Source organism: Streptomyces sp. bgisy100, assembly GCF_057709105.1.
In genome coordinates, this window is the sequence record NZ_JBYITE010000043.1 from 1 (window position 1) to 56,752 (window position 56,752).

At 74.7% G+C, this 56,752-nt stretch carries 47 protein-coding genes, 1 pseudogene and 2 riboswitches (1 of these 50 cut by a window edge); of the genes and pseudogenes, 29 read left to right on the forward strand and 19 right to left on the reverse strand.

Annotated features, from left to right (window positions below):
* Positions 1-18: 18 nt before the first annotated feature.
* The 4 genes from AC3EQ1_RS24290 to AC3EQ1_RS24305 form a co-directional block, all read right to left on the reverse strand.
* Entirely contained in the window at positions 19-783 is a 765-nt protein-coding gene (locus AC3EQ1_RS24290; RefSeq protein ID WP_432096452.1) for an ABC transporter permease, read from the reverse strand.
* Entirely contained in the window at positions 780-1,736 is a 957-nt protein-coding gene (locus tag AC3EQ1_RS24295) for an ABC transporter ATP-binding protein (protein WP_432096453.1), read from the reverse strand. The genes AC3EQ1_RS24290 and AC3EQ1_RS24295 overlap by 4 nt, the downstream gene beginning before the upstream one ends.
* 419 nt (positions 1,737-2,155) lie before the next feature.
* Positions 2,156-2,395 (reverse strand): DUF6296 family protein, encoded by a 240-nt coding sequence (locus tag AC3EQ1_RS24300; RefSeq protein ID WP_432096454.1) that lies wholly within the window; start codon positions 2,393-2,395, stop codon positions 2,156-2,158.
* A gap of 210 nt (positions 2,396-2,605) precedes the next feature.
* Entirely contained in the window at positions 2,606-3,466 is an 861-nt protein-coding gene (locus AC3EQ1_RS24305; protein WP_432096455.1) for a UbiA family prenyltransferase, read from the reverse strand.
* 162 nt (positions 3,467-3,628) lie between these two features.
* Between AC3EQ1_RS24305 and AC3EQ1_RS24310 the strand changes: the two genes are divergently transcribed.
* The 5 genes from AC3EQ1_RS24310 (at position 3,629) to AC3EQ1_RS24330 (ending at position 9,147) form a co-directional block, all read left to right on the forward strand.
* Positions 3,629-4,684, forward strand: coding sequence for a type III polyketide synthase (locus AC3EQ1_RS24310; RefSeq protein WP_432096456.1), 1,056 nt, complete (start codon positions 3,629-3,631; stop codon positions 4,682-4,684).
* A gap of 13 nt (positions 4,685-4,697) precedes the next feature.
* Positions 4,698-5,270, forward strand: coding sequence for an isoprenylcysteine carboxyl methyltransferase family protein (locus AC3EQ1_RS24315; RefSeq protein WP_432096457.1), 573 nt, complete (start codon positions 4,698-4,700; stop codon positions 5,268-5,270).
* Positions 5,267-6,286 carry an NAD(P)/FAD-dependent oxidoreductase gene (locus AC3EQ1_RS24320; RefSeq protein ID WP_432096458.1) on the forward strand — a complete coding sequence of 340 codons (1,020 nt, stop codon included), beginning with the start codon at positions 5,267-5,269 and terminating at the stop codon, positions 6,284-6,286. Before AC3EQ1_RS24315 ends, AC3EQ1_RS24320 begins: the two co-directional genes overlap by 4 nt.
* A gap of 234 nt (positions 6,287-6,520) precedes the next feature.
* Positions 6,521-7,900: an MFS transporter gene (locus AC3EQ1_RS24325; protein WP_432096459.1), complete on the forward strand. Its 1,380-nt coding sequence runs from the start codon at positions 6,521-6,523 to the stop codon at positions 7,898-7,900.
* Positions 7,897-9,147, forward strand: coding sequence for an anhydro-N-acetylmuramic acid kinase (locus AC3EQ1_RS24330; RefSeq protein WP_432096460.1), 1,251 nt, complete (start codon positions 7,897-7,899; stop codon positions 9,145-9,147). The genes AC3EQ1_RS24325 and AC3EQ1_RS24330 overlap by 4 nt, the downstream gene beginning before the upstream one ends.
* An 84-nt stretch (positions 9,148-9,231) precedes the next feature.
* Here AC3EQ1_RS24330 and AC3EQ1_RS24335 read toward each other — a convergent pair whose 3' ends face one another.
* Positions 9,232-10,167, reverse strand: coding sequence for a trypsin-like serine peptidase (locus AC3EQ1_RS24335; protein ID WP_432096500.1), 936 nt, complete (start codon positions 10,165-10,167; stop codon positions 9,232-9,234).
* Positions 10,168-10,625: 458 nt separating this feature from the next.
* On the opposite strand from AC3EQ1_RS24335, the gene AC3EQ1_RS24340 reads away from it, so the two are divergent.
* A complete protein-coding gene (locus AC3EQ1_RS24340; protein WP_432096461.1) occupies positions 10,626-11,417 on the forward strand; it encodes an alpha/beta hydrolase in 792 nt (263 codons plus the stop codon).
* Between the two features lie 193 nt (positions 11,418-11,610).
* On the opposite strand, the gene AC3EQ1_RS24345 is transcribed toward AC3EQ1_RS24340, so the two are convergent.
* Positions 11,611-12,792, reverse strand: a complete 1,182-nt coding sequence (locus tag AC3EQ1_RS24345; RefSeq protein WP_432096462.1) for a glycine C-acetyltransferase — start codon at positions 12,790-12,792, stop codon at positions 11,611-11,613.
* Between the two features lie 37 nt (positions 12,793-12,829).
* Positions 12,830-13,870: an L-threonine 3-dehydrogenase gene (tdh, locus tag AC3EQ1_RS24350; protein ID WP_432096463.1), complete on the reverse strand. Its 1,041-nt coding sequence runs from the start codon at positions 13,868-13,870 to the stop codon at positions 12,830-12,832.
* A gap of 98 nt (positions 13,871-13,968) precedes the next feature.
* Between tdh and AC3EQ1_RS24355 the strand changes: the two genes are divergently transcribed.
* Positions 13,969-14,895 (forward strand): LysR family transcriptional regulator, encoded by a 927-nt coding sequence (locus tag AC3EQ1_RS24355; RefSeq protein ID WP_432096464.1) that lies wholly within the window; start codon positions 13,969-13,971, stop codon positions 14,893-14,895.
* Between the two features lie 12 nt (positions 14,896-14,907).
* On the opposite strand, the gene AC3EQ1_RS24360 is transcribed toward AC3EQ1_RS24355, so the two are convergent.
* Positions 14,908-15,624, reverse strand: a complete 717-nt coding sequence (locus AC3EQ1_RS24360; RefSeq protein ID WP_432096465.1) for a TetR/AcrR family transcriptional regulator — start codon at positions 15,622-15,624, stop codon at positions 14,908-14,910.
* A gap of 113 nt (positions 15,625-15,737) precedes the next feature.
* Between AC3EQ1_RS24360 and AC3EQ1_RS24365 the strand changes: the two genes are divergently transcribed.
* The gene (locus tag AC3EQ1_RS24365) at positions 15,738-16,988 is read left to right on the forward strand and encodes an FAD-dependent monooxygenase (RefSeq protein ID WP_432096466.1); all 1,251 of its coding nucleotides are present in this window, start codon (positions 15,738-15,740) and stop codon (positions 16,986-16,988) included.
* A gap of 257 nt (positions 16,989-17,245) precedes the next feature.
* Here AC3EQ1_RS24365 and AC3EQ1_RS24370 read toward each other — a convergent pair whose 3' ends face one another.
* Positions 17,246-18,769, reverse strand: coding sequence for an amino acid permease (locus AC3EQ1_RS24370; RefSeq protein WP_432096467.1), 1,524 nt, complete (start codon positions 18,767-18,769; stop codon positions 17,246-17,248).
* Positions 18,770-18,891: 122 nt separating this feature from the next.
* Complete coding sequence (locus AC3EQ1_RS24375) at positions 18,892-19,893, reverse strand: hypothetical protein (protein ID WP_432096468.1); 1,002 nt, start codon at positions 19,891-19,893, stop codon at positions 18,892-18,894.
* 835 nt (positions 19,894-20,728) lie between these two features.
* Here AC3EQ1_RS24375 and AC3EQ1_RS24380 point away from each other — a divergent pair.
* The 3 genes from AC3EQ1_RS24380 to AC3EQ1_RS24390 all read left to right on the forward strand — a co-directional run bounded on the left by AC3EQ1_RS24380 (position 20,729) and on the right by AC3EQ1_RS24390 (position 25,315).
* Positions 20,729-22,186: an FGGY family carbohydrate kinase gene (locus tag AC3EQ1_RS24380; protein WP_432096469.1), complete on the forward strand. Its 1,458-nt coding sequence runs from the start codon at positions 20,729-20,731 to the stop codon at positions 22,184-22,186.
* A 247-nt stretch (positions 22,187-22,433) separates the two neighbouring features.
* Complete coding sequence (locus AC3EQ1_RS24385) at positions 22,434-23,942, forward strand: NAD(P)/FAD-dependent oxidoreductase (protein WP_432096470.1); 1,509 nt, start codon at positions 22,434-22,436, stop codon at positions 23,940-23,942.
* Positions 23,939-25,315: an NAD(P)/FAD-dependent oxidoreductase gene (locus AC3EQ1_RS24390; protein WP_432096471.1), complete on the forward strand. Its 1,377-nt coding sequence runs from the start codon at positions 23,939-23,941 to the stop codon at positions 25,313-25,315. The genes AC3EQ1_RS24385 and AC3EQ1_RS24390 overlap by 4 nt, the downstream gene beginning before the upstream one ends.
* A 251-nt stretch (positions 25,316-25,566) precedes the next feature.
* Here AC3EQ1_RS24390 and AC3EQ1_RS24395 read toward each other — a convergent pair whose 3' ends face one another.
* Positions 25,567-27,006 carry an NAD(P)/FAD-dependent oxidoreductase gene (locus tag AC3EQ1_RS24395; protein ID WP_432096472.1) on the reverse strand — a complete coding sequence of 480 codons (1,440 nt, stop codon included), beginning with the start codon at positions 27,004-27,006 and terminating at the stop codon, positions 25,567-25,569.
* Between the two features lie 248 nt (positions 27,007-27,254).
* Positions 27,255-27,433: riboswitch (cobalamin riboswitch) on the forward strand.
* 34 nt (positions 27,434-27,467) lie between these two features.
* On the opposite strand from AC3EQ1_RS24395, the gene AC3EQ1_RS24400 reads away from it, so the two are divergent.
* The 8 genes from AC3EQ1_RS24400 (at position 27,468) to cobM (ending at position 35,260) form a co-directional block, all read left to right on the forward strand.
* Positions 27,468-28,484 carry an ABC transporter substrate-binding protein gene (locus tag AC3EQ1_RS24400; protein WP_432096473.1) on the forward strand — a complete coding sequence of 339 codons (1,017 nt, stop codon included), beginning with the start codon at positions 27,468-27,470 and terminating at the stop codon, positions 28,482-28,484.
* Positions 28,485-28,560: 76 nt separating this feature from the next.
* The gene (locus AC3EQ1_RS24405; RefSeq protein ID WP_432096501.1) at positions 28,561-29,535 is read left to right on the forward strand and encodes a FecCD family ABC transporter permease; all 975 of its coding nucleotides are present in this window, start codon (positions 28,561-28,563) and stop codon (positions 29,533-29,535) included.
* Complete coding sequence (locus AC3EQ1_RS24410; RefSeq protein WP_432096474.1) at positions 29,532-30,467, forward strand: ABC transporter ATP-binding protein; 936 nt, start codon at positions 29,532-29,534, stop codon at positions 30,465-30,467. The genes AC3EQ1_RS24405 and AC3EQ1_RS24410 overlap by 4 nt, the downstream gene beginning before the upstream one ends.
* The gene (locus AC3EQ1_RS24415; protein ID WP_432096475.1) at positions 30,464-31,357 is read left to right on the forward strand and encodes a (2Fe-2S)-binding protein; all 894 of its coding nucleotides are present in this window, start codon (positions 30,464-30,466) and stop codon (positions 31,355-31,357) included. Before AC3EQ1_RS24410 ends, AC3EQ1_RS24415 begins: the two co-directional genes overlap by 4 nt.
* A 73-nt stretch (positions 31,358-31,430) precedes the next feature.
* The gene (locus AC3EQ1_RS24420; RefSeq protein ID WP_432096502.1) at positions 31,431-31,841 is read left to right on the forward strand and encodes a sensor histidine kinase; all 411 of its coding nucleotides are present in this window, start codon (positions 31,431-31,433) and stop codon (positions 31,839-31,841) included.
* A 202-nt stretch (positions 31,842-32,043) separates the two neighbouring features.
* Positions 32,044-32,700: an NADPH-dependent FMN reductase gene (locus AC3EQ1_RS24425; RefSeq protein WP_432096476.1), complete on the forward strand. Its 657-nt coding sequence runs from the start codon at positions 32,044-32,046 to the stop codon at positions 32,698-32,700.
* Positions 32,701-32,963: 263 nt separating this feature from the next.
* Positions 32,964-34,436: a precorrin-6y C5,15-methyltransferase (decarboxylating) subunit CbiE gene (cbiE, locus tag AC3EQ1_RS24430; RefSeq protein WP_432096503.1), complete on the forward strand. Its 1,473-nt coding sequence runs from the start codon at positions 32,964-32,966 to the stop codon at positions 34,434-34,436.
* Positions 34,433-35,260 (forward strand): precorrin-4 C(11)-methyltransferase, encoded by an 828-nt coding sequence (gene cobM / locus AC3EQ1_RS24435; protein WP_432096477.1) that lies wholly within the window; start codon positions 34,433-34,435, stop codon positions 35,258-35,260. The genes cbiE and cobM overlap by 4 nt, the downstream gene beginning before the upstream one ends.
* 200 nt (positions 35,261-35,460) lie before the next feature.
* Here cobM and AC3EQ1_RS24440 read toward each other — a convergent pair whose 3' ends face one another.
* Positions 35,461-36,597, reverse strand: a complete 1,137-nt coding sequence (locus tag AC3EQ1_RS24440) for a cobalt-precorrin-5B (C(1))-methyltransferase (RefSeq protein WP_432096478.1) — start codon at positions 36,595-36,597, stop codon at positions 35,461-35,463.
* 80 nt (positions 36,598-36,677) lie between these two features.
* On the opposite strand from AC3EQ1_RS24440, the gene AC3EQ1_RS24445 reads away from it, so the two are divergent.
* Positions 36,678-37,430: a cobalt-precorrin-6A reductase gene (locus AC3EQ1_RS24445; RefSeq protein ID WP_432096479.1), complete on the forward strand. Its 753-nt coding sequence runs from the start codon at positions 36,678-36,680 to the stop codon at positions 37,428-37,430.
* Between the two features lie 100 nt (positions 37,431-37,530).
* Here AC3EQ1_RS24445 and AC3EQ1_RS24450 read toward each other — a convergent pair whose 3' ends face one another.
* From AC3EQ1_RS24450 to cobG, 3 genes are read right to left on the reverse strand one after another with little or no spacing between them, the layout of a single operon-like run.
* Positions 37,531-39,078: a precorrin-2 C(20)-methyltransferase gene (locus AC3EQ1_RS24450; protein ID WP_432096480.1), complete on the reverse strand. Its 1,548-nt coding sequence runs from the start codon at positions 39,076-39,078 to the stop codon at positions 37,531-37,533.
* A complete protein-coding gene (locus tag AC3EQ1_RS24455; protein ID WP_432096481.1) occupies positions 39,075-39,716 on the reverse strand; it encodes a precorrin-8X methylmutase in 642 nt (213 codons plus the stop codon). The genes AC3EQ1_RS24450 and AC3EQ1_RS24455 overlap by 4 nt, the downstream gene beginning before the upstream one ends.
* Entirely contained in the window at positions 39,713-41,023 is a 1,311-nt protein-coding gene (cobG, locus tag AC3EQ1_RS24460) for a precorrin-3B synthase (protein WP_432096482.1), read from the reverse strand. Before cobG ends, AC3EQ1_RS24455 begins: the two co-directional genes overlap by 4 nt.
* A gap of 115 nt (positions 41,024-41,138) precedes the next feature.
* Positions 41,139-41,209: riboswitch (cobalamin riboswitch) on the forward strand.
* A gap of 110 nt (positions 41,210-41,319) precedes the next feature.
* Here cobG and cobN point away from each other — a divergent pair.
* The 3 genes from cobN (at position 41,320) to AC3EQ1_RS24475 (ending at position 47,546) form a co-directional block, all read left to right on the forward strand.
* Positions 41,320-44,943 (forward strand): cobaltochelatase subunit CobN, encoded by a 3,624-nt coding sequence (cobN, locus tag AC3EQ1_RS24465; protein ID WP_432096483.1) that lies wholly within the window; start codon positions 41,320-41,322, stop codon positions 44,941-44,943.
* Positions 44,944-45,090: 147 nt separating this feature from the next.
* Positions 45,091-45,537, forward strand: a complete 447-nt coding sequence (locus AC3EQ1_RS24470) for a hypothetical protein (RefSeq protein ID WP_432096484.1) — start codon at positions 45,091-45,093, stop codon at positions 45,535-45,537.
* A gap of 503 nt (positions 45,538-46,040) precedes the next feature.
* Positions 46,041-47,546 carry a cryptochrome/photolyase family protein gene (locus tag AC3EQ1_RS24475; RefSeq protein WP_432096485.1) on the forward strand — a complete coding sequence of 502 codons (1,506 nt, stop codon included), beginning with the start codon at positions 46,041-46,043 and terminating at the stop codon, positions 47,544-47,546.
* A 142-nt stretch (positions 47,547-47,688) separates the two neighbouring features.
* Here AC3EQ1_RS24475 and AC3EQ1_RS24480 read toward each other — a convergent pair whose 3' ends face one another.
* The gene (locus tag AC3EQ1_RS24480; protein ID WP_432096486.1) at positions 47,689-48,516 is read right to left on the reverse strand and encodes a helix-turn-helix domain-containing protein; all 828 of its coding nucleotides are present in this window, start codon (positions 48,514-48,516) and stop codon (positions 47,689-47,691) included.
* A gap of 111 nt (positions 48,517-48,627) precedes the next feature.
* Between AC3EQ1_RS24480 and AC3EQ1_RS24485 the strand changes: the two genes are divergently transcribed.
* Positions 48,628-49,404: an alpha/beta fold hydrolase gene (locus AC3EQ1_RS24485; protein WP_432096487.1), complete on the forward strand. Its 777-nt coding sequence runs from the start codon at positions 48,628-48,630 to the stop codon at positions 49,402-49,404.
* Positions 49,405-49,677: 273 nt separating this feature from the next.
* On the opposite strand, the gene AC3EQ1_RS24490 is transcribed toward AC3EQ1_RS24485, so the two are convergent.
* On the reverse strand, positions 49,678-50,490 hold the full coding sequence (locus AC3EQ1_RS24490; RefSeq protein ID WP_432096488.1) for a CDP-alcohol phosphatidyltransferase family protein: 813 nt from the start codon (positions 50,488-50,490) through the stop codon (positions 49,678-49,680).
* 109 nt (positions 50,491-50,599) lie between these two features.
* On the opposite strand from AC3EQ1_RS24490, the gene AC3EQ1_RS24495 reads away from it, so the two are divergent.
* From AC3EQ1_RS24495 to AC3EQ1_RS24515, 5 genes are all read left to right on the forward strand, one after another.
* Positions 50,600-51,592, forward strand: a complete 993-nt coding sequence (locus AC3EQ1_RS24495; protein WP_432096489.1) for a zinc-dependent alcohol dehydrogenase — start codon at positions 50,600-50,602, stop codon at positions 51,590-51,592.
* A 119-nt stretch (positions 51,593-51,711) separates the two neighbouring features.
* On the forward strand, positions 51,712-52,110 hold the full coding sequence (locus AC3EQ1_RS24500; RefSeq protein WP_432096490.1) for a 6-pyruvoyl trahydropterin synthase family protein: 399 nt from the start codon (positions 51,712-51,714) through the stop codon (positions 52,108-52,110).
* A gap of 47 nt (positions 52,111-52,157) precedes the next feature.
* Complete coding sequence (locus AC3EQ1_RS24505; protein WP_432096504.1) at positions 52,158-53,228, forward strand: glycosyltransferase family 4 protein; 1,071 nt, start codon at positions 52,158-52,160, stop codon at positions 53,226-53,228.
* Complete coding sequence (locus AC3EQ1_RS24510; protein ID WP_432096491.1) at positions 53,225-54,139, forward strand: methyltransferase domain-containing protein; 915 nt, start codon at positions 53,225-53,227, stop codon at positions 54,137-54,139. Before AC3EQ1_RS24505 ends, AC3EQ1_RS24510 begins: the two co-directional genes overlap by 4 nt.
* Positions 54,139-55,143: a lysylphosphatidylglycerol synthase transmembrane domain-containing protein gene (locus tag AC3EQ1_RS24515; RefSeq protein WP_432096492.1), complete on the forward strand. Its 1,005-nt coding sequence runs from the start codon at positions 54,139-54,141 to the stop codon at positions 55,141-55,143. Before AC3EQ1_RS24510 ends, AC3EQ1_RS24515 begins: the two co-directional genes overlap by 1 nt.
* Before the next feature lie 108 nt (positions 55,144-55,251).
* Here AC3EQ1_RS24515 and AC3EQ1_RS24520 read toward each other — a convergent pair.
* Positions 55,252-55,911 (reverse strand): annotated as a pseudogene (locus tag AC3EQ1_RS24520) (RibD family protein); the annotation flags it as partial.
* A 211-nt stretch (positions 55,912-56,122) separates the two neighbouring features.
* A protein-coding gene (locus AC3EQ1_RS24525) for a creatininase family protein (protein WP_432096493.1) crosses the window boundary here: on the reverse strand, positions 56,123-56,752 show its 3' portion. It continues 108 nt past the right edge of the window; 630 of the gene's 738 nt are visible here — the last part of the coding sequence; the start codon falls outside the window, past its right edge; its stop codon occupies positions 56,123-56,125.

Here is a 56,752-nt window from a genome sequence, read left to right on the forward strand (position 1 = left end):
CCCCGGACTCGCGCCCCCTCAGACGCGGGGCTCCCAGCGGAACCAGCGCCGGACGGCCAGCAGCCCGGCCCCGGTCCAGACCAGAGCGGTCAGCGCCTGCCGTGCGGTTCCCGCCCCGGTGGCCTCGCCGGACCAGCCCGCACGGATCAGATCGGCCACCGGCGTCAGCGGCAGGAAGCGGCAGATCTCCTCCAGCGCGCCGGGCAGCGCGTCCAGCGGCAGGAACAGCCCGGAGCCCGCCAGCAGCACGATCATGCCCGGCAGGACGACGACCTGCGCGCTCTCGGCCGTCCGCGCCAGGGTGGAGGTGAGGGCGGCCAGCGCCGCCATCATCACCACGCCCAGCAGCACGCCCAGAACGGCGAGATGGGGCGCTTCGGGAGCCGGTACGTCGGCGACGACCGAGATGCCGACGGCCAGGGCCGCGCACTGGGCGAGCGCCATCAGGACCATGGGCAGGGCGGAGCCGGCGAGGATCACCAGGTCCGACACCTCGCCGGTCCGCATCCGCTTGAGGAACAGCTCCTCCCGGCGGGCCGCGTAGACGCCCGGCAGCGCGCTGTACAGCGCCATGACCAGGACGATCCCGAACGACATCGCCATCAGCGACGGCCCCATGGCGTCCGCCGCGGCCGACTGCCCGAACGTCTTGAGCGTGGGCTGGAACGCCAGGGTGAGCATGCCCGGCATGAACACCACGGTGAACAGGTTCGTCCGGTTGCGGAACAGCAGCGTCAGTTCCGCGCGCCCCAGGGCGGCGAGATGTGCGGTGCTGGAGCTCATGACGCGGTGGCCTCCGTGCCGTCGGTGCCCTGGGCGATGTGCAGGAACGCCTCTTCGAGCGAGGCGGACCGGGCGTTCAGCCCGGCCAGGCCGATGCCCTTGTCCCGGGCCCAGATCAGGGTCTCGGTCGTGGTGTGCTGCAGATCCCGGGTGGACAGCCGGACGGCGCGGTCCGCCGCGCCGCTCACCGTGGCGCCGAGGGCGGACGGGTCCGGCAGGTCCCCGACGCCGACGCCCGGCGGCAGCCGGAAGGAGAGCGTCGAGGGATGCTCGGCGACGATCTCGGCCACCGTTCCGGAGGCGGCGATGGTGCCCGCGTGCATGATGGCCAGCCGGTCGGCGAGCCGCTCCGCCTCCTCCAGGTAGTGCGTGGTGAGGACGACCGTCGTGCCCCGGTCGCGCAGGTTCTGCAGGATGTCCCAGGTCTCGCGGCGGCCCTCGGGGTCCATGCCGGTCGTCGGCTCGTCGAGGAACAGCACCTCGGGGTCGCCGAGGGTCGCGAGCGCCAGATCCAGGCGCCGCTTCTCGCCGCCGGAGAGGTTCTTGACGCGCACCCCCGCACGGTGGGTCAGCCCGACCGTCTCCAGTGCTTCGCCGGCCGGCCGGGGGCGGGACGTGCACCCGGCCCACATCCGGACGGTCTCGGCTACGGTCAGATCGGCGGCGAACCCGCCGTGCTGGAGCATCACACCGGTGCGGGGCCGGATCAGCGCACGGTCCCGGTGGGGATCGTGGCCCAGCAGCCGCACGCTGCCGCCGGTGGGGGCGGCCAGGCCTTCGAGGAGTTCGACGGTGGAGGTCTTGCCCGCACCGTTGGTGCCGAGCAGGGCGAAGAGTTCACCCTCGGCGACGGAGAAGGAGATGCCCCGGACGGCCTCGAAGCCCTTGCCGCCCGCGGGCCCGTACCGCCTCCGCAGACCGCTGACCTCGATGGCGTGAACATGGGATGTCATACCGGAATCCTGGCCGGACGCCGGTACGGATCATGATGAGCTGTGTCATCGATCCCGATGACATTTGTCATGACCTCCCGGACCGGCCGGCGGCCGGAACGGTTCGCGTCCGGCTGGACCCACTGCGGCCCGGACCGCGCGGTGACGGACGGTGGTGACGGGCCGGACGCGCAGTGATCCGCAGTGACCCGACGGGGCGCCGGGGCTGCTGCTGCGCCCCGTCACCCGGCCCGGGGCGTCCGCGACCCGGGCGTCACCCGGATGCGGCAGCCCCGGGTGAACGGCTCCGGACCGGATGGCCGGAGACGGGACGGCTTCGGACCGGATGGCCGGAGCCCGGACGGCTTCGGCCCGGACGCCCGGCCCGGACCACTTCGGCCGGGACGGCCTCGGCCCGGACCACCTCGGCCCGGACCGCCTCAGACCAGACGGCGGACCTGGACCACCGGGGACGGTGCCTGGTGTCCGCCGCTGGCGATGATCCGCACTTCGTCGCGGTCGCTGATCTCCGCCTGCACGATGCCGGTGTCGTCCGTGTAGACCGGGTGTCCGCCCGGGCCCTTCCGCTCGGTGCGGTGGACGACCACCACGTCCTCCGCCGCCGGGGTTGCGGAGCCCGGATGGACGAACACCAGCTCGTACTCATCGCGCTGCCCCATGACACCCTCCACTGTCGCGACCTCCCATGCACTGCATGGCTGTGTACCCAAAACGGTACATTTCATATCCTTTGTCATGTTGGACGGGTGCGGGGCCGACGTCGAGCGCAGGGCGTCGGCGGTCTCCCTCGCCGAACCCGCCACGGTCCGCGCCCGCACTCGAACGCAGGGCGCTCAGTCAACGCAGGGCGCTCATGCAACGCACGGTGCTCACCCGCCCACGCCGCGGAACAGCAGCCCCACATCCGCGGCGGCGACCGCGATCGTCGCCAGGAACGGCGCCCGCGGCCGCACCCGCCCCAGCAGGGCCCCGCCCCCGGCCGTCAGTGCCGCGAGGGCGACCGTGAGCGCTCCGTACCGGCCGGGCCCGCCGGGCATCGCCTGTACCAGCAGTGCCGAGGCGGCCGCCACCGGTACCGGTCCCAGCAGCCGGATCCCGGCCGGACCGAGGCGCTGGGGCCAGCCCCGCACTCCCGCCCTCAGGTCGTCCTCGATGTCCGGCAGCACATTCGCCAGGTGGGCGCCGACGCCGAGCAGTGCCGCCGCCGCCACCAGCTGCCAGCGCGGCCCGGGGTGTCCCGGCAGCCCCAGGGCGACGAAGGCCGGCAGGCACCCGAAGCCGACGGCGTACGGCAGCCACGACCAGGCGCCGGCCTTCAGTCGCAGGTTGTAGGCCCAGGCCGCGCCGACCCCGGTGAGATGCGCGACCGTGGCCCAGAGCCCCGACGCCAGGGACAGCGGTACGCACAGCGCGAGTGCGGTGACGGCCGCCGACCGCACCGTCGCCGCGGACACCGCGCCGGAGACCACCGGCTTGCGCCACCGTCCCGCGGCGGCGTCCCGGTGTGCGTCCACCGCGTCGTTGCACCAGCCGACGGACAGCTGGCCCGCCAGCACCGCTCCCGCCACCAGCGCGCACCCGGCGCCGCTCCGGCCCGCACGCACCGACAGTGCCGTGGCCAGCAGCGTCACCGCCGCGGTGGGCAGCGGGTGGCAGGCCCGGAGCAGTCCGCCCGCCGCGCCGCTGGGGGACGGGACGGCCGCTACGCCTGACGGGTCGTCGGAAACCACCCTCGGATCGTACGGCCGCCCGCCGTTCCCGCCGCCGCCGGTCGTGGTGGTTCATCGCGTCCTGCCATGGATTGCCCCGGATGGGTGTGCGCAAGCATGGCCCGGGCTCTCCGGGGGCACCACGATGAGGTCCCGACGACCGCCGCCCGACCGGGGAGCCGGATGAGCCGTATCGCCGCCGTACACGGAGTTCTGGCACCGCACCGTCATGAGCAGCGCGACATCACCGATCTGATGGCCCGTATCTGCCTGCCCGGCGGGGACCGGGGAGTCCTCGACCGACTGCACACCAACGCGGGCGTCCGCACCCGGCACACCGTGCTGCCCCTCGACCGGTACGCCGCACTCGACGGCTTCGGCATGGTCAACGACGCGTTCATCGCCGCCGCGACGGAGCTCGGCGCCGAAGCGGTCGACTCCGCTCTGCACGCCGCCCGCATCTCGCCCCGCGAGGTGGACCTGCTGCTGTTCACCTCCGTGACCGGCATCGCCGCGCCCTCCGTGGACGCCCGGCTGGTGGGGCGGCTGGGGCTGCGCCCCGATGTGAAGCGGCTGCCGCTCTTCGGTCTCGGCTGTGTCGCCGGGGCCGCCGGGATCGGCCGGCTGCACGACTACCTCCGCGGCTGGCCCGGCCACGTCGCCGTCCTGCTGTCCGTGGAACTGTGCTCGCTGACCTTCCAGCGGCAGGACGCCTCGCCGGCCGGGCTGGTGGCCGCCGGGCTGTTCGGCGACGGCGCCGCGGCCCTCGTCGCCTGCGGAGCCGACCGGCGCCCCAAGGGCCCGTGCCCCACCGTGGTGGCCACCCGCGGCCATCTGTACCCGGACACCGAGTCGGTGATGGGGTGGGACGTCACGGACACCGGATTCCGGGTGGTCCTCGACTCCACCGTCCCCGACGTCGTCCGCAAGCACCTCGCCGCCGACGTGGACGCCTTCCTCGGCGACCACGGCCTCACCCGGCGGGACGTCACCGCGTGGGTGTGCCACCCGGGCGGCCCCCGGGTGCTGGAGGCCATGGCCGAGACCCTCGAACTGCCCGACGGCGCCCTCGACATCACCTGGCGCTCCCTCGCCGCGGTGGGCAACCTCTCCTCGTCCTCGGTCCTGCACGTGCTGCGGGACACCCTGGCCGAGCGGCCGCCACCCCCCGGCACCCCGGGGCTGCTGCTCGCGCTGGGCCCCGGCTTCTGCTCCGAACTCGTCCTGCTGCGCTGGTGAAAGGGGGCCGGACGTGATCTGGTACGCGGCACTGGTCCTGGCCGTGGCGGCCGAACGGCTGGCCGAACTCGCCGTCGCCCGCCGCAACGCCCGCTGGAGCCGGGCGCGCGGCGGGGTGGAGTCGGGCCGGGGCCACTACCCGGTGATGACGCTGCTGCACACCGGCCTGCTGGCGGGCTGCCTCGGCGAAGTCCTGCTGGCGGGACGCCCGTTCGTCCCCGCGCTCGGCTGGCCGATGCTCGCCGCGGTCGCCGGGGCGCAGGCGCTGCGGTGGTGGTGCATCCGCACGCTGGGCCCGCGCTGGAACACCCGGGTGATCGTGGTCCCGGGCCTGCCGCGGGTGACCGGAGGGCCGTACCGGTGGCTGCGGCACCCCAACTACGTGGCGGTGGCGGTCGAAGGGGCCGCCCTGCCGCTGGTGCACGGGGCCTGGATCACCGCGGCGGCCTTCACCGCCGGCAACGCAGTCCTGCTCGCCACCCGGATCACCTGCGAGGACGCGGCCCTCGCGGCGGCCGTGCCCAGTCCGGGGGCGGCACCGGAGAAGGCCGTGGCGGCGGACACCGGCGGGGGAGCGGCCGGGTGATCGATCTGCTGGTGGCGGGCGGTGGACCGGTCGGGCTCGCCGCCGCCGCGCACGCCGCGCTGGCGGGTCTGGAGACCGTGGTGATCGAGCCGCGCCCGGGCCCCGTCGACAAGGCCTGCGGCGAGGGGATCATGCCCGGCGGGGTGACATCGCTCCGGCACCTCGGGGTGGATCCGCCCGGCCGGGAACTGCGCGGCATCCGCTATGTCGACGGCCGCCGGTCGGCCGAGACCGCCTTCCGCGGCGCCGCCGGCCGGGGCGTACGGCGCACCGTCCTGCACTCCGCCCTGGCCGGGCGGGCGGCCGGGCTGGGCGTCCGGACCGTGGTGGGGTCCGTGCGTGAGATCCGGCAGGGACCGGGCTGGGTGGAAGCGGCCGGCCATCGGGCGCGCTGGATGATCGCGGCCGACGGCCTGCACTCCCCGGCCCGGCGGGCGCTCGGCCTCGGCCTGCCCTCACGGGGCGGCACCCGCCGCTACGGCCTGCGCCGGCACTACGCGGTGGCCCCCTGGACGGACTTCGTGGAGGTCCACTGGTCGGCACTGGGGGAGGCGTATGTGACCCCGGTCGCCGACGACCTGGTCGGCGTCGCCGTCCTGAGCCCGGTCCGCTGCGACTACGCCACGCATCTCGCACGCTTCCCCCGGCTCGCCGCCGCGCTGCGCGGCGCACGTCCGGCGACGGGGGTGCGCGGTGCCGGACCCATGCGCCAGCGGGTCCGGGGGCGCGTCGCGGGCCGGGTGCTGCTGGCCGGGGACGCGGCGGGGTACGTCGACGCGCTCACGGGGGAGGGCATCGCTCTCGGTCTGGCCTCGGCGGACGCGGCGGTGCGCTGCGTGACCGCGGGGCGCCCGCAGGACTACGAGGCGGCCTGGCGCCGGCTGTCGCTGCGCCATCGGCTCATGACGGGGGCGCTGGTGCGCGCCGGCGGCCGGCCCGGCACCGCGCGGCTGATCGTCCCGGCGGCGGCGGGGCTGCCGGCGCTGTTCGGGGCCGCCGTGCACGCGCTGCAGTGACGAGCCGGGGTGACTTCCGGCGGGGTGCGCGTCGCGAGCAGGCCTCCGGCCCCCTCGGCTCAGTCGACCGGGTCCCGGACGACGACGGAGGCCCGCAGCCGTCTGCGCAGGCCCTCTCCCCGAACCACCGGACCGGCCCAACCGACCTGCGGGTGAAAGTTATTGACAGGCCGGGGGGTGCGTGGTGTAACTAACTTTCACCCCACGGCATCCGCGACGGCGAAGGGGTCCCCCATGACCACCTCCGTGCACGGGCCCGCCCAGGAGTCCGTCGGACGGCCCCGCTCCCGCCGTGCGCTGCTCGCGGGTGCGGCCGGAAACCTCATCGAGTGGTACGAGTTCGGCGTCTACGGCTACTTCGCGACCGTCATCGCCGCCACCTTCTTCACCCCGGACGGCGGCAGCAGCCTCGAAGGGCTCGTCGCCACCTATGCGTCCTTCGCGCTGGCCTTCTTCTTCCGGCCCCTCGGGGCCGTGCTCTTCGGCCGGCTGGGCGACCGGATCGGCCGCCGCCCTGCGCTGCTGCTCGCCCTGCTGCTGATGACCGGCGCCACCACCCTGATCGGCCTCCTCCCGGACCGCGCCGCCATCGGCGCCGCCGCCCCCTGGCTGCTCACACTGCTGCGGGTCCTGCAAGGGCTGTCCGCGGGCGGTGAGTTCGGCGGTGCGGTGTCGGTCCTGACGGAGTTCGCCCCGCCGGGCCGGCGCGGTCTGTACGGGGCCTGGCAGTCGTTCACCGTCGCGCTGGGGCTGCTGGCCGGGGCGGGGACCGCGGCGCTGACGGCGACCGTGCTCTCTCCGGCGGCCCTGCACGCGTGGGGCTGGCGGGTGCCGTTCCTGCTGGCTCTGCCACTGGGCGTGGTCGCCCTCCTGCTGAGGCTGAGACTGGAGGAGACCCCCGCCTTCCAGCAGGCCCGCGCGGCCTCCGCCATCGCCACCGGGCCCGGAGACACCGGGCCCCGAGACACCGGAGCGGCCCCCGCCGCGATCGCGCCGGACCCCCGCCGACTCGCCGGAGCCGTCCTGCTCGGGGCCGGACGCACCATGGGCTGGGCCGCGGCCGGGTACACCTTCCTCGTCGTCCTCCCCGGCTATCTGCAGAGCACCCTGCACACCACCTTCCGGCAGGCCCTGGTCGCCACCGTCCTGGCCAACCTCGGCTTCGCGGCGGCCATCCTCCCGGCGGGGGCGCTCAGCGACCGGATCGGCCGGCGCGCGGTGATGACGACCGGCGCCGCCCTGGCGGTCGTCCTCGCCTTCCCGCTGCTGAACCTGCTCCAGGACGCCGGGAGTTCGTCCCTGGCCAGGGGCACCGCGGTGATCCTGGCCGGGGCCGTCGTCGGCCTCATGGCCGGCCCGGGACCGGCGATGCTCGCCGAGATGTTCCCGGTGACGGTCCGCTGCACCGGCCTCGGCCTGGCGTACTCGCTCGCCAACGCCGTCTTCTCCGGGTGCGCGGGACTCCTGGTCACCGAACTGATCAAGCGGACCGGCAACCTCGACATCCCCGCGTACTACGTGGTCCTCACCTGCGCCGTCAGCGTCGCGGCGCTGCTCACCCTCCGCGGGGACGACCACCGCCGGCCCCTGCGCGACGACCGGACCGCCGGATGACCGGGGGACCGGACCCGGCCCCGGTGATCGGGCTGATGTCGGGCACCTCCTGCGACGCGATCGACGCCGCTGCCGCCGAGCTGGGCTTCGACGGCGACACCCTCGTACTGACCCCGCTGGGCATGGTCAGCGACCGTTACTCCGACGAGCTGTGGGAGGCCCTGGCCGCGGCCCTGCCCCCGGCGTCGACCACACTCGCCGAGGTGTGCCGGCTCGACACCCTCATCGGCCGGGCGTTCGCCGACGTGGCGGTCCGGGCCGACGCGGAACTGTGCGGCGGACGGGCCGGGCTGGTCGTCTCCCACGGCCAGACCGTCTACCACTGGGCCGAGAACGGCCGGGTGCACGGCACCCTCCAGCTCGGCCGGTCCGCCTGGATCGCCGAGGCCACCAGCTGTCCGGTGGTCTCCGATCTGCGCGCCCGGGACGTGGCCGCCGGAGGTCAGGGCGCGCCGCTGGTGAGCATCGTCGACACCCTGTGGCTCCGCGGGCGCCCCGGTGTCCCGGCCGCCCTGAACCTGGGCGGCATCGCCAACCTCACCGTGGTCCCGCCGGACCGGGACCCCGTCGCCTTCGACACCGGTCCCGCCAACGTCCTTCTCGACGCCGCGGTCCGCCATCTCACCGGGGGCCGACACGAGTTCGACGAGGACGGCGAACTGGCCGCCCGGGGCCGGGCCGACCCGGCGCTGCTGCACCGGCTGCTCGACGAGCCCTACTACGCCCGCCCGGCGCCCAAGACCACCGGCCGGGAACTCTTCCATCTGCCGTATCTGCGGGCGGCGCTGGCCGCCCGCGGACCGCTCGCCCCCGAGGACGTCCTGGCCACCCTCACCCGGCTGACCGCCCGGACCGTCGCCGACGCCGTCCGGGCCGTCGGTGCGACCGAGGTGGTCGCCTCGGGCGGCGGCACCCGCAATCCGGTGCTGCTGGGCGCGATCCGCGCCGAACTCGACGGGGTGCCGCTGTGCACCTCCGACGACCTGGGCCTGCCGTCCGCCGCCAAGGAGGCCTATGCCTTCGCGGTGCTCGGTGTGCTGACGGTCCACGGCCTGGCGGGCACGGTGCCGTCCTGCACCGGTGCCCGCCACGCCGCCGTCCTGGGCTCGATCACCCCCGGCCGCCGCCCGCTCACCCTGCCGGTGCCCCGGGCGGCGGCGCCGGTCCGGCTGCGCATCACCGGGGCTCCGGGCGACGGATCCGCTCCTCCGCCGCCCGGGCCGGGCGGCGGCGGGTCTGCCGGCTGAGGCCGGCCAGAGGCGGGGCCGGAGCCGGCTGACGGGCGGGCCGGTGTGCCACCGCCACCCGTCACCCTGCCCCGGACCGGCGGCTCAGGTGGTCTGCGCCTGCTCGTAGAGGGTCTTGGCCTCGTCACCGAAGTACGGGCCGAACATCCGGTTCGGCAGGAAGGTGTAGCCGAAGCTGTTCACCGAGGCCTGCAGTCCGGTGCCCGCGGACTCGTTGAACGAGGTGAACCACGGACCGCCGCTCGAACCGCCGGTCATGTTGCAGCCCATGCCGTGGTCCTTGGAGAAGAGGAAGTCCTTGGAGGTGTTCCCGGCGCAGTAGGTGAGCTTGCTGCCGTCGTACGGCGCGGCGGCCGGGAAGCCGAAGGAGTACATGGCCTTGTTGTAGCCGCCGTTGAACTGGAGGCCCTGGGCGCCGACCACATCCGTGAGCTTCTTGCCGTCCAGCGGCCCGACCACCGCCGCGCCGACGTCGTAGTTGATGTCCTCACTGGCCACCCACTGCGGCGTGGACATGATCTTGGTCGCGGTCCAGGTGCCGTGCGGTGTCTGACCGTCGTGATAGCCGGGCACGAACACCCAGTTGGTGTGCCAGCTGCCCTGGTACTTGACGCAGTGTCCGGCCGTGATGATCGTGCCGGCGTTCTTGCTGGTGACGGCGTTGCCGGAGCAGGAGGCGGTGCGCCCCTGGAAGGTGAAGAACACCCGCCCCGACGTCTTGACCACGGCGCCGCTGCCCGTCCACGACCCCCCGGCCTGCGGGAACGCCTGGGTGCCGTGGGTGCGGAGGGTGGGGGCGACGGTTGTCGTCCGGCCGTGGCTCCCGGGTGCCTTGACGTCGCCGGGACGGACGCTGAGCAGGTCGAGCGGCCGGGCGTTCCGCATCCGCTCGGGGGTCCAGAAGGCGCGGACCTTCTCCTGCGCGGTGGCGGAGGCCGCGGCGGTGCGGGCGGTGGAGCCGACGGCTGTGGTGGCGGTGGCGGACTGCAGTCCTGTGGTGCACAGGGCGCCGACGGCCATCAGGATGCCGGCGGAGATACGGAGGGGACGTCTCACGCGTACTCCTTCTGCCGATCCCGCGCGGGATGTCGCGCGGGCACTGTGGGGGCCGGACCGCATGGGTGCGCGGGCCGGGCAGATGAGCGGTGCGGATGCGCCGTGCTGATCGGCGGGACCGGTGCGGGGCACCGAGGTGGGTGGGGACGCATGGTGCGGATGCGTGGCGCTGATCTCGCGTGCCGGTGCGTGGTGCGTGGGGGCAGAGTGCCACGGGACCGCAGAGTTGTCAGTGGCTTGTCAAACAGCTGGCCGGATGTCGCCCCCGGCTCCGGCGCGGTCCCCCGATTCCCTTAGGTTGGTGGCCGGTTCGTAGGGTCTCGGGAACGCGACAGCGGTCCGGGACCTTCCGGACACGGCTCAGGTGACCGACAACCGGGGGCGGCGGAACCGTTCCCGGAGAACCCACCGGACGGGATGCCATGACCGACGCGATGTTCCGCAGCTTCTCCTGCGCCGGTGACGGCGAGCTCCTCGACGGCGTGGAGAGCCGGCCGTCCGGCCCCGAGTCCCCGTCCGCGGTGGTGCTCCTGCACGGCGCGGGGACGAGCGACAAGGCGCGCCTCACCGGTCTGATGGCCGACTTCTCGGCCCGCGGGCACCGTGCACTCGCCTTCGACTTCTCGGGACACGGGAGCAGTTCGGGCACCCTGCCGGAGCTGAGTCTGCGACGCCGCTTCACCCAGGCGGAGACGGTGATCGGCCGCCAGGTGCCCGCCGGCCACGACCTGGTGCTGATCGGCTTCAGCATGAGCGGCCAGACCGTCGCCGACCTGGCGCGGCACTACGGCCGCCGGGTGACCGCCATCGGCCTCTGTGCGCCTGCCGTGTACGCGAGGCGGGCCTGGTCCGTGCGGTTCGACGCGGGCTTCACCGACATCATCCGGACACCGGACAGCTGGCGTGACTCCACCGCCCTCGACACCTTCCGCACGTTCCCGGCCCGAGCGGTGCTGGCCGTGCCGGCCGTCGACGCGGTGATCCCGCCGGCCGTGACCGGGGCCGTCGCCGAGGCGCTGGCCGCCCGGTCGTGCTTCACCCACCTGACGTTCCCCGACGCCGACCACCAACTGGCGCTGTGGTTCCGGGACCACGCCGGGCACCGGCGTCGTTTCGTCGACGCGGTCCTGGCGTCGCGGGAGGACCCGGTGAGCGGTGACGCGGACGGGGTCCGGGCGGCGCCGCCCGGCCGACGGTCCGCGCCACCGGGCTGACGGGCGTCCCGGACCGCGCCCTCCGGCCGTCACGCGCCGAGCCGGTGCCGCCCTCCAGTCGTCACGCAGGCCGCGCCGGTGCCGACCTCGGGCCGTTCACGCACGCCGCGTCGGTGCTGCCGCACAACACCCGTCCGACGGCGGGGCGTTCCGGCACTTCACGTCCCGGAACGCCCCGTCGTCGTCGCCGTCCTCAGGCGGTGAGCTCGTCGCGGACCTCGCGGAAGGCCGCGACCGCGCGCCGGACGTCCTCGGTCGAGTGCGCGGCCGACAGCTGAACCCGGATGCGCGCCTTGCCCTGCGGAACCACCGGGTAGGAGAAGGCGATCACATAGATCCCCCGCTCCAGCAGGGCCGCCGCCATACGGCCGGCCAGCGCGGCATCGCCGACCATGACCGGGGTGATGGGGTGCTCGCCGGGCAGGATGTCGAAGCCCGCGGCCGACATCTCGCTGCGGAACAGCTCGGTGTTCTCCTTCAGCCGGGCCCGGCGGTCGTCGGAGGCCGCCAGCAGGTCGAGTACCTTCAGCGAGGCGCCGACGATGGACGGGGCCAGCGAGTTGGAGAACAGGTACGGGCGGGAGCGCTGCCGCAGCAGTTCCACGATCTCGGCCCGCGCGGCGACATAGCCGCCGCTGGCGCCGCCGAGCGCCTTGCCGAGGGTGCCGGTGATGATGTCCACCCGGTCGGTGACGCCGAAGAGCGCCGGGGTGCCGCGCCCGCCCTCGCCGGTGAAGCCGACGGCGTGCGAATCGTCCACCATGACCAGGGCGTCGTAGCGGTCGGCGAGGTCGCAGATCTCGTCCAGCGGGGCGATGTACCCGTCCATGGAGAACACGCCGTCGGTGACGATCAGCTTGTGCCGGGCGTCACCGGCCTCCTTGAGACAGCGCTCCAGGTCGGCCATGTCGCGGTTGCGGTAGCGGAACCGGGCGGCCTTGGAGAGCCGGATCCCGTCGATGATGCTCGCGTGGTTCAGCTCGTCGGAGATGACGCAGTCCTGCGCCGCGAGCAGCGTCTCGAACACTCCGCCGTTGGCGTCGAAGCAGGAGCTGTAGAGGATCGTGTCCTCCATGCCGAGGAACTGCGAGATCCGGGCCTCGAGTTCCTTGTGCGGCTCCTGCGTGCCGCAGATGAAGCGGACCGACGCCATGCCGAAGCCCCAGTCGTCGAGCGCCTGCTTCGCGGCGGCGATCACCTCGGGGTGGTCGGCGAGGTCGAGGTAGTTGTTGGAACAGAAGTTGACGACCGTGCCGTCGCCGACGGTGATGCTCGCCGTCTGCGGGCTGGAGATGACGCGCTCGGGCTTGTACAGCCCGGCCTCGCGGATCTGGTCCAGCTCGGCGCGCAGACTGTCGCGCATGCTGTCGAACACGGGGGCTCCTCGGTTGCGTGGTGGATGGCTGCCGGAGTCAGGGGAGGACGGGGCGCGTCCAGTCGATGACGACCTTGCCGCACTGGCCGGAGCGCGCCGTCGCGAAGGCCTCCGCGTGCTGCTCGAAGCCGAACCGGTGGGTGATGAGCGGCGACAGGTCCAGGCCGCTCTGCAGCATGACGGACATGGCGTACCAGGTCTCGTACATCTCGCGGCCGTAGATGCCGCGCAGGGTCAGCATGCGGGTGACGACGGTCGCCATGTCGAGCGACACCTGCTCGGCGGGCAGCCCCAGCACGGCGATGCGGCCGCCCGGGCTCATCGCGGCGACCATGTCGCCGAGGGCGTCGGCCCGGCCCGACATCTCCATGCCGATGTCGAAGCCCTCGCTCATGCCGAGCTCGGGCATGACGTCGGTGATGCGCGTGGCGCCCACGTTGACCGTCGTGACCGGACACAGCTTGCGGACCAGGTCCAGCCGGTGGTCGCTGACGTCGGTGATCACCACATTGCGGGCCCCGGCGTGCCGGGCGACCGCGGCGGCCATCATCCCGATGGGACCGGCGCCGGTGATCAGCACGTCCTCGTTGAGCACGGGGAACGACAGGGCGGTGTGGACCGCGTTGCCGAACGGGTCGAAGATCGCGGCGATGTCCGGGTCCACCTCGTGCCGGTGCACCCAGACGTTGGACTCGGGGAGCTTCACGTACTCGGCGAAGGCGCCGTCGGTGTGCACGCCCAGGCCGATGGTGCGGATGCACAGGTGCCGCCGGCCGCCCATGCAGTTGCGGCACTTGCCGCACACCAGGTGGCCTTCGCCGCTGACGGTGTCGCCGGGCTTCACGTCCTTGACGGCGGAGCCGGTGCGCACCACCTCGCCGACGAATTCGTGGCCGAGCACCCGGGGAGCGCTCACGGTGCGCGCCGCCCAGTCGTCCCAGGTGTCGATGTGCAGGTCCGTGCCGCAGATCCCGGTCCGGAGCACCTTGATCAGTACGTCCTCCGGACCCACCTCGGGAGTGGGCACGTCGGTGAGTGCCAGGCCGGGTCCGGCTGTCGTCTTCATCAGTGCTTTCACAAGTGCTTACTCTGCTGACCCGGCTCTGTGAAGTCCATCGCTATTATCTCAGGCATCCTGTGAAGGAAACCTTCACAGCGCTCTGGGATGATGGACCCGTGATCGACCCCCGCAGACTCCGTGTGCTGCGCGCCCTCGCCGACCACGGCACCGTGACGGCGGCCGCGCAGGCCCTCTATCTGTCGCCGTCCGCGGTCTCCCAGCAGCTCGCCGCACTGGAGGCCGAGGTCGGCCACAGCCTGCTGGAGCGGCGCGGGCGGGCCGTCGGTCTGACAGCGACCGGCACGATTCTCGCGGCCCACGCGGGGCGGATCGCCGAACAGCTGGAGCGGGCCGAAGCCGATCTGGCCGCGGTGTCCGAGGGGGTCGCCGGGGAGGTGACGGTCGCGGCGTTCGCCACCGCGATCACCGAGGTGGTGACTCCGGCGGTGGCCGCCCTGCGGGACCGGGCGCCCGGGGTGCACATCCGAGTGCGGGACGCCGAGGGACACGCCAGCCTGCGGCTGCTCGTGGACGGCGAGGCGGATGTCGCGGTGGCCGTGCAGCACCGGGACACCCTCGCTCCCGGCGAGGACCAGGTCCTGCGCCAGCCGCTCTACGCCGAGCCCTTCGACGTCGTGCTGCCGCCCGGCCACCCCGCGGGGCGCGCCTCGGAGATCGGGCTCGCCGCGCTCTCCGGCGACCCGTGGATCACTCCGTGGCCGGGCAACCCGGTCCACGACGTGGTGCTGCACGCCTGCGAGGAGGCGGGTTTCACCCCCCGCGTGGAGTGCGTGTCCGACGACTTCCGCGCCGTGTGCGCGCTGGTCGCGGTGGGGTCGGGGGTCGCCCTGGTGCCCCGGTCCGCGCTGCGCGGCATCGACCGCTACGGCGCGGTGGTCCGCCCGGTCGGCGGGCGCCCGCCGATACGCCGGGTGTTCACGGCCGTCCGCCGGGGCAGCGAGACCCACCCGCTGCTGGAACTCGCCCTGGCGGAGCTGCGGACCCAGGCCGAGGCCGGCTTCCGGGGCGACGAGGGTCGCTGATCCGACGGGCGGTCACCCCGAGCGTTCGGCGATCAGGGCCCCCAGGCCGTCCAGGATGCGCCCGAGCCCGAACTCCAGCGCCTGGTCGCGCTCCCCGGGCCCGGACACCGAGGTCAGTGCGGCGGTGAGGGCCGGGTAGTCCGCGCCGTGATTCCGCATCAACGCGCCGAGCAGGGTGGCGAGCCGGGCCTCCGGGGCCCCGTCGGGCCCCGCGGCGCGCGCCTGCTGGGCGATACCGCGGACATGACCGGAGAGCAGCACGACCGCGTCCATCCGTTCGGCGCCGGTGAGACCGGTGCCGTCCAGCGCGGCGATCGCCCGTTCCATCCAGGTCAGTTCCCCGGGGCCCATGACCCGCGGGCCGACGGTGGCGTCCAGCAGCCAGGGGTGCTCCCGGAAGACGGCGGCCAGTCCGTGGGCCCAGTCGCCGAGACGTTCCCGCCAGCCGCTGTCCGGGCGGTCCGGTGGCGGTGCCGTGCCGATCGCGCTCTCCACCATCAGAGCGATCAGCTCCGCCTTGCCCGGCACGTACCGGTAGAGCGACATCTTGGTGAAGTCGAGCAGCCCGGCGACCCGTTGCATCGAGACCGCGGACAGCCCCTCCCGGTCCGCGAGTTCCACTCCGGCGCGGGCGATGCGGTCCAGGCTGAGGGCCGGTTTCGGGCCCCGTGAGGGCTTCGGGCGGGGCCCCCAGAGCAGTCGTACGCCGTCGCTCAGGTCGTCGTTCATCCGCCGCTCCCGTCCCGGAGTCCTGTCGTCGGTGTTGCCTCGCCCAGAAACTGTGTCTACCGTACACAACAAGAATCAGTGTCCTCGGGACACAGTTATGGGGGAGTGGTTGCATGAGGGGGACCGTTCTGATCTCCGGCGCGGGCATCGCCGGTCCGGCGCTGGCCCACTGGCTGGGCCGGTACGGATTCCGGCCCACGGTGGTCGAGGTGGCGCCCGCGCTGCGCGGCGGCGGGCAGGCCGTCGACTTCCGCGGCGCGACCCAGCTCACCGTGCTGGAACGCATGGGAGTGCTGCCCGCGCTGCGCCGCATCCGGACCGGCGGCAGCCCGCTGCGCTTCGTCGACGAGCGCGGCCGGCAACGGCTGCACCTCCCGGCCGAGTTCGCCGGAGGCGACCTCGAAGTGCTCCGCGGCGACCTGTCCCGGGTGCTCCACGAGCACAGCCTGCCGTCCACCACGTACCTCTTCGGTGACACGATCACCGGCCTCACCGAGACCGCGGACGGGGTGGACGTCCGCTTCCGGCACGCCGCGCCGCGCCGGTTCGACCTGGTCATCGGGGCGGACGGGCTGCACTCCCGGGTGCGGCGGCTCGCCTTCGGGCCCGAGGAGCGGTACGTCCGGCACCTCGGCTACCACGCCGCCACCTGGCCGGTGCCCGACTGGCCGCACCCCGGCCCGGGGTCGGTCGGCCTCAACGTGCCGGGCCGGCTCGCCAGTGCCGGCGGCCACCACCGGGAGCCGGGGCGGGCCGGCGCCTTCGTCGTCTTCGCCGCACCCCGGCTCGCCGAGCACCGGCACGACCCGGAGCAGCAGAAAGCCCTGATCGCCGAGGCGTTCATGGGTCTGGGGTGGGAGGTGCCGCGGCTCCTGGCCGCGCTGCGGGAGGCGCCCGAGCTGTACTTCGACTCGATCAGCCGGGTGGACATGGACGCCTGGTCCACCGGGCGGATCTGTCTCGTCGGGGACGCGGCCTGCGGCGCCACCCTCGGCGGCATGGGCACCGGGACCGCCGTGGTGGCCGCCCATGTGCTGGCCGGTGAACTCGCGTCGGCCGGCGGCGACCACCGCACGGCCTTCACCCGGTACGAGAACCGGCTGCGCGACTACGCCCGGCGCTGTCAGGAGGGCGGCGACCGGGCCGGCCCCTTCCTCGCGCCCCGGACCGCGACCGGCATCCGGCTGCGCAACGCTTTGCTGAGTCGGCGCCCCGTCCTGAACTGGATGCTGCGGCAGGGACAGCGGGTCAGCTCCGTCGACCTGCCCGACTACGGAGTGCTGCCCGACTACGGAACGCTGAACGACTACGGAGCCCTGCCCGACCACGGAGCCTTGAACGGCTACGGAACCCTGAACGACTGACGAGCGCGGAACGACTGCCGAGCCCTGCCCGGTCACGGATCCCCGCCCGGTCACGGATCCCTGCCCGAGCGCGGGGCCCGGACCGAGCCCGGAGCCCCGCCCGGCCGCGAGGACTTCCCCGCCGACGGAGCCACCGCGAGCGGCCCGGCCGCCGGCAACCCACCGACGGCGTGACGGAGCAAGTCCGGGATCCGGCAGCGGAGACGGGGGAGAGGGGCGCCGGCGACGCACCGGCCCCGTCTCCGCCGCAGAACGGCTCACACAATGCCCTCCGCGATCTCCGCCTGCTCGCGGCTGGTTCCGTAGGCGGCCGGGGTGCCGTACGAGCGGCGTGCCAGGAACCACCACACGGTGGCGAGCACCAGCACCACGGCCAGCGCGATCGAGGCGTAGTTCATCGACGCGACCGTCACCGGCGCGGACTGCGGCAGACAGAACAGCACCGTCACGAACGCCACCCACACCACGGCCACCCACCCGACCGGCCTGCTCCACCGGCCCAGGTGCCAGGGCCCCGGCACGAACCGGTCCCCGGCGCGCAGCTTCAGGAAGATGGGGATCGCATAGGCCGGGGTGATGCCGATGACGTTGATCGCCGTCACCGCGCCGTAGGCGGTGGCCGAGTACAGCGACGGCAGGGCGAGCAGGCAGGCCACCGAGACCGACAGCCACACCGCGAGGACCGGGGTCTGGGTACGTGCGCTGACCCGCCGCCAGAGGGCCGAGCCCGGCAGCGCGTTGTCCCGGCTGAAGGCGAACACCATCCGGCTGGCCGCCGCCACCTCCGCGTTGCCGCAGAACAGCTGCGCCACGATGACGAGCAGCAGCAGGGCGGTGGCGCCGCCGGTGCCGAGGGCGTCGAGCAGGATCTGCGCGGGCGGCACGCCGGTCTCGCTGTTCTGCGTCCCGGCGTAGTCCTGAATGGCGAACGTCAGCCCGGCCAGCAGCACGAACCCGGCGATCCACGACACCCAGATGGCGCGCACGATGCCGCGGGCGGCGGAGACCGACGCGTTGGACGTCTCCTCCGACAGGTGCGCCGACGCGTCGTAGCCGGAGAAGGTGTACTGCGCCAGGAGCAGCCCGATCGCCGCGACGTAGACCGGGTTGGACCAGCCCGTGTCGTTGACGAACTCCGTGAACACGAACTCCGGCGACCGGTGGTGCGACGGCACGATCACCAGCGCGCCGACGATCACGGCGACACCGGCCAGGTGCCACCACACGCTGATCGAGTTCAGCACGCTGACCAGCCGCACCCCGAAGAGGTTCAGCACGGCGTGCAGCAGCAGGATGCAGATGAAGACGACCATGGTCGACCCCGGGGTGGGATCGAAGCCCCACTGGAGGTTCAGCAGTGCGCCGGTGAACAGCGCCGCGCCGTAGTCGATGGCGGCGATCGCGCCCAGCAGCCCGAGCAGGTTGAGCCAGCCGGTGTACCAGCCCCAGGTGCGGCCGCCGAGCCGGTCCGCCATGTAGTAGAGGGCGCCGGACGTCGGGTACGCGCTGGTCACCTCGGCCAGCGCCAGGCCCACGAACAGGACGAACACCCCGACGCCCGCCCAGCCCCACAGCATCACCGCCGGGCCGCCGGTGTTCAGCCCGAAGCCGTAGAGCGTCATGCAGCCGGACAGGATCGAGATGACGGAGAAGCTGATGGCGAAGTTGCCGAAGCTTCCCATGCGGCGGGCGAGAACCGGCTGGTAGCCGAGTTCCCGCAGCCGTTGTTCCTCGTCCCGCTGCGGGGCCTGGTCCGTGTCTGACCATGCCGTGCGCGGCATCGGTGCACCTCCGTGGGTCGGTGGTAATCGGTGGGAAGGGGGCCGGTGGGCCCGGACGGGGCGCGGGGCTGTCCGGGAGTCCGCGGCCCGTCGGTCGGGCCCGTCGGGGGCGGCGCGGCGGTTCATCGGTGCGGATCCGGGATCTCACCGGCGGCGAGGCAGCGGGCACGGGCCCGCAGGAACACCTCCTGGGCGGGCTCGGTGCCGCCCGGCTCCGGAGTGCGGTACGCCCAGGGCAGGGCGGTGCAGTAGGGACCCAGCGCCTGGAACACCCGTGCCGCGTCACCGAATTGCAGGGCGCCCCACAGGGCGTGCGCGAGGTGGTTGAGATCCAGCAGCGAGCAGGCCTCCGGTGCGGTCCGGTCGAACCAGCCGTGCAGGGCCCGGCGGGCGTCCCGGGTGGCGTCCTCCGCCACCCAGTGGAGATCGAGCGCCTTCTCGTGGCCCTGTTCCATCCGGTAGCGCTCGACCCGGACGTACAGCGGCAGCGCCAGCAACGGCGATCCCTCGGAAGCGGAGGAGGCCGCCCACTGGGCGAACGCGACCGCCTCCGCCAGCGAACGGTGCGCCTGCCGCACGCAGTAGAACTGCAGCATCCGGTGGTGGGCCTCGCGGTTGCCCGGGTCGCGCCGGGCGGCCTCCGCCAACAGCCCCCAGGGGCCCGGGAAGAGCATCGGGCCCGGCGGCGGAACGCGGTGCTCCGGCGACTGCTGCTCCGGATCGAGCCGCGCCAGGGCCAGCAGGCACACCCAGGGCACCGGGTCCTCCGGCGCGGTGTGCGCGGTCACCCGGCAGCTCTCCCAGGCCTCCCGCCACAGCTCGCCGGTGCGCGGATGGCCCTCCCGGTGGGCGCGGAGCGTCCGTTCCACCGCCACCCGGGTCCGCATCACCGCCGCGGCGACGCTGCGCGGTTCCTCCGACCGCCACGCCTGCACCACATCGGACCCGGCGGCTCCGGCAGCCAGGATCTGGGTCCGCTGCGTCCACAGGGCCCAGGTGGGCGTGTCGGCCAGCAGATTCCGCATCGACAGCCAGCGCCCGGCGCGGAGGTCGTCCATGGCGACCCGGAGCGCGGTGTCGTGGCCGGCCGGGTGGTACACCGGACGGAACTCACCCTCGGGCATCCGCCTGCGCCCTCCCCGTACGGGCCGCTGCGCTGCGCGGGCTCAGCACCGGTGTCCACCGCCGCAGACGCGCGCCGCCGAGCGGCGCCCGGCGCTCAGGGGCCGGGAGCGCCCCGCCCCGGGGCGCGGCGGAGGTCTGTCGGCCGCGGTCCCCGGCGGGCCGGAGGACGGTGCCGCTCCCCGCGGCGGGGGGCAGGCGGCCCGGGGGCGGTGCCCGCCCCCGGCCGGAGGCCCGAACGGGCCTGGGCGGTCCGGTAATCCACTGCTGCGGTCGGTCGGCGTGATCGTCATGGGCCCTCAGGGACGGTGTGGGGGTGGGACGGATCCGGTGCCCGGCGCCCCCGGCACTGCCGCCGTGGACCCGGGAGGCCGAACCGCCCCGCTGGCGTCCTGCTGTTGCACGGCGGTCAGTGTAGGTCCGATCACCAGTGCGGGGGAGTCATAGTGATCTTCATCGATAACTTGGCCGCGTAACCATTCCGCGGCCCCGTCAACGCCGTCCCGACCGGCGGAAATTGCGGGCACGGGCGGGCCGTCGGCCGGGGGCGTGGTGTCCTTGACGGCGTTCCCGGGGCTGATCCACGCTTGCGGTGATCCGGTCACGGGTGCCTCTCACGGGCGCCTCGGGAACGTGCACGTCTGCCGCCGGACGCATCCGAGAGACCCGCCAGAGGAAATCCGCCAGAGGAAATCCGCCAGTGGAATTCCGAGAGAAGAAGAAGCGAACCATGCCGGCTGCCGAGCCCCATCCCAGCACAGAGCCCACCCCACCAGGGACCTCCGGCGAGCCCGGCGCGTTACCGCGGGCCGCGCACCCCGGCGCCGGGGAGCTCCGGTGACCGGACGCGTCCTCGCCGTCGACCAGGGCACCTCGGGCACGAAGGCGCTCGTCCTCTGCCCGGAGCGCGGGGTGATCGGCAGCGGCGCGGCGCCGGTGCGGCCCCGCTACCGGCCCGGCGGCGTGGTCGAGGCCGATCCGGCCGAGCTCCTCTCCTCGGTTGTCGACGCCGGGCGCCGGGCCTTGGCGGACGCCGGCGAACCGGTCGACGCGGTCGGCCTGGCCAACCAGGGGGAGACGGTGCTGGCCTGGGACCCCACCACCGGCACCCCGCTCACCGACGCCGTCGTCTGGCAGGACCGCCGCGCGGAGAGCGTCTGCCACGACCTCGCGGAGCACGCCGAGTCGCTGCGCGCCCGCACCGGACTGCCCCTCGACCCGTACTTCGCCGGGCCGAAGATGGCCTGGATCCGCCGCAGTCTGACGCGCGCCGGCACCGTCACCACCAGTGACGTGTGGCTGATCCACCAGCTGACCGGCGCGTTCGTGACGGACGCCGCCACCGCTGGCCGCACCCAGCTCCTCGACCTCGACCGCGTCGACTGGTCACCGGAGGCGCTGGACGTCTTCGGGCTCGCCGGGGAGCGGCTGCCGCGGATCGTCGACGCGGCCGGCCCCGTCGGCACCACCACCGCGTTCGGCGCCGAGATCCCGCTCACCGGTCTGCTCGTCGACCAGCAGGCGGCGCTGCTCGCCCAGCACGTGACCGGACCGGCCACGGCCAAGTGCACCTACGGCACCGGGGCGTTCCTGCTCGCGCCGACCGGCCCCCGCCCCAGCCGGGGCACCGGCGGCCTGGTCAGCTGTGTCGCCTGGCGGCTCGGCGGGCGCACCGAGTACTGCCTCGACGGGCAGGTCTACACCGCGGCCTCCGCGGTCCGCTGGCTCACCGACCTCGGCGTCGTCTCCGGAGCCGGTGACCTCGACGCGGTCGGCTCCGCCGTACCGGACACCGGCGGCGTCACCTTCGTCCCGGCCCTCGCCGGACTCGCGGCGCCCTGGTGGCGCAGCGACGTGCGGGGCTCGGTGACCGGCCTCGGCCTGGACACCACCGCCGGACATCTGGTGCGCGCGCTCTGCGAAGGGATCGCCGCCCAGGTCGCCGAGCTCGCCGACGCCGTCGCCGCCGACCGGGGAACACCCCTGGCCGCCCTGCGGGTCGACGGCGGTCTCACCCGCTCCGCGCTGCTCATGCAGACCCAGGCCGACCTGCTGCAATGTCCCGTCGAGGTGTCCGCCGTTCCGGATGTGACGGCGCTGGGCGTGGGGGCGCTCGCCCGGATGGGACTGGACCCCGGCCTCCCGCTTCACCGGGCCCTGCCGCCGCGGGCACCGACCACCGTCTACGAACCACGGATCGGCGCCGACCGGGCCGCCGAACGCCGGAGCGCCTTCCGGGCGGCGGTGGCGGCGCTGCTGGACGGGCCCGCACCACCGCCCGCCGCGCCGCACTGACCGGCCACCCACCAGGGGGAGCCCGTCGACGCAGGCTCAGCGGACGCACCGGAAGTCCGCCGGGCCCGCCGCGCCCCGCCCCGCCCCGGCCGAACCGCCGGAGCAATCGACTCCCCGTGGAACGCGGCTCATGGAAAGCAGCCACCGAAACGCAGCCACCGAAACGCAGCCACCACAACACAGCCACCACAACACAGCCACCACAACGCAGCCACCGAAACGCAGCCTCGCTGAGCAAAGGACGCGCATGAGCGTGACGACCACCGGCCCGCTGCCGGACGAGGTCCACGACGTGGCCATCATCGGCGCCGGAGTGGTCGGCGCGGCCATCGCCCGCGAACTGGCCCGCTACCGGCTGCGCATCGCCGTCGTCGAGGCCTCGGACGACATCGGCAACGGCACCTCGAAGGCCAACACCGCCATCCTGCATACCGGGTTCGACGCCACCCCCGGCACCCTGGAGGCCGGGCTGGTCCGCGACGGCCACCGGCGGCTGACCGGATACGCCGCGGAGGTCGGCATTCCGGTGGAACGGCTCGGTGCCCTGCTCGTCGCCTGGGACGACGAGCAACTCGCCGCGCTGCCCGCACTCGCCGCCAAGGCCGGGCGCAACGGCTGCCACGACACCCGGCTCATCGGCGCGGAGGAACTGCGCCGCCGCGAGCCGCACCTCGGGCCGGGAGCCCTCGGTGCCCTGGACGTGCCCGGCGAGAGCATCATCTGTCCCTGGACGACGACGCTCGCCTACGCCACCCAGGCCGTCCGCAGCGGAGCCGGTCTGCACCTCAACTGCCGGGTGGACACCGTCACCACCGGCCCCGCGGGCCACCAGGAGCTCGGCACCACGCGCGGGGTGCTGCGCACCCGCCATCTGGTCAACGCAGCCGGTCTGCACGCCGACGACGTCGACCGGATGTGCGGGCACGACGACTTCACCGTGACGCCGCGGCGCGGCCAGCTCATGGTGTTCGACACCTTCGCCCGCGCCCTCGTCGACCACATCCTGCTGCCCGTGCCCACCGAACGCGGCAAGGGGGTGCTGGTCACGCCGACCGTGTACGGCAACGTCCTGCTGGGACCGACCGCGGAGGACCTCGACGACAAGACGGCCACCGGTACGTCGTCCGACGGACTGGCGTTCCTGCGGGAGCGCGGCGCACGGATCCTGCCCGCCCTGCTCGACGAGGAGATCACCGCGGTCTACGCCGGACTGCGCGCCGCCACCGGGCAGGAGGACTACCGGATCCGGGCCCACCCCGGGGAGCGCCGGGTCACCGTCGGCGGCATCCGCTCCACCGGCCTCACCGCCTCGATGGCGATCGCCGCGCACGTCGTGGAACTGCTCGCCGCGACGGGCCTCGACCCGGGCACCGCCCACGAACCGGCGCCGCTGCGGATGCCGAACATCGGCGAGGCCTTCCCCCGCCCGTACCAGCGCGCCGAACTGATCGCCGCCGACCCGGAGTACGGCACCCTGGTCTGCCACTGCGAGCGGGTGTCCCGGGGCGAGATCCGCGACGCCCTCGTCAGTACGGTCCCGCCCGGCTCGGTCGCCGGGCTCCGGCGCCGCACCCGGGCCATGAGCGGCAGGTGCCAGGGCTACCACTGCGGCGCCACCGTGCAGGCGCTGTTCGCCCGGGGCGGCGGTCCGGGCCCCGGGCCTGCCGCCCCCGCGTCCCCGCACTCCCCGGGCTCCCCGCACTCTCCGCACTCTCCGGATTCCCCGGACTCCCCACGAACGAGGACCCCGTCATGACGGCCGACCCGCCTCCCGCCATTGCCGGAGCGTCACCCACCGCCGGAGCGTCACCCACCGCCGCCGGTCCGCTCCGGCGCAGCGTGGACGTCCTGGTCATCGGCGCCGGACCGGCCGGGCTGACCGCGGCCGCCCGGCTCGCCGCCGCGGGCGCCGGGCGCGTGGAGGTCGTCGACCGGGAGCCGCACCCCGGCGGGCTCACCCGCCACTGCCGTCACCGCGGATTCGGCCTGAGCGACCTGCACCGGCTGCTGACCGGCCCCGACTACGCCCGGCACCTGGCCGACGCGGCCGTCCGCGCCGGCGCCGTCCTGCGCACCGGGGTCGGCGTCACCGGCTGGGCGGGCCCGCTCACCGCGGCCACCACCGGTCCGGCCGGACCGGAACGCCTCACGGCACGGGCCGTCGTCCTCGCCACCGGCGCCCGGGAACGGCCCCGCAGCGCACGGCTGGTCCCGGGCACCCGCCCCGCGGGCGTCCTCAGCAATGGCCAGGCCTTGCGGTCCCTGCCCGGTGAACAGCGGTCCCTGCACGAGGAACTGCTGTCCCTGCCCGGTGGACTGCGGTCCCTGCCCGGTGAACAGCGCGGCACGGTCGGCCGCCGCGCCGTCGTCGTCGGCGCCGGGCCGTCCGGCCGTGCCACGGCGCTCGCCCTGCGCCGGGCCGGGACCGAAGTGGCCGCGCTCGTCACCGACTTGCCCCACCATCGGACCTCCTGGGCACAGACCGTCCCGTCCCCGCCGGTCCGGGGGATCCCGCTGCTCGCCGACACCACCGTGACCGGACTCCACGGCCGGGACCGGGTGGAGGCCATCGGACTCCGGCACCGCGACGGACGGACCGTGACGCTCCGCTGCGACACGGTGGTGTTCACCGGCGACTGGATCCCCGAACACGAACTGGCCCGGACCGGCGGCATCTCCCTCGCACCGGGCTCCCGCGGGCCGTCCGCCGACACCGCGTTCCGCACCTCCGAGCCCGGGGTCTTCGCGGTGGGCACCCTGCTGCGCCCCGGCGAGTCCGCCGGTACCGCCGTGCGGGACGGCGCGCTCGTCGCGGAACCCGTGCTCCGCCACCTGGCCGACGGGGGATGGCTGCCCACCCGGGTGTCCGTGCTGGCCGAGGCACCGCTCGCCTGGGTCGCCCCCGACCGGATCGGCCCGGTGAACTCCCTCTCCGCGCAGGGGAGGTTCAGCCTGGAACCGGCAGAACCGCTCGTCCGGCCGCGGCTGATCGTGCGGCAGGACGGCCGGACTCTGCACCGGCAGCGTGTGTGGGAAACCGCCGTGCCCGGGCGGCCGGTGCGGCTCTCCGCGGCATGGTGCGGACGGGCCGTGGCCCACGGGGGGCCGGTGCTGGTCTCCGTCGGGTGAACGGTGGCCCGTGGGAGGACGGGATGCCGGCGGGGCCGGGGTGGACGTCACGGAGAATCCCGCCCCTGTCCTGAACGGCAGGCGCCCGGACCGCCGGCCGGGACCGCCGGCCGGTGCGATGGGCCGACGGCGGGGACGAGCGGGCCCGGTGCGGACGTCTGGCGGCCGCACCGCCGGGAGACGGCCCCGGTACGGCCGCCCGGCCTCGCTCATCGTCCGGAGACGGCCCCGCCCGGCCGCCCCGGCGCCGCTCACCGCCCCGAAATGACCCCCGCCAGCCGGGCGAACGCGGAGGTGTGCGGCAGGCCGGCGCTCTCCCGCCGGTCCGCGGCCCGGAACAGGGCGTGGATCAGATGAACCCCCGCCCACCGCAGCGGCTCCGGCTCCCAGGGCCGCACCTGCCGCCCGACCCAGGGCAGCGCGGTCAGTTCGGTGTCCTGCCGCAGCAGGAGGTCCCGCAGCGTACGGCCCGCCAGGTTGGACGTCGTCACCCCACTGCCCACGTACCCTCCGGCCCACCCCAGACCGGTGGTGTGGTCCAGCCGGACCGTGGAGCACCAGTCCCGCGGCACGCCCAGAACACCGCACCACGCGTGCTCCACGGCGGAGTCCGCGGCGGGCGGGAAGAGCGTGACGAGCGCGCGCCACAGGGCGTCCACGGTCTGCGGCCGGGTGACGCCCCCGGTGTCCGTGCGCGAACCGAAGCGGTACGGAACTCCCCGGCCGCCGAGGGCGATCCGGCCGTCCGCCGTGCGCTGGGCGTAGATGTAGGCGTGGGCCGTGTCGCCGAGCACCTCCCGGTTCCGCCAGCCGATCCGCTCCCACACCGCGTCGGACAGCGGCTCGGTGACGATCATCGAGCTGTTCATCGGCAGCCACTGACGGCGCAGTCCGGCGATGTTCGCGCTGAACCCCTCCGTCGCCCGGATCACGTAGTCGGCGGTCACCCTGCCCCGGTCGGTGCGGGCGACGGCCCGCCCTCCGGCGTTGCGGGGGAGGATCTCGGTGACCGTGGTGCCCTCCAGGATGTCGACTCCGCGGGCGGCCACCGCCCGGGCCAGCCCCGACGCCAGCGCCGCGGGCTGGACGGCGGCGGCGTGCGGTGTCCAGGCGGCCGCGGACGCCCCCGCCACCGGCACCCGCTCCGCCCGTTCCGTCGCGTCGAGCAACCGCAGGTCCGCCTCCGTGAAGCCCCAGTCGCGCTGGTCCTCGACAGCGGCCAGCAGCCGAGCCTGCTGCGCGGGGCCGACCGCGACGCGCAGCATGCCGCCCTTGTGGATGCCCGCGTCGATGCCCTCGGCGTGCGCCACCGAGATCACCTCGTCGACGGACCGGAACAGGGTGCGCTGCATCTCCCGCACCGCGGGCCGGCCGTGCTGCGCGGCATAGCGCTCCCGGGCCCCGGCGAAGCCGTGGTAGAGCCAGCCGCCGTTCCGTCCGGAGGCGCCGAATCCCGCGAACTCCCGCTCCAGCACGGCGATCCGCAGACCGGGCCGGTCCCGGGCGAGGTAGTACGCGGTCCACAGACCGGTGTAGCCGCCGCCGACGATCGCCACGTCGTAGTCGCGGTCCCCGGGCAGGGCGGGCCGGCGCCCGGGCGGGCCGCCGTCCCGGTACCAGAAGGAGACACCGCCGTTGACGAAGCCGTCCGTCAACGGTGCCGTACGAGGTGAGGTCCGGCCGTGGTTCATCCGAAGGGCTCCGCATTCCCGGTGGTCGCAGACCGTTCAGGGTAGGCGGTGCCGGCCCGGCCCGCACACCCCGATCGGGTACCGGAACACCGGCCGGCCGGACACCCCGTCGGTGCCGTGCGGCGGAGGAACGGCGACCGGCTCCGGCCTGCCGCGTCCTTGGGCGGGCGCGGTTCTCCACGGGCGCGGTTCCCGCAGGGCCACGAGCGGCGCAGCTCACGGGCCGCGCCCTGGGCGGGCTGATCGCGCTCTGACAGAATGCGGGTGTTCACGAGGCTGCGGAACCCGGGAAGCCGGTGCGACTCCGGCACGGTCCCGCCACTGTGACCGGGAAGCCGCTTAGAACGGGTGGTGTGCCGCACGGCGCACCGCTCCGGGACGGGCCGCTCCTCGGGAGTCAGACACCGGACTGCCGCCTTCAGCACCGACCAGGGGACGCGGATCCCCCGGAGGAGGCATGCATGTCCCGGTTCCCGGGGTCACTGCGCGTCCGGACCGTCGCGGCGGCTCTGCTGCTGCTCCCGCTCACCGGCTGCGGCCTCGCGCCCACGGCCGGCCGGCCCGCCGACGACCGGCCCGCCAACGGCCGTTCCGCCGCCGCGAAGGGCTTCCCGTACACCGTCACCAACTGCGGTGTGAAGACGACGTTCACGGCTCCGCCGAAGCGGGCCGTCACCCTGAACCAGCACTCCACCGAGGTCATGCTCGCCCTGGGCCTGGAGAAGCGCCTGGCCGGCACCGCCTACCTCGACGACCGGGTGCTGCCCCGCTTCCGGGACGCCTACCGGGGCGTCGACGTCCTGGCCGACAAGTACCCCTCGTACGAGAAGCTGCTCGCCGCCGGACCCGACTTCGTCTACGGCGGCTACGCCAGCGCCTTCGACAAGAGCGAGGGCCGGGACCGTGGTTCGCTGGAGAAGAGCGGGGTGCGCACCCGGCTCAACATCGAGAGCTGCGGCCGCGGCCCGGTGCGGATGGACCGGCTGCGGCAGGAGATCCGCGAGACCGCGCGCACCTTCGGCGTCCCCGAGCGGGCCGACGCCCTCCTGGCCCGCCAGGACCGGCAACTCGCGGCCACGGCGAAGCGGTTGAAGGGTGCGGACCGGCCCTCCGTCCTCGTCTACGACAGCGGCGACAGCGCGGCGTTCACCGCGGGCGGCAAGGGCATCGGCAACGAGATCGTCCGCCTCGCCGGCGGCCGGAACGTCTTCGCCGGCCTCGACCGCACCTTCGGCGACGTCTCCTGGGAGAAGGTCGTCCAGCGCCGGCCCGAAGTGATCGTGATCTACGACTACGGCGGCACCCCGGTGGCGGCGAAGAAGAAGCGGCTCCTTCAGGACCCGGCGCTCGCCGACGTCCCGGCGATCCGGAACAAGCGCTTCGCGGTGCTGCCGCTGTCCTCCGCCGTGCTCGGCGTGCGGGTGCCCGAGGCGGTCGACTCGCTGGCCCGGCAGCTCCACCCCGGACACGGCGGTTAGGGCGGTGCTCCGCCGAATACCGCGGACCCCGGCGGGCCGGCTCCGCTGCTCCCTCGTCCTCGCCGGGCTCGCGGCCGTGCTCGCCGCGGCGGCGGTCGCCGGGCTCGCCCTGGGCCCCGTCCGGATCCCCGCCGGTGATGTGCTGCGCATCCTCGCCGGGGACACCGGGGCCGGCCCGTTCACCACGATCGTGCGCGACGTCCGGCTGCCGCGGGTCCTGCTCGGCGCCGTCGTCGGCGCCGGACTCGCCGTCGTCGGGACCGTCCTCCAGGCCCTGGTCCGCAACCCGGTGGCCGACCCCTTCCTCCTCGGCATCTCCTCGGGCGCCTCGACCGGCGCGGTCCTCGTGGTGGTGCTCGGTCTCGGCGCGGGAGCGACGACCGTGGCCCTGCCGGCCGGTGCCTTCGTGGGGTCGCTCGGCGCCCTCGTCGCCGTCTACGCCATGGCCCGCCGCGGCGGGACGATGACCACCGGCCGGCTGGTCCTGGCCGGGGTGGCCGTGCAGTACATCCTCTCCGCCCTCACCAGCCTGGTGCTCGTCACCGCCGCCGAGGCCGAACACCTGCGGGCCGTGCTGTTCTGGACCCTCGGCGGCCTCGGCGGCGCCCGCTGGGACGCACTGCTCCTGCCCGCGGTCGCTCTCGCCGTCGGCACCGCCGTGCTGATGGCCCTGGCCCGGCCGCTCGACCTGCTGCTCGTCGGCGAGGAGGGGGCCACCGTCCTGGGGCTGGACACCGGGCGGTTCCGGGCGGCGGTGTTCGTGCTCGCCTCGCTGGTCACCGGGGTCCTCGTGGCCGTCAGCGGAGCCATCGGCTTCGTCGGCCTGGTGGTGCCGCACGCCGCCCGGATGGCCGTCGGGGCCGGACACCGCGCCCTGCTCCCGGTGTCGGCCCTCGGTGGCGCCGCCTTCCTGGTCCTCGCCGATCTGCTGGCCCGGACGGTCGCCGCCCCGGCCGAGGTCCCCGTGGGCGTGCTCACCGCCCTGGCCGGCGGCCCCTGTTTCCTGTGGCTGCTGCGCCGCAGCTCCCGTACCGAAGGGATCACCGGATGAGCGCCCGGACTCCGGCGCCCGCGGAACTGCGGGCCGAGGCCGTCTCCTTCCGCGTCGGCGGCGCGCCCGACGGGCGTCCGATCCTGGACGACGTCGACATCGAGGCCCGGCCGGGGGAGACCGTGGGCCTGGTCGGCCCCAACGGCAGCGGCAAGACGACCCTGCTGCGGTGCGTCTACGGCACGCTGCGGCCCACAGCGGGCCGCATCCTCCTCGACGGCCGGGACGTGACGGAGCTCGGCACCAAGCGGCGGGCCCAGCGCATCGCCACCGTCCCGCAGGACGCCGGTGCCGTCTTCGGGCTGACGGTCCGCGACCTGGTCGCCATGGGCAGATCCCCGCACAAGCGCTTCTGGGAGACCGACACCGCCGACGACACCGCCCGGGTGCGGGACGCCCTGGTCCGGGTCGGCGCGGACGGCCTGGCGGACCGGCACGTCGAGGAACTCTCCGGCGGCGAGCGCCAACGCGCCCTCGTCGCACGGGCCCTGGTCCAGGACCCGGCGCTGCTCGTTCTGGACGAGCCCACCAACCACCTCGACATCCGACACCAGTTGGAGGTCCTCTCCCTGGTCCGCGCCCTCGGCACCACGAACCTGCTGGCCCTGCACGACCTCAACCTCGCCGCGTACTACTGCGACCGGATCCACGTACTGGCCGAGGGCCGGGTGGTGGCCTGCGGCCCGCCCGCGGCCGTGCTGACGGAGGACATGCTGGCCGAGGTCTACGGGGTGCGCGCGGAGGTGGGCGTCCACCCGGTGACCGGCGCACCGACGGTTCTCTACCTGCCGCCGGAGACCGAACACCGGGCCGAAGCTCGGGCCGAACACCGGGCCGGTGACCGGGAGACGGCCCGGGGCGGGAAGGCCGCGCCGGTCGCCGGTATGCGGCGTACTCCCGCGTCGGGGGCGGCCACGGGCGGGCAGGCGTGAGCGCGCCGGCCCCCGAAGCGGCCGCGCACGGGCCGCGTTACGCCCTGGGCCACGTCTCGCAGGCCACCGGCCCGGACCTGCTGCCCGCGGACCGGCTGCTGGACCCCGGAAGCCCGGAGCTGGACCGGCTGCTGACCGGCGAGTACGAGGGGAGCGGCCACCGCACCGCCCACGCCGCGGCGCTGACCCTGATCGCCGTCTACGCGGGCCGGGTCACCGCGGCGGCCGTACTCCAATGGGCCCTGGACGGACGGGTTCCGGACCTGCGGGCGGAGAACGTCCTGGTGCGGCCGTCGGGGCACGGCATCGGCGGCGTGTGGCTGCGCCGGAACCGGATGCTGACCGGGGCCGCGACGGCGGTTCTGCCGGCGACGGCGGACCGGCCGGGTGCGGTGTCCGCGGAGGCGACACCGGCTACACCCTGCGGACACGTCCAGGCGACTGCCGGAGACCGGGCGCCCGCCCGGCCCCGCCCGGATTCCTCCCCCTGCCCGGCGTGCTTCCGGGCCGCCACCCTGCCGCTGCTCCACCGGGCCGTCCTGGACGAACACTTGCTGCCGCTCGCGGATGCCCTGCACCGGCGCACCCGGGCCGGGCTGCGCCAGTTGCGCGGCGGGGTGGCCCACGGCTGCGCCACCGCGCTCTGCGCCTCGCAGGCCGACCCGAGCGAACTGGCCCTGCGCTGGGACGAGTTCAGTGCGACCGCGCCCGGCGGTATCGGGCACCTCGGGGAGGTGGCCCGGGTGAGGCGCCCCGACGGAACCCCGCGGCTGGTCTATCTCCGGCGCACCTGCTGTCTCTACTACACCAGCGCCGAGGCGGTCCGCTGCGCGAGCTGCTGCCTGACCGGCCGGGCGGAACGGCTGCGGGCCTACGCCGCCAGAGCGTGACCACGCCCGGCACCCGCGCCGACCCGTACCGACCCTCCGGGATCGGCCCCCCGATCCGCACCGCCCCTCCCGGATCCGCCCCCCCCGATCCGCAACGCCCCCCGCCCCGCACCGACGACGGCCGCCGCGAACCCACACCCCGCCCGGCACCACCGTGAGCGTGGGCCTCGCCGACCACGGCACGGAGGTGGAGCTCCAGGTGGCGGACGACGGGCCGGGCGTGCCCGAGGAACTCCAGTCCGAGATCTTCGACCGGTTCGTCCGCTCCGACGACGGCCGGGCGCGGACCGCGGGCGGCACCGGACTGGGGCTGGCCATCACCCACGCGGTCGCCGCCGCGCACCACGGCCGCGTCGAACTCGACAGCCGGCCGGGCCGCACGGTCTTCCGGGTGACGGTGCCCCGTGGCCGGGAGCCGGACGGCTCCGCGGCAGCCCCGGACGACTCGGCGGTCCTTCGGGCCGGGGGCGGCCGGGGAGCCTGAGCGGGGGACGCGGCGCACCGGGAACGGCAAGGGCACCGGACCCGGGCCCGCACGTGCGGCCACTCCGCCGCGCATCCGGGGGCATTCCACCGGCGGACGCACCCCGACGGGTGTGTCCCGGACTCCCGGCGGGAGACCGGGGCGGCGACGAGACATGCATGACCGGGACGGAATGTCCGCGCGCGACGAGAGGTGCCCGCCCATGACCCACCCCGACCGGCGCTCCGCGCTGCGGCTGTTCGTTCTCTCGGGGTCGTCCCGGGCGGGATCGGTGAACGCCCGGCTGGCGGCCCTGGTCGCCGCGCTCGTGACCCGGGCCGGAGTCACGGCCGACCTCGCCCGGCTCCGGGACTTCCCCATGCCCACCTACGACGGGGATCACGAGGCCGCCGACGGTCCGCCCGAGGGCGCCGCCGCGCTCCGCGACCGGATCGAGGCCGCCCAGGCGCTGGTCATCGCCTCGCCCGAGTACAACGCGTCCATGCCGGGCGCGCTGAAGAACGCCGTCGACTGGGTGTCACGGTTCCGGCCGCAGCCGTTCAAGGACAAACAGGCGCTGCTCGTCTCGGCGTCACCGTCCACGGTGGGCGGAAACCGCGGACTGTGGTCCCTGCGCGTCCCGCTGGAGCACCTCGGGGCCCGGGTCTACCCCGACATGTTCAGCCTCGCCCAGGCCCATCAGGGCTTCGACGAGGACGGCGGACTGAAGGACCGGGACCTCCAGGCGCGGTTGTCCGACACCGTGGACTCCTTCCTCGACCTGGTCGAGGCGGACACGCTGTACCCCTGTCTGCAGCACCGCTGGTACGAGTTCCTCGGTGACCGGACGAGCGCCCCCGTCACCCAGCGCGCCGAGTGACGCCACTGCCCCGCGCCCCGCGGAGCACCCACCGGCCGTCCGATGACTCCCGGCCGGACCCGCCACGGGCGGTGCCACCGTCGTGGCCGGCGCCTCGCCGTGCCCGTTCCGCGCAGGTCACGGGTGGTGGCGCACCCGGTGTGCGAGCAGGGTGATGCGGGCCCCGGCGGTGTCCGGACGTTCCCCGGTCAGTAGAGTCGGCACGCCCCCACAGGGCCCAGCCCTGCCCGATTCTCCGAGGTGTCCCCGGCGTGAGCTCCGAACTGTCCGCCCCGTCCGAACCGACCCGCCCCGTGACCGTCGTGGGCATCGGAGCGGACGGCTGGAACGGCCTCCCCGCGGCCTCCCGGCGGGCGCTGGCCGAGGCCGGGGTACTGATCGGCGGCCCGCGTCAGCTGGACCTGCTGCCCGCGGAGTGCGCCGGTGAGCGGGTGGCCTGGCCCTCGCCCCTGCGCCCCGCCGTCCCCGGGCTGATCGCCGCCCACGAGGAACGCGGCATCGCGGTCCTGGCCAGCGGCGATCCGATGTTCTTCGGTATCGGCCGGGCCCTGGCGGAGGAGCTGGGGCCGGACCGGCTGCGGGTCCTGCCGCACCCCTCGTCCGTCTCCCACGCGTGTGCCCGGCTCGGCTGGGCGCTGGAGGGGACCGAGGTCATCAGCCTGGTGGGCCGGCCCGCCGCCGCCCTGACCGCCGTGCTCCACCCCCGCCGCCGGCTGCTGGTGCTCAGCGCCGGTGCGGACACCCCCGCCGAGGTGGCCGCGCTGCTGACCGCGCGGGGCTTCGGCCCCAGCCGGATGCAGGTGCTGGAACAGCTCGGCGGGGAGCGGGAGCACCGCACCGAGGGGCGGGCCGACACCTGGCGGCACCCGCCCGGCGATCCGCTCAATGTGATCGCCGTGGAGTGCCGGCGCGCCGACGGCGCCACGCGGCTGGGCACCGTGCCCGGGCTGCCGGACGCGGCGTACGAGCACGACGGCCAGCTGACCAAGCGCCATGTGCGGGCGGCGACGCTCGCCGCACTCGCTCCCGAACCCGGCGAACTGCTGTGGGACATCGGCGGCGGCTCCGGCAGCATCGCCGTCGAGTGGATGCGGGCGCACCGTACCTGCCGGGCCGTCACCGTCGAACGCGACCCCGTACGGGCCGAACGCATCGGGCGCAACGCCGAGGCCCTCGGCGTCCCCGGGCTGCGCGTCGTCACCGGCGCGGCCCCGGCCGCCCTCGCCGGACTCCCCGTGCCGGACGCGGTGTTCGTGGGCGGCGGCCTCACCGCCCCGGGCCTGCTGGAGGAGGCCTGGGCCGCGCTGCCGCCGGGCGGGCGGCTGGTCGTCAACACCGTGACCCTGGAGTCCGAGGCGCTGCTCACCCAGTGGTACCGGCGGCACGGCGGCGAACTGGTCCGCCTCGCGGTGGCCCACGCGGTACCGGTGGGCGGCTTCACCGGGTGGCGGCAGGCGATGCCGGTCACCCAGTGGGCAGCCGTCAAGCCCGCGCCCGGCGACGACCCGGCGGAAGCCGACGCGGACCGGGTGCCCGCCCGGCCCGGGCCCTCGGGCCCGCTCGAACCGGCCGGCCCCCGCGATCCGGCCGGCCCGGGCGAACCGCCCCACGCCCCGGCCCCGTCCGGAGCAGCCCGAGCAGCCCGAGCAGCCCGAGCAGCCCGAGCAGCAGAGGCAGCCGAGGCAGCTGAAACAGCCGCCCCAGCCGACCCGTCCGACCGAGGAGAACGACGATGACGGTGTACTTCATCGGTGCCGGGCCCGGCGCCGCCGACCTGATCACGCTGCGCGGCCAGCGCACCCTGGCGTCCTGTCAGGTCTGCCTCTACGCGGGCAGCCTGGTGCCCCGGGAACTCCTCGCGGAGTGCCCGCCCGGCGCGCGCCTCATCGACACCGCGCGGCTCGACCTGGACCGGATCACCGCCGAGCTGGTGCGCGCCCACGAGGAGGGGCACGACGTGGCGCGGCTGCACTCCGGCGACCCGTCGGTGTTCAGCGCCGTCGCCGAGCAGATGCGCAGGCTGGACGCGGCCGGGGTGCCGTACGAAGTGGTGCCCGGGGTACCCGCGTTCGCCGCCGCGGCCGCCGCCCTGAAGCGGGAACTCACCGTGCCGACGGTCGGTCAGACGGTGGTCCTCACCCGGATTTCCCAGCAGGCGACCCCGATGCCGGAGGGCGAGGACCTGGCGACCCTGGGCCGCAGCCGGGCGCTGCTCGTCCTGCACCTCGCGGCCCGCTATGTGGACCGGGTCGTGGCGGAACTGCTCCCGCACTACGGCGCCGACTGCCCGGCCGCCGTGGTGGCGATGGCCAGCCGCCCCGACGAACTGGTCCTGCGCGGGCGGCTCGACGGCATCGCCGCCCAGGTCAAGGAGGCCGGTGTGGTCCGCACCGCCGTGATCATGGTGGGACGGACACTGGGCGCCGAGCAGTTCCGGGACAGCCACCTCTACTCGGCCGACCGCGACCGGGCACACCCGCCGTGCGACACCACCGGGGACAGCGGCGCCGTCGGGACCACGGAGACGGCCGGCACCACCGGCACCACCGCGGCGCCGTAACGGCATCCGGGTGGAGGCCCCCCGTGCCCCCTCGGGGAGGCAGGCGCGGTGGGGCGGGGCGCCGGTCCGGGCACGGCGCCGGTGCCGGTCGCAGGCCGGTCCCGGGAACAGGCACTGCGGACCGCCCGCTCGGCGCCCCACCGCGACGCACGACGCGCGGGCAGCCGGGGCACTCGAGCACTTGGCAGCGCTCCGGCCGGTCAGCGCCCCGCCGGCCCCCGCGGCGCGGCGCGTCCGACGATGGTGCCCGCCCGGTCGATGCAGATGACGTCGACCGCGATCGGCTCCCCGCGCAGCACCCCGAGGGCGGTGTCCCGGGCGGCGGCGGCGACCAGGTCGCCCAGCGGTACGTCCCGGGCGGCGCACAGCTGGAGCGCCTCCAGCCCGGTGTTGGCCCCGGCCACGGCCGCCGCCAGTTCCTCGCCGGCCCCGCCCCGCCGGGCCAGCCCGGCGAGAAAGCCCTTGTCCACCTGGGAACGAGAGGAGTGGAGGTCGAGGTGGCCCGCAGCGAGTTTCGACAGCTTGGCGAAGCCCCCGGCGACGGTCAGGCGCGGCACGGGGTGGCGGCGCAGGTACTTCAGTACCGCTCCGGCGAAGTCGCCCATGTCGAGCAGCGCGTCCTCGGGCAGCCCGTGCACCGCGACGGCGACCTTCTCCGACGTCGAACCGGTGCAGCCCGCCACATGGGTGCGCCCCGCGGCGCGCGCCACGTCGATACCGCGCCGGATGCTGTCGATCCAGGCGGAGCAGGAGTACGGCACCACGACCCCGGTCGTCCCCAGGATGGACAGCCCGCCCAGGATGCCCAGCCGCGGGTTCCAGGTGCTGCGGGCGATCTCCTCGCCGTGGTCGACGGATATCTCGATCTCGGCGTCCGCCCCGGGCCGGCCGTGCCGGGCGGCGACCTCGGCCAGGTGGTCGCGCATCAGCTGCCGGGGCACCGGATTGACCGCGGGCTCGCCCACCGGCAGCGGCAGACCGGGCCGGGTGACCGTGCCCACCCCGGGTCCCGCGCGGAACGTCACCCCGCTGCCGGCCGGCCGGATCCGTACCGTGGCCCGGACCAGCGCGCCGTGCGTCACATCCGGATCGTCCCCGGCGTCCTTCACCACCCCGGCCATCGCCGCGTCCCCGGTCAACTCCTCGGTGGCCAGGGCGAACGCCGGACGCTGCCCCTTGGGCAGGGTGATCGTCACCGGGTCGGGGAACTCACCGCCGAGCAGCGCGGTGTACGCGGCGGTGGCCGCCGCCGTCGCGCAGGCGCCGGTGGTCCAGCCGGACCGGAGCCCGGTGCGTTCCAGCTGTGCGCCGCGGCCGGACGCGCCCGGCTCAGCCACGGTGCACCCGGCCCGGACGGGACGATGTCAGAGCGCGGAACCGGGACGTCACCGGGCCGCGGAACACGGAGGAGCAGGCGATGAGCGGGACACGGCATGTGCTGGTGCTGGGCGGCACCACCGAGGCGCGCCGGCTGGCGGAGGAACTCGCCGGGGACCCGGCGCTGCGGGTGACCAGCTCCCTCGCGGGCCGGGTCGCCGAGCCGCGCCGGCCCGCCGGGGAGGTGCGGATCGGCGGGTTCGGCGGCCCCGCGGGCCTGGCCCGCTGGCTGCGCGAGCACCGGGTGGACGCGCTCATCGATGCCACCCATCCTTTCGCCGGCACGATCAGTTTCAACGCGGCGGAGGCCGCCGCCGCGGTCCATGTTCCCCTGCTCGCCCTGCGCCGTCCCGGCTGGGTGGCCGGTCCGGGCGACCGCTGGCATCCGGTGGACTCCCTGGCCGGGGCGGCCGAGGTGCTCCCCGGCCTGGGGGAGCGGGTGTTCCTCACCACCGGCCGGATGGGGCTCGCCGCCTTCGCCCACCTGGACCGGCTGTGGTTCCTGGTGCGCTCGGTCGACGCCCCCGAGCCGCCGCAGCCGGCCCGGATGGAGGTGCTCCTCGACCGGGGGCCGTTCACCGTCGAGGGCGAGGCCGGGCTGCTGCGCCGGCACCGCATCGACGTGTTGGTGACCAAGGACAGCGGGGGCCGGGCGACGGCCGCCAAGCTCACCGCCGCCCGTGACGCCGGGATCCCGGTGGTCGTGGTCCGCCGCCCGCCGGTGCCCGAGGGAGTTCCGGTCGCCGAGGACCCGGCCGCGGCCGTGACCTGGCTGCGGAACACCCTCGGCTGAGGCGGACCGGCGCACGACGCAGGCCCCCGGACCGAAGCGCCCGGCTCCCCGCTCCGAAGGGCGCGCCCGGGGCCGGGCGCGCCCATGGGGCGACGGCGCGTCAGTCCTTCGGGTAGCGCCGGGGCGTCCAGACGATCTCCTGGCCGTTCCCGCGCCGTACCGACCGGGTCTGCGACGAGCCGACCAGCAGGATCGTGCGCATGTCGACGTCGTCCGGGTCGAGATCGGCCAGTCGGACGATCCGTACGCTCTCCTCCGGACCGCCGACGTCCCGGCCGAGCACCACCGGGGTGTCGGGGGCGCGGTACTCCAGCAGCAGCTCGCGGGCCTTGCCCACCTGCCAGATCCGGCTCCGGGAACCGGGGTTGTAGAGCGCCAGCACCAGGTCGGCCGCGGCGGCCGACCGCAGTCGCTCGGCGATGACCTCCCACGGCTTGAGCCGGTCGGAGAGGGAGACCACCGCGTAGTCGTGGCCGAGCGGGGCGCCCGCGCGCGAAGCCGCCGCGTGTGCGGCGGTCATGCCGGGCAGCACCCGCACCGGGACCTCGCGGTAGGGGTCCTCCGAGGCGGCCTCCAGCACGGCGGTCGCCATGGCGAAGACCCCGGGGTCGCCCGAGGAGACGACGGCGACCCGCCGCCCCTGCCTGGCGAGGTCGAGCGCGAACTCCGCGCGCTCCGCCTCCACCTTGTTGTCCGAGGCGTGCCGCCGCTGCCCGGGGCGCACCGGCACCCGGTCCAGATAGGTGGTGTAGCCGACCAGGTCCTGGGCGGCGGCCAGTTCGCCGCGGGCCTCCGGGGTGAGCCACAGCGGGCCCGCCGGGCCGAGACCGACCACGACCACCTCGCCGTGCCCCTCCTGCGGCGCGTCGGCCGCCGGGGCGGCGCCGGGCGCGGGGTCCGCGGCCGGGACACCGATCCGGCTGGGCAGCACCGCCACCGCGAAGTACGGCACCGACTCCGGGTCGACCTCCGTCATCGGCGCGGTGCGCTCGGCGGCCATGGTGGCGCGCTCGACGTACGCCGCGTCCGTCAGCCGCCCGGACCGCTCCAGGGCGCGCCGCACGGTCGGGAAGGTGCGGCCGAGCTTCATCACGGCGGCCGAGTCCGTCGCGGCGAGCCGGGCCGTCAGCTCCTCCTCGGGCAGCGTGCCCGGCAGGATCGTCAGCACCTCCTCGCCCTCCACCAGCGGCTTGCCGAGCCGGGCCGCGGCGGCGCTCACCGAGGTGACCCCGGGCACGACCTCCGTCGGATAGCGGTCGGCGAGCCGCTTGTGCATGTGCATGTAGGAGCCGTAGAAGAGCGGATCGCCCTCCGCCAGCACCGCCACGGTCCGTCCCGCGTCCAGATGCGTGGCCAGCCGGGCGGACGCCTCGGCGTAGAACTCGTCCATCGCGCCCTGGTAGCCGCCGGGGTGGTCGGTGGTCTCGGTCGTCACCGGGTAGACCAGCGGCTCCTCGATGTGGTCGGGGCGCAGATGCCGTTCGGCGATGGAGCGCGCGATGCTCCGCCCGTGCCGGGCGCTGTGATAGGCGACGACATCGGCCTCGGCGATGACCTCCACGGCCCGTACGGTCATCAGGGAGGGGTCCCCGGGGCCGAGGCCCACTCCGTAGAGCCGGCCCGTGCGCCCGTCCTGCTGGTCGCTCACTCTTCCTCGCTCGCAATCGCGTTGACGGCTGCGGCCGCGATGGCGCTGCCGCCCCGCCGGCCCCGCACGATCAGGTGGTCGAGGCCCGCCGGGTGGCCGGCCAGGGCGTCCTTGGACTCGGCCGCGCCGATGAAGCCGACCGGAACGCCGATGACCGCGGCCGGGCGCGGCGCCCCCTCCTCGATCATCTCCAGCAGCCGGAAGAGGGCGGTGGGCGCGTTGCCGACGGCTATCACCGCGCCCTCCATCCGGTCCCGCCACAGCTCCAGGGCTGCGGCGCTGCGCGTGGTGCCCATCCGGGCGGCCAGCTCCGGCACCCCGGGGTCGGACAGGGTGCAGATCACCTCGTTGCGGGCGGGCAGCCGCTTGCGCGTGACCCCGCTGGCGACCATGGCGACGTCGCAGAGGATCGGCGCCCCGGCGTGCAGCGCGGTGCGGGCGCGGGACACCACCTCGGGCGTGTGACCGAGGTCCTTGACGAGGTCGACCATTCCGCAGGCGTGGATCATCCGCACCGCGACCTGGCTGACGTCCGGGGGCAGCGCCCCGAGGTCCGCCTCGGCGCGGATCGTCGCAAAGGACTGGCGGTAGATGGCCGCGCCGTCCTTCTCGTAGTCGAACACTGTGTCCTCGTTCATGTCGTTCCGCGAGCCGCCGCCACCGCGCCGGCCGTCTGCTCTGCTGCCGCTTCCGTGCCCGTGCCGCCGGCGGGTCCGCCCCGGACGGTGACCCGGTAGCCGCTGCCGGTGGCCAGGACGTCCACCCAGTGGCCCTGCGGGTGACCGCACCGGCGCTCGCACCCCGACCAGTACACGGGCAGCAGGCCGGGGTTGCCCCCTCCGCTGCCCGCCACGGCCGCCGCGGCGTCGGCGCGCACGTCCGCCAGGGACTTGGCGCACCCCGGCCGCCCGGTGCAGGCGCCCACCCCCTGCCACGGGGACCCGGGGCCGGTGACGAATCCGGCCTGCTCCAGGGCGTCGAGACCGGCCGCCGCCGCACCGGGCGGGAGACCGGGCAGCACGATGCCGCGCCAGGGTGTCACACGCGCTTCCGCAGGTCCGCCGCGGGCGGCCGTGACCCCGAGCAGCCGCCACTGCGCCGCGGACAGCCGCCCCAGCGGCGCCCCGACGGAGAGCGAACAGCGGCCGTCCGGGCCCTGGATCACCCCCCTCGCGGGCGGAGTGCCGTGCGCCGGGGGCTCCTCGACGGGCTGCGCGTCGATGCCCTCGCGGGCCAGCCGGCCGTGCACCCGGGCCGGCAGCGCGTCGGCCGGGGACAGGTCCCGCACCCGCCAGACGCGGCCGCCCGCCGCCCCGGCCGCGTCCAGGAACTCCTCCGCGGCCAGCACGGCGGCGCGCGGCCCGTCGGCCGCGGCCATGCGCAGGCCCGGGCCGTCCCCGTCGAGGTGGAGCACGGCGCTCCCGTGCTCCGCTGCGATCAATGTCACGTCCGGGCCCAGCGCGGCGACATCCCCGCGCCCGTCGTCCACGGCGAAGAGGAAACGCCCGGAAAGCATGGCGGTGTCCGGGTTCGCGCACACCCGGTCGTCCAGCTCGCGCACCCACGGCCGGACATCCGCGTGACCCGCCCCGTCCAGTCCGGACAGCGGCGAGGCGACGATGTTGCGTACCCGCTCGTGCCGTTCGGAGGGCAGCAGCTCCGCGTCCCGCAGCCGGCGGGCGAGTTCGGCGCCGTCATCGGCGGCCAGCCCCCGCAGTTGCACGTTGCCGCGGGAGGTGAGGTCCAGATGCCCGTCCCCCAGCTCGTCCGACACCGCTGCCAGGACATCGATCTGACGACACGTCAAAAGACCGGCGGGCAGCCGGATCCGTGCCAGCGAACCGTCGTCCGCAGTGTGCAGACGCAGCGCGCCGGGGCAGGCGTCCCCGCCCCCGCGAGCGGGCGGTCCGGCCCTCCGTGCGCTGGTCGCGGGTGTGAGAGGCATGGCGCGGAGCATACCGACCCTCCACACGGGTGTATGTACCGCCGGTGAGCGGCAGCCCTTAATATGCTCACGGCGGTCCAACCGGAACCGCCGGACGCCAGCGACGGCGCCAGGGGAGGAAGCCGGTGCGAGTCCGGCGCGGTCCCGCCACTGTGACCGCGGCACAGCCGCGTGAGCCAGGAACTCCCGCCGTCCTCCACCACCCGGGGCGCGGACCCCGAGGAAGGCCGCTGCCGCATGCGCACATGCCCCCACCGCACCCCTGACGCCACCACCGATGCCCTGGGGAGCGCCGCATGATCCTGCTGCTGTCGACGTCCGACACCGACCTGCTCAGCGCCCGCGCGAGCGACGGCCCGGTCCCGTACCGGCTCGCCAATCCGGCGCGGCTCGCACTGGACGACCTGCCCGCCCTGCTGGACGGCGTCGACCTCGTCGTCGTCCGGCTGCTCGGCGGCCTGCGGGCCTGGCAGGAGGGGCTCGACACGCTCCTCGCCGGGCCGCGGCCGGTCGTCGTGCTCACCGGTGAACAGGCGCCGGACGCCCAGCTGATGGAGGCGTCCACCGTCCCCATCGGCATCGCCGCCGAGGCCCACGCCTACCTCGCGCACGGCGGGCCGGCCAACCTCGAACAGCTCGCCCGGTTCCTCACGGACACCGTGCTGCTCACCGGGCACGGCTTCGAGCCGCCCGCCGCCGCCCCCACCTGGGGCCAGCTGGAGCGCACCCCGCGGGCGGACGCCACCGGCCCCGTCATCGCGGTGCTCTACTACCGGGCGCACCACATGAGCGGCAACACCGCTTTCGTGGAAGCTCTGTCCACCGCCATCGAAAACGCCGGCGGGCGCCCGCTGCCGCTGTACGTGGCCTCGCTGCGTGCCCCCGAGCCGGAGCTGGTCGAGGCCCTCGGCGCGGCCGACGTCGTGATCACCACCGTCCTCGCCGCGGGCGGCACCCGCCCCGCCGACGCCTCCGCCGGCGGCGACGACGAGGCGTGGGACGCCGGCGCGCTCGCCGCCCTCGACGTGCCGATCCTCCAGGCGCTGTGCCTCACCGGACCGCGCACCGCCTGGGAGGAGAACGACGAGGGCCTCTCGCCGCTCGACGCCGCCACCCAGGTCGCCGTCCCCGAGTTCGACGGGCGCCTCATCACCGTGCCGTTCTCCTTCAAGGAGGTGGACGAGGACGGGCTGCCCGCCTATGTGGCCGACCCCGAACGCGCCGCCCGCGTCGCCGGCATCGCCGTGCGCCACGCCCGGCTGCGCCATGTCCCGGCCGCCGACAAGCGCCTCGCCCTGGTGCTGTCCGCCTACCCCACCAAGCACGCCCGGATCGGCAACGCGGTCGGCCTCGACACCCCCGCCAGCGCCGTCGCCCTGCTGCGCCGGCTGCGCGCCGAGGGCTACGACCTCGGCCCCGAGGACGGCCCGGACGCGCTGCCCGGCCTCGCCTCCGGCGTCGGCGACGACCTGATCTACGCCCTGATCGAGGCCGGCGGCCACGACCAGGACTGGCTCACCGAGGAGCAGCTCACCCGCAACCCGGTCCGCATCCCGGCCGCCGACTACCGGCGCTGGTACGGACAGTTGCCGCAGGAGCTGCGGGACGCCGTCGAGGAGCACTGGGGCCCGCCGCCCGGCGGCATGTTCGTCGACACCAGCCGCGACCCCGAGGGCGAGATCGTGCTCGCCGCGCTCCGCCGCGGCAATCTGCTCGTCCTCATCCAGCCGCCGCGCGGCTTCGGCGAGAACCCGGTCGCGATCTACCACGACCCGGACCTGCCGCCCTCGCACCACTATCTGGCCGCCTACCGCTGGATCGCCGCCGCGCAGGAGGACGGCGGCTTCGGCGCCGACGCCATGGTGCACCTCGGCAAGCACGGCAACCTGGAGTGGCTGCCGGGCAAGAACGCCGGGCTCTCCGCGGCCTGCGGGCCGGACGCCGCGCTCGGCGACCTGCCGCTGATCTACCCGTTCCTGGTCAACGACCCGGGCGAGGGCACCCAGGCCAAGCGCCGGGTGCACGCCACCCTGGTCGACCACCTCGTCCCGCCGATGGCGCGCGCCGACAGTTACGGCGACATCGCGCGCCTGGAGCAGCTGCTCGACGAGTACGCGGCCATCTCGTCCATGGACCCGGCGAAGCTGCCCGCCATCCGCGCCCAGATCTGGACCCTGATCCAGGCCGCCCGGCTCGACCACGACCTGGGCCTGGAGGAGCGGCCGGAGGACGACGGATTCGACGACTTCCTGCTGCACGTCGACGGCTGGCTGTGCGAGGTCAAGGACGCCCAGATCCGCGACGGTCTGCACGTCCTCGGCCAGGCCCCCGGCGGCCCGGAGCGGGTCAACCTGGTGCTCGCCATCCTGCGCGCCCGGCAGATCTGGGGCGGCACGTCCGCGCTCCCCGGTCTGCGCGAGGCGCTCGGCCTGGACGAGTCCGCCGCCACCCGCACCGGCGCCGACGACGCGGAGGAGCGCGCCCGCGCCCTCGTCCAGGCCATGGAGGACGCCGGCTGGGACCCGGCCGCGACCGAGAAGGTCTGCCTCGGCCTCCCCGAGGAGCAGCGCGAGGGCGTCGCCGCGATCCTGGACTTCGCCGCCCGCGAGGTCGTGCCGCGGCTGGCCTCCACCACCGACGAGATCGACCACGCGGTGCACGCCCTGAACGGCGGCTTCGTCCCGGCGGGCCCCTCCGGATCGCCGCTGCGCGGCCTGGTCAACGTGCTGCCGACCGGCCGCAACTTCTACTCCGTCGACCCCAAGGCCGTCCCCAGCCGGCTGGCCTGGGAGACCGGACAGGCCCTCGCCGACTCGCTGCTGGAGCGCTACCGCACCGACAACGGCGACTGGCCGCGGTCCGTGGGCCTCTCCCTGTGGGGCACCAGCGCGATGCGCACCTCCGGCGACGACGTGGCAGAGGCCCTCGCCCTGCTGGGCATCCGCCCGGTGTGGGACGAGGCCTCCCGCCGCGTCACCGGTCTGGAGCCGGTCCCGCTCGACCAGCTGGGCCGCCCCCGGATCGATGTCACCCTGCGCATCAGCGGCTTCTTCCGGGACGCCTTCCCGCATGTGATCGGGCTGCTGGACGACGCGGTGCGGCTCGCCGCCTCCCTGGAGGAGAGCGACGACGACAACTTCGTCCGCGCGCACACCCGGGCCGACCTCGCCGAGCACGGTGACGAACGCCGGGCCACCACCCGGATCTTCGGCTCCCGGCCGGGGACCTACGGCGCCGGACTGCTCCAGCTCATCGACAGCCGCGACTGGCGCACCGACGCCGACCTGGCCGAGGTGTACACGGTCTGGGGCGGCTTCGCCTACGGCCGGGAGCTCGAAGGCCGCCCGGCGCGCGAGGAGATGGAGACGGCGTACCGGCGGATCGCGGTGGCGGCCAAGAACACCGACACCCGCGAGCACGACATCGCCGACTCCGACGACTACTTCCAGTACCACGGCGGCATGGTCGCCACCGTGCGCGCTCTCAAGGGCACCGCCCCCGAGGCGTACATCGGCGACAGCACCCGGCCGGAGACCGTGCGGACCCGGACCCTGGTGGAGGAGACCTCCCGGGTGTTCCGCGCCCGCGTGGTCAACCCCCGCTGGATCGAGGCGATGCGCCGGCACGGCTACAAGGGCGCCTTCGAACTCGCCGCCACCGTCGACTACCTCTTCGGCTACGACGCCACCACCGGCGTGGTCGCCGACTGGATGTACGACAAGCTCGCGCAGACCTATGTGCTCGACCCGGAGAACCGGGAGTTCCTCCAGGAGGCCAACCCCTGGGCGCTGCACGGCATGGCGGAGCGGCTGCTGGAGGCCGAGAGCCGGGGCATGTGGGCCAAGCCGGACCCGGCCGTGCTGGACGAACTGCGCCAGGTGTTCCTGGAGACCGAGGGCGACCTCGAGGGCGACGACTGACCGCTCCCCGTCCCTGACGGATCCGCCCCGCCCGGCTCTCCCGCCGGCGCGGGGCGGATCCGTCAGGATGTGAGCACCCCTCAGGACATGTCCTCCCACGGGTACACTCGGGAGGACATGCAGGCGCTTGAGGGGAGGTCGCCGGGCATGAACGCAGCCGCGTCGGGCGACACCTCCGGGGTGTGGCTCGCCCGTACGGTGTGGAGCCTCCTGGAGGAGAAGTACGGCCGGGGGAACGTGCCGTCCGTCCGGAAGCTCACCCAGTGCATCCGGGAGGCGAACGACGGCGCCACCATCTCGCACGGCCACGTCCACAACATCCTCAGCGGTGACGCGACCAACATCACCGACAAGACGCGGGACATGCTGGCCGGCTTCTTCGGGCTGCCGCCCTCCTACTTCGTTCCCGTGACCGCCGCTCCGTGCGACGGGGACGGGCGGCTGGACGAGGCTCTGGCGTACCGCTTCGCACTGCTGCGGCCCGAGGAGCTCGAAGCCATCGAGCGGGCGCTGCGCATGGTCAGGGAACGGGCGGCCGACGGAGCCGCTCCCGCTGCGGCGGCCGCTCCCCACCCTTCGCGCGGCGAGACCTGACGGCGGTGACCGGGGCCCGGCCCGGTCACCCCACACCTCCTCCGTTTTCCGACTGTCCATCAGCTGTCCAATGAACTTGACGCAGGTGACCGCCTCGCCTAGCGTTACCTCGTCAGCGCACCTCGGACCCCGGACCGGCTCGAAGCCACCGGCCCCCGGGTGCGCCTGCCTTCGGGTGAGCCGACCGAGGAGCCGCGGATCGAACCGCCGGCGCCGCCGCGTCGGGGCGGGCGAGGACCGTACGCCGCCTGGCACCCGATCAGGAATGTCGGTTCCCCGAACGCACGGGGGTTGTTCGGGGAACCGCTGCCTCTTTCCGCACCTGTCGGTCACGGCGGAGACCGCCGTGTCGGGCTTCCGTGCACGGCGGAGACCGCCGTGTCGGGCTTCCACGCCGCCCCTCGCCGAGCCGACCGCCCCCGCCGGGTCCTCTCCCCGCGCCGCGAACCGCCCGTGCCGCCGCCTCCGCTGAGCTGACCACCCGTCAGGACATAATGCGCCGGATGGCCCGTCACCCCGCCCGGAGTGCCCCGTTCCACTGGATCTTCGGAGACCAGCTCGGCCCGCACTTCGCGCCGCCGGACACCACCCTCGTCATGATCGAGTCCCGTGCCGTGCTGCGCCGCCGCCGCTTCCACCGGGCCAAGGCGCATCTGCTGCTCTCCGCCATGCGCCACCGCGCCGCCGAACTCGGCGACACCGTGCGCTACATCAAGGCCGAAACCTACCGGGAGGGGCTGCGCCGGGCCGTGGGCGACGCCCGGGTGACGGTCCACCACCCCACCTCGCACGCCGCCCTCGCCCTGGTGAACTCCCTGGACCAGGCCGATGTGCTGCCGCCGCGCGGCTTCCTCGTCCCCCGGGAGGAATTCGCCCGGTGGGCGGAGGGCACCCGCGGCTCGGGACTGCGGCTGGAGGACTTCTACCGCACGGTGCGCCGCGGCCACGATCTGCTGATGGACGGCGACCGGCCCGCCGGCGGCCGGTGGAACCTCGACACCGACAACCGGGAGCCCCCGCCCCGTGGCGCCTCCGCCCTGCCGGTGCCCCGCCCTTACCGTCCGCGCGAGGACGCCATCGACGACGAGGTCCGCGCCGACCTCGACCGGTGGGAGCGGGCCGGGGAGGTCTCCTTCGTCGGCGGGGACGGCCCGCGGACCTTCCCCGCCGACCGCGCCGAGGCCCGCCGGGCCCTGCGCGCCTTCGTCGAACGGCGCCTGCCCACCTTCGGCCGGTGGGAGGACGCCATGCTCGCCGACGACTGGGCCATGAGCCACAGCCTGCTCTCCGCCCCGCTCAACCTCGGGCTGCTCACCCCCGACGAGTGCCTGGCCGCCGCCGAGCGCGCTTACCGCTCCGGGAACGCACCGCTCAACGCGGTCGAAGGCTTCGTCCGGCAGATCGCCGGCTGGCGCGAGTACGTCTGGCAGGTGTACTGGCACTTCGGCCCCCGGTACCGGGAGGGCAACGCGCTGCGCCATCACCGGCCGCTGCCCGGCTGGTTCACCGAGCTGGACGCGGACGCCGTCACCGCGCGCTGCCTGTCGGGGGTCCTCGCCGAGGTCCGCGACCGCGGCTGGGTGCACCACATCCCCCGGCTGATGGTGCTCGGCAACTGGGCGCTGCAGCGCGGCTGGCATCCGGCCGAGGTCACCGACTGGTTCCACCGCAGCTTCGTCGACGGCTACGACTGGGTGATGCTGCCGAACGTCATCGGGATGTCCCAGTACGCCGACGGCGGCCGGATGACCACCAAGCCCTATGTCTGCGGCGGTCCCTACATCAACCGGATGAGCGACTACTGCGGGCCCTGCGCCTACCGGCCCGGCGAGCGCACCGGGGACACCGGCTGCCCGTACTCCGCGGGGTACTGGTGGTTCCTCGACCGGCACCGCACGGAGCTGGCCGGCAACGCCCGGATACGGCAGCCGTTGCGCGGGCTGGACCGGCTGGCCGACCTGCCCGAGGTGGTCCGCCGGGAGCGCGCCCGCGGGGACCGTCCGCCGTGACGTCCCCGTAGCCCGCGGCCGGAGCGCTCCTCGTGGCGGGCCGGGAACCAACGACCGCCAGAGAGGCGAGCGCGGAGTTCCGGTGATCATGGGGTTGTGACGCCACGTGATCACAGATGTGAGTGTTCTTGTGGGCACCTCCTCACTCGGCGGCCACCGTCGCCTGCCACGCGCCCGGGCGTTTGCCTGTGGCCTTGTGGAAGAACACCGAGAAGTTGGATGCGTCGGAGAAGCCGAGTACGTCGGCACAGCGGGCGGCGGTGAGGCGGTCGTGTGCGAGGAGCCGTTTGGCTTCCAGGGTGATCCGTTCGACGATGTACGCCTTCGCGGTGCGGCCGGTGGCCTGTTGCACCGCTCGTGAGAGGGTGCGGGGCGCGTATCCCAGCGCACGGGCGTAGTAGCCGGCGTCGTGGTGTTGCCGGAAGTGCGCTTCGACGCTGGAGCGGAAGGCCCGGAACACCGGATGTGTGAGCCGTGCTTCGGCGTGCGGTGGGTGCAGCCGGGTGATGAGCGCGGAGAGCAGGATTTCGGGCAGCTCCGTCGAGGAGTCACTGGGCGGGGCGGATGCTTCGAGGAGGAGATGGCTGCGCGCCGTGTCGACGAAGGGCCAGTCGGCGTCGGGGATGCTCCAGTGCGCGGCCAGGTCCGGGGAGGCGACGAGTTCTCGGGTGGTGTGGGTGACCGGCGCGGTCGGCACGAACAGCACGAGGTGCCCTGCCACTTCGGTGATGTCGTCCCACCGGTGCACCGCGCCGGGGGGAATCCACACCGCGGACCGGTCTTGGAGCGGGTGGAGGTGGAAATCGGCCGTGACCGATCCGGGTCCGGCGTCGATGACGGCAAGGACGTGGAAGTCGGCGCGCTGCGTGCCGGCGTCGTTCAGCTCGCGAAGGCGGCCGAACGTCATCGTCTCGACCGAGGCGGCGCGGCGTCCTGCGGGCTGGTAGGTCATCTGCCGGATCACGCTCACGTGTCCAGTTTTCACCATCGGGCGACCAGTCGCGCCGATGCCCCGTCCGGGTGCAGAAGTTTCCATGAATGCACAGGGCAATCGCCTGGAGCATCGACCGGAAGAGCCATCATGAACACGACGCAGCAGACGCTTCTGCCCGCTTACGACCATCGGTCGGGGACCGGGCCGACTCTGGTGTTCCTGCACTATTGGGGTGGTTCCGCCCGCACCTGGGACCTCGTCGTCGACCGCCTGGCGGGCCGTGACGTGCTCACGGTCGACTTCCGCGGGTGGAGCCGGTCGAGCGCTCTGCCCGGTCCCTATACGCTCGGTCAGCTCGCCGACGACACGCTCGCCGTGCTCGCGGATGCGGGGGTCACCGACTACGTCCTGGTGGGGCATTCGATGGGGGGTAAGGTCGCACAGCTGGTCGCGGCCACCCGGCCCGCCGGCTTGCGCGGCATCGTTCTCGTCGGCTCCGGCCCGGCGAAGCCCGCCGCACAGGTCACTCCCGAGTACCAGGAAGCCCTGTCGCACGCCTACGACTCCGCCGAGTCCGTGGCCGGGGCACGGGATCACGTTCTCACCGCGACCGAGCTGCCCGCTCCGGTCAAGGCGCAGATCGTGACCGATTCGCGGACCGTCGCCGACGCCGCCCGCGCCGAGTGGCCGCAGCGCGGCATCGCGCAGGACATCACCGAGCACACGCGCATGGTCAGCGTGCCCGCTCTCGTCGTCGCCGGAGAACACGACCAGGTGGAGCCCGTCGGCGTGCTCCGCGACAACCTGGTGCCCTACCTCTCCCAGGCCGACTTCGTGGTGGTCCCCCACACCGGTCACCTGATCCCGCTGGAAGCCCCGGCCGACCTCGTCGACGCCATCACCGCGTTCGCGCCGGCAGCCTGACCGTCCCCGCGGCCCGACGACGGGCTGTGCCCCTGATCACCCGCCCACGGGGCCGGGACAGGCCCTGCCGCGTTGTACCGCGTCGACTCACCGTGATTGACGCCTTCTTCGACCTCGCCGACGTCGTCATCACCGTACGTAGTCCGATCCGCCCAGCATGGAGGACTCACCGCTGGAACGCGCGCCCTTACCTCGCCCCTGAGCAGACGCCCTGTCTGCCCATCTGCGCGAGTTCTAAGCCCCCGCCTGTTCGGGCCGCCCTGGTTTCGGCCGTCAGGCCGCCTGCCGGACCGTTGCCTCGGGGGCCGTGACCTCGGGCGCCCTGACCTGGGGGGCCGTCGTGCCGGAGGCCGCCGCTCCGGCGGTGGCCGGGATCTCCCGGACCCGGAACAGCCCGGCGATGTCCCGCCCGAAGGACCAGACCAGCAGCGCCAGCGCCGTCAGGACCACCGCGAACGCCGCGGCCTGCGGCAGGATCCCGGCCGCCGCCACCACCAGGGCGATCCCCTGCGAGGCGGCCACCGCCTTGCGGGCCGTGCTCGGCGGCAGCGCCCCGTTGAGCCAGGGGAGCACCCGGGCCGCGGCGACGAACGCGTAGCGCATGGCGCCGATCAGCAGTACCCACGGCCCCAGCGCCGTCGCGACGTGCACGCTGAGCACCAGGATCAGGAACGCGTCGACCTCCATGTCGAAGCGCGCGCCGAGCGGGGTCGCCGTCCCGGTGCGCCGGGCGACCTGGCCGTCCACCCCGTCGAGGATCAGCGCCACCGTCGCCAGGGCGACCAGGACGGCCACCGACGGCTGCCGCACGAAGGAGTCCGCGACCAGCGCGGTCACACCCCCCACCAGGATCGCGCGGGCCAGCGTGACGCCGTTGGCCGGTCCGAACGACCGGGTCCACGACCGGCGCAGGGCACGGGTGAGCACCACCCAGGTGGACACCGCGAAGACCGCCCCCGTGAGCCAGCCGGCCGGACCCAGTCCGACCGCTGTCCAGAGCAGCCCCAGCAGGGCCAGCTGCGCGCCCATTCCCGTGGTGGTCTCCCGGTGGAACACCTGGGTGCCGTAGCCCTCGTAGACGGCCATGGGCCTCCTCCCGTTGTGTGACAAGCTGCGTGAGGGCCGCGTATCGTGACCGCGCCCTCGTCACGACGTACGTACGTGAGCCAGCGCCCGACCGTTCAGGAGGATGTCGATGCAGCGCACAGCACGCGCCTTCTGGCTCCGGTCTCCCGGCCACGGCGAGATCCGGCAGGCCCCCCTCACCGGGCCCGCCGCCGGCGAGGTCCTGGTGCGGACGCGGTACTCCGGGGTGAGCCGCGGCACCGAGACCCTGGTCTTCCGGGGCGGGGTTCCCGAGAGCCAGCACGCCACGATGCGCGCCCCCTTCCAGGACGGCGACTTCCCCGGGCCGGTCAAGTACGGCTACCTCAACGTCGGTCGCGTCGAGGACGGGCCGCCCGGACTGCTCGGCCGGACGGTCTTCTCCCTCTACCCGCACCAGACCCGTTTCGTCGTCCCGGCGAACGCCGTGACCCCGGTGCCGGACACCGTACCCGCGCACCGGGCCGTGCTGGCCGGAACGGTCGAGACCGCGGTGAACGCCCTGTGGGACGCCGCCCCGATGATCGGCGACCGGATCGCCGTGGTCGGCGCGGGCATGGTCGGCTGCAGCGTCGCCGCACTCCTGAACCGCTACCCCGGCGTCCGGGTCCAGCTCGTCGACGCCGACCCGGCGAAGGCCGGTATCGCCAAGGCCCTCGGCGTGGACTTCGCCCTCCCCGAGGAGGCCGCGGACGGCCTCGACCTCGTGGTGCACGCCAGCGCCACCGAGGCCGGCCTCGCCCGCTCCCTCGAACTCCTCGACCCGGACGGCACGGTCCTGGAGATGAGCTGGTACGGCGACCGCCGGATCAGCCTGCCGCTCGGCGAGGCCTTCCACTCGCGCCGCCTGGTCGTGCGCAGCAGCCAGGTCGGGGCGGTGTCCCCGGCGCGGCGCTCCCGCCGCACCTACGCCGACCGGCTCGCGCTCTCCCTCGAGCTGCTCGCCGACCCGGCGTTCGACGCGCTGATCACCGGGGAGTGCGCCTTCGACGAGCTGCCCGCGGTCATGCCGCGGCTCGCCTCCGGCGACCTCCCGGCGCTGTGCCACCGCGTGCGGTACGAGGACTCGGAGAATCCGGTCTGAGCAGGAGCGCGGCCCGGTCCGTACTCATCAGCACACGCACCGACCCGGGCCCGGACCACGGACCCGGGTGAGCCACCCGTGCCCCGCCCAGGGGCACAAGAATCCCGGAGGGGCATCCGTTGTTCAGCGTCACCGTCCGCGACCACTTCATGGTCGCCCACAGCTTCCGCGGTGAGGTCTTCGGCCCGGCACAGCGCCTGCACGGAGCGACCTTCATCGTGGACGCCTCGTTCCGCCGCGCCGAACTCGACGCCGACAACATCGTGGTCGACATGGGACTGGCCGGCCAGGAACTCGCCGCCGTGCTCGGTGACCTCAACTATCGCAACCTCGACGACGAACCCGACTTCACCGGGGTCAACACCTCCACCGAGGCCCTGGCCAAGGTCGTCGCCGACCGGCTGGCCGACCGCGTCCACGCCGGCGCGCTCGGCGAAGGAGCGCGCGGGCTCGACGGCATCACGGTCACCCTGCACGAGTCCCACGTCGCCTGGGCGAGTTACGAGCGCCCGCTGTGAACGGCGCCGGCCCCGCGACGGACGACGCGCGCACGGTGCACGTCGTCATGCCCGGGGACGTCGACGACCCGGCCGCCCCGAGCGGCGGCAACACCTACGACCGCCGGATCTGCCAGGACCTGCCCGCGGCCGGCTGGCAGGTCCGCGAGCACACCGTCCCGGGAACCTGGCCGCAGGCCGGAACCGCCGCGCGCCGGGATCTCGCACGGCTGCTCGCGGACCTCGCGGACGGCACCGTCGTCCTCCTCGACGGCCTCGTGGCCTGCGGCGTCCCCGACATCGTCGGCCCCGAGGCCGGGCGGCTGCGGCTGGCGGTCCTGGTGCACCTGCCGCTCGGTGACGAGACCGGGCTCGCCCCCGCCCTGGCCGCGGACCTCGACGCACGGGAGCGCGGCACCCTGCGCGCCGTACCGGCGGTGGTGGCCACCAGCACCTGGGCCGGCCGTCGGCTGGTGGCCCACCACGGGCTCGACGCCGCCCGGGTCCATGTCGCCGCCCCCGGCGTCGACCTCGCGCCCGAGGCGCCCGGCACCGACGGCGGTACCCGGCTGCTCTGCGTCGCCGCGGTCACGCCGCGCAAGGGGCAGCACCGGCTCGCCGAGGCGCTGGCCGCCGTTGCCGACCTGCCCTGGACCTGCGACTGCGTCGGCAGCCTGCAGCAGCATCTCGCGCACGTCGCCCGGCTGCGCGAACTCGTCGAGGAACACGGCCTGGAAGAGCGGCTGCGGCTCGTCGGGCCGCGCTCCGGCGCGGAACTGGACGCCTGCTACGCCGCCGCCGACCTGCTGGTCCTCCCGTCCTACGCCGAGACCTACGGCATGGTCGTGACCGAGGCCCTGGCGCGCGGCACACCCGTGCTGGCGACCGCCGTGGACGGCCTCCCGGAGGCCGTCGGCCGGGCGCCCGACGGGACCGTGCCGGGCATCCTCGTGCCGCCGGGCGACCGGGCCGCGCTCACCGCGGCGCTCCGCCGCTGGCTGGAGGAGCCCGGTCTGCGCAGCCGGCTGCGGGACGCCGCCCGGCGGCGACGCAGCACGCTGGAAGGGTGGGACAGCACCGCGAAGCGTCTCGCCGGAGTGCTGGAACAGCTTCGACAGGAGCCCCGGAGGGCCGCATGAGCACCACCGACACCACGACACCGCACACCCCGCAGGACGCGGCAGGCGCCGCCCCGCACTCCGCGGACGGACTCGACGACGACACCACGCGCTACGCCCCGGAGTGGCTGCAGTTGCGGGAGCCCGCGGACGCCGCCGCCCGAGCTGGAGCACTCCTCGGCCCGCTGCGCGACCACCTGGCGTCCGGCCGACGGGACACCGGGGACGGGGCGCAGGTCGTCCGCGACCTCGGCTGCGGCACCGGCTCCATGGGCCGCTGGCTCGCGCCCCGCCTGCCCGGTGCCCAGCACTGGATCCTGCACGACCACGACCCCGAACTGCTCGCCCGGGCCGCCGCGTCGGCACCGTCCGGGGCGGCCGACGGCAGCCCCGTCACCGTGGCCACCGCGTGCGGTCCGATCGCCGGCCTGACGGCGGAGGCCCTGGCGGGCACCTCGCTCGTCACCGCATCCGCGCTGCTCGACGTGCTCACCCCCGAGGAGCTGGACCGGCTCGTCGCCGCCTGCACCGGCGCCGGGTGCCCGGCCCTGCTGGCGCTCTCGGTGGTCGGGCGGGTGGAGATCACCCCCGCCGACCCGCTGGACGCGGAGATCGCCGACGCGTTCAACGCCCACCAGCGGCGCGAGGAGTTGCTGGGGCCGGACGCCGTCGCCGCCGCCACCGGCGCCTTCGAAGCGGCGGGCGCGACGGTACGGGTCGCCAGCAGTGCGTGGCGGCTGGGCCCCGACGCGTCCGCGCTGGCGGCGGAGTGGCTCCGCGGCTGGGTCGCCGCCGCCTGCGAACAGCGCCCGGACCTCGCCGCCCGTGCGGAGGAGTATCTGCGGCGCCGCCTGGCGGCGTGCGCGGCGGGGGAGTTGCGGGTGGTGGTGCACCACAGCGACCTGCTCGCCCTGCCCCCGGCGGGCGCGTGATGTCGCGTACCGCACGGGAACGGCTCCGCACCCTCGCCGGCGTGGCCATCCTCGCGGTGCTGCTGTGGCGGCTGGGCACCGGCGCGTTCCTCGACGGGCTGCGCAGGATCGACGGCCCGGCCCTGCTGGCCTCCGTCGCCCTCGGCGTGCTCACCACCGTCTGCAGCGCCTGGCGCTGGTGCCTGGTCGCCCGGGGCCTGGACCTTCGGCTGCCGCTGGGCCGGGCCGTCGCCGACTACTACCGGGCGCTGTTCCTGAATGCGGCACTGCCCGGCGGTGTCCTCGGCGATGTGCACCGCGCCGTCCAGCACGGGCAGCACGCCGGCGACCTCGGGCGGGGGGTGCGCGCGGTGGTTCTCGAACGGGCCGCGGGCCAGGTGGCGCTGATCGCCGTCGGGGCCGCCGTGGTGCTGACCCCGCTGTCCCCGGCGTCCGCGGCCGTCCGGGACGCGCTGACCACCCCCGGCGCCGTCGTGACCCTCGCCCTGCTGGGCGCGGCCGGCGCCGCCGCCGTCCTGTGGCTGCGCGGCAGGCCCGGCACCTCCCGCCGGAGCCGGGCCTGCCGCGCCGTGCTGGCCGAGGCGCGCCGGGCGCTGCTCGCCCGCGACCTCTGGCCCGGCGTGGTGGTCTCCTCGCTGGCGGTGCTCGCGGGACACCTCGGCATGTTCGTCCTCGCCGCCCGCGTCGCCGGGTCGCAGGCGTCCGTCGCGGCCCTGCTGCCCCTGGCGGTGCTCGCGCTGCTCGCCATGGCCCTGCCGCTGAACGTCGGCGGCTGGGGGCCGCGGGAGGGCGTCACCGCCTGGGCGTTCGGGGCCGCCGGACTAGGCGCGGCTCAGGGACTGACCGTCTCCGTGGTGTACGGCGTGCTGGCCTTCGCCGCGAGCCTGCCCGGCGTCGGCGTGCTCGCCGGTCCGTTCGTCGCCCGGCTGCGGCGGGAGCGCCCGCAGATCGAGTTCGAAGAGCGTGTCCTCGCCGAGAGCGGCGCGGCGCACCGGCGGGCGTAGCGCATCGCGCATCACCGGCGTGCCGGGGAAGCGGAGCCCCGGTATGCCGTCCCCCAGCAGCACCGGAGCCACGGTCACATAGAGGCGGTCCAGGGCGCGCTCGTGCAGGAAGCGGGAGACGGTGACGCCGCCGCCCTCGATCAGCACCCGGCCGAGACCGCGCCGGGCGAGGGCCTCGACCAGGCGGCGGGGAGCGAACGCGGCGCGGTCCGGCAGGGTCAGCACCTCGACCCCGTCCGGCACGGTGCGCTCCTGCACGCGGCCGGCGCCCACCACCCACAGGGTCGGTGCGGCCCCGTCGGTGAATACGCGGCGCCGCAGCGGCACCCGGCCGTCCGGGTCGAGCACCACCCGCACCGGGCTCACCCCGGTACAGGCCCGCACGGTGAGCTGCGGATCGTCCGCCACCGCCGTCCCGGCGCCGACGACCACCGCGTCGACCAGGGCCCGCAGCCGGTGCAGATGGCAGCGGTCCTCCTCGCCGGTGACGTAGTCGGCGTCGCCGGTGCGGGTGGCGATGAACCCGTCGAGGCTCTGCCCGAGCTGGGCGACGGCGAGCCGCGGACCGCCCAGGCACAGCGGCAGATACCGGTCGGCCAGCAGCGCCGCCTCCGGCGAGGCCTCCTGCCCCCAGCGCGGAGTGCCGTTCCCGTCCGGGACCAGCCCGGTGGCCTCGGCGTCCGCCGCGGAGCGGATTCCGCGGAGCCGGTCCCAGGCGCTCCCGGCGTCGAGCGGGGCGCCGCGGCGCTCCTCGGCGGGGCCGGTCATCGGGTCACCTGCCGGGGACGGACCGGCCGGGGGACGACGGCGGAGTCGGTCGATCGGGTCATGGGTGCCTTTCGTCACGGGAGAGGTGCCGCGGGTAGGCCGCGGTGTCCGTCCCCTCTGTCGGGGCAGGCCTGTCGGGGCATGCGGAATGCATCCTGTCACCGGCGGCCCGGGGGCCTCACGGAAAGGGACAGGACGGGGTGAATGTCTGCTATGCGGTGAGAAGCGTGAGGTACTCGTCGAAGGAATCGACAAGACCGGCCAGCAACTCCTTTCCCTTCTCCGCGGACGCCAGGGAAGGACGGCCGATCACCCCGGACTCCGTATAGGGAGCCATACCGAGACTCAGCAGATGCCGGCGGTCGTCGGCAAGACAGTCCGCCGTTTCATAGCCGGTTCCGACCAGTTCCGGATGCGCGTGCAACAGGATGGACGTCTCCAGTTCTCCCGCGTGCATATCACTGTGCGAGGACGTCTGTACACCGGCCCGGTTCCGCGCGGCATCCCAGTCCGCGGGCCCCGGGAAAAGTGCCATGCGGGTGCCACTGCCGGCAGATTCCTGAACCACGTTACGGAGTACGTAATTCCCGCCGTGAGCGTTCAACAGAATCAAGGATCCGATGCCGGACCGCCGCAGCGAGGCCGCGATGTCCCCCACGACGGCGTGCAGGGTGGCGGCCGAGATGCTCACCGTCCCCGGCCAGTCGGCGTGCTCGTGGGAGCAGGAGACGGTCACCGGAGGCAGGTGCAACACCGGGTACGCTGCGGCGATCTCCCGTGCGATGGTGCAGGCGATCACCGTGTCGGTCGCCAGCGGGAGGAAGGCGCCGTGCTGCTCGAA

Bases quoted from the DNA above. Each gene is read 5' to 3' on its own strand.
- AC3EQ1_RS24395 (WP_432096472.1), bottom strand. From the start codon at position 27,006: ATGAACCACGGCCGGACCTCACCTCGTACGGCACCGTTGACGGACGGC.
- cobN (WP_432096483.1), top strand. From the start codon at position 41,320: ATGATCCTGCTGCTGTCGACGTCCGACACCGACCTGCTCAGCGCCCGC.
- AC3EQ1_RS24385 (WP_432096470.1), top strand. From the start codon at position 22,434: ATGAGCGTGACGACCACCGGCCCGCTGCCGGACGAGGTCCACGACGTG.
- AC3EQ1_RS24340 (WP_432096461.1), top strand. From the start codon at position 10,626: ATGACCGACGCGATGTTCCGCAGCTTCTCCTGCGCCGGTGACGGCGAG.
- AC3EQ1_RS24505 (WP_432096504.1), top strand. From the start codon at position 52,158: ATGCCCGGGGACGTCGACGACCCGGCCGCCCCGAGCGGCGGCAACACC.
- AC3EQ1_RS24390 (WP_432096471.1), top strand. From the start codon at position 23,939: ATGACGGCCGACCCGCCTCCCGCCATTGCCGGAGCGTCACCCACCGCC.
- AC3EQ1_RS24475 (WP_432096485.1), top strand. From the start codon at position 46,041: ATGGCCCGTCACCCCGCCCGGAGTGCCCCGTTCCACTGGATCTTCGGA.
- AC3EQ1_RS24400 (WP_432096473.1), top strand. From the start codon at position 27,468: ATGTCCCGGTTCCCGGGGTCACTGCGCGTCCGGACCGTCGCGGCGGCT.
- AC3EQ1_RS24485 (WP_432096487.1), top strand. From the start codon at position 48,628: ATGAACACGACGCAGCAGACGCTTCTGCCCGCTTACGACCATCGGTCG.
- AC3EQ1_RS24295 (WP_432096453.1), bottom strand. From the start codon at position 1,736: ATGACATCCCATGTTCACGCCATCGAGGTCAGCGGTCTGCGGAGGCGG.
- AC3EQ1_RS24365 (WP_432096466.1), top strand. From the start codon at position 15,738: ATGAGGGGGACCGTTCTGATCTCCGGCGCGGGCATCGCCGGTCCGGCG.
- AC3EQ1_RS24330 (WP_432096460.1), top strand. From the start codon at position 7,897: ATGACCGGGGGACCGGACCCGGCCCCGGTGATCGGGCTGATGTCGGGC.
- AC3EQ1_RS24495 (WP_432096489.1), top strand. From the start codon at position 50,600: ATGCAGCGCACAGCACGCGCCTTCTGGCTCCGGTCTCCCGGCCACGGC.
- AC3EQ1_RS24300 (WP_432096454.1), bottom strand. From the start codon at position 2,395: ATGGGGCAGCGCGATGAGTACGAGCTGGTGTTCGTCCATCCGGGCTCC.
- AC3EQ1_RS24370 (WP_432096467.1), bottom strand. From the start codon at position 18,769: ATGCCGCGCACGGCATGGTCAGACACGGACCAGGCCCCGCAGCGGGAC.
- AC3EQ1_RS24510 (WP_432096491.1), top strand. From the start codon at position 53,225: ATGAGCACCACCGACACCACGACACCGCACACCCCGCAGGACGCGGCA.
- cobG (WP_432096482.1), bottom strand. From the start codon at position 41,023: ATGCCTCTCACACCCGCGACCAGCGCACGGAGGGCCGGACCGCCCGCT.
- AC3EQ1_RS24335 (WP_432096500.1), bottom strand. From the start codon at position 10,167: ATGGCCGTCGGCGCCCTGTGCACCACAGGACTGCAGTCCGCCACCGCC.
- AC3EQ1_RS24490 (WP_432096488.1), bottom strand. From the start codon at position 50,490: ATGGCCGTCTACGAGGGCTACGGCACCCAGGTGTTCCACCGGGAGACC.
- AC3EQ1_RS24470 (WP_432096484.1), top strand. From the start codon at position 45,091: ATGAACGCAGCCGCGTCGGGCGACACCTCCGGGGTGTGGCTCGCCCGT.
- cobM (WP_432096477.1), top strand. From the start codon at position 34,433: ATGACGGTGTACTTCATCGGTGCCGGGCCCGGCGCCGCCGACCTGATC.
- AC3EQ1_RS24425 (WP_432096476.1), top strand. From the start codon at position 32,044: ATGACCCACCCCGACCGGCGCTCCGCGCTGCGGCTGTTCGTTCTCTCG.
- AC3EQ1_RS24310 (WP_432096456.1), top strand. From the start codon at position 3,629: ATGAGCCGTATCGCCGCCGTACACGGAGTTCTGGCACCGCACCGTCAT.
- AC3EQ1_RS24290 (WP_432096452.1), bottom strand. From the start codon at position 783: ATGAGCTCCAGCACCGCACATCTCGCCGCCCTGGGGCGCGCGGAACTG.
- AC3EQ1_RS24445 (WP_432096479.1), top strand. From the start codon at position 36,678: ATGAGCGGGACACGGCATGTGCTGGTGCTGGGCGGCACCACCGAGGCG.
- AC3EQ1_RS24375 (WP_432096468.1), bottom strand. From the start codon at position 19,893: ATGCCCGAGGGTGAGTTCCGTCCGGTGTACCACCCGGCCGGCCACGAC.
- AC3EQ1_RS24360 (WP_432096465.1), bottom strand. From the start codon at position 15,624: ATGAACGACGACCTGAGCGACGGCGTACGACTGCTCTGGGGGCCCCGC.
- AC3EQ1_RS24410 (WP_432096474.1), top strand. From the start codon at position 29,532: ATGAGCGCCCGGACTCCGGCGCCCGCGGAACTGCGGGCCGAGGCCGTC.
- AC3EQ1_RS24515 (WP_432096492.1), top strand. From the start codon at position 54,139: ATGTCGCGTACCGCACGGGAACGGCTCCGCACCCTCGCCGGCGTGGCC.
- AC3EQ1_RS24455 (WP_432096481.1), bottom strand. From the start codon at position 39,716: ATGAACGAGGACACAGTGTTCGACTACGAGAAGGACGGCGCGGCCATC.
- AC3EQ1_RS24325 (WP_432096459.1), top strand. From the start codon at position 6,521: ATGACCACCTCCGTGCACGGGCCCGCCCAGGAGTCCGTCGGACGGCCC.